The 42,708-nt window shown below is 52.6% G+C and carries 39 protein-coding genes and 3 pseudogenes; 25 read left to right on the forward strand and 17 right to left on the reverse strand.

The window, feature by feature from the left end:
* Positions 1-268 precede the first annotated feature (268 nt).
* Together AC2FAK_RS21530 and mdtD are read left to right on the forward strand one after the other, a co-directional pair.
* Positions 269-976, forward strand: a complete 708-nt coding sequence (locus AC2FAK_RS21530; protein WP_095455730.1) for a FadR/GntR family transcriptional regulator — start codon at positions 269-271, stop codon at positions 974-976.
* Positions 973-2,406: a multidrug transporter subunit MdtD gene (gene mdtD, locus AC2FAK_RS21535; RefSeq protein ID WP_020690262.1), complete on the forward strand. Its 1,434-nt coding sequence runs from the start codon at positions 973-975 to the stop codon at positions 2,404-2,406. The genes AC2FAK_RS21530 and mdtD overlap by 4 nt, the downstream gene beginning before the upstream one ends.
* Here the strand turns inward: mdtD and rbsR are convergent.
* From rbsR to kup, 7 genes are all read right to left on the reverse strand, one after another.
* A complete protein-coding gene (gene rbsR / locus AC2FAK_RS21540; protein WP_013099392.1) occupies positions 2,372-3,364 on the reverse strand; it encodes a ribose operon transcriptional repressor RbsR in 993 nt (330 codons plus the stop codon). The two genes, mdtD and rbsR, sit on opposite strands and share 35 nt — an antisense overlap.
* Positions 3,365-3,367: 3 nt before the next feature.
* On the reverse strand, positions 3,368-4,297 hold the full coding sequence (gene rbsK, locus AC2FAK_RS21545) for a ribokinase (RefSeq protein ID WP_095455736.1): 930 nt from the start codon (positions 4,295-4,297) through the stop codon (positions 3,368-3,370).
* A gap of 107 nt (positions 4,298-4,404) precedes the next feature.
* Positions 4,405-5,295 carry a ribose ABC transporter substrate-binding protein RbsB gene (gene rbsB, locus AC2FAK_RS21550; protein ID WP_013099394.1) on the reverse strand — a complete coding sequence of 297 codons (891 nt, stop codon included), beginning with the start codon at positions 5,293-5,295 and terminating at the stop codon, positions 4,405-4,407.
* 27 nt (positions 5,296-5,322) lie between these two features.
* Positions 5,323-6,288 carry a ribose ABC transporter permease gene (gene rbsC / locus AC2FAK_RS21555; protein WP_029883505.1) on the reverse strand — a complete coding sequence of 322 codons (966 nt, stop codon included), beginning with the start codon at positions 6,286-6,288 and terminating at the stop codon, positions 5,323-5,325.
* A 4-nt stretch (positions 6,289-6,292) separates the two neighbouring features.
* Complete coding sequence (rbsA, locus tag AC2FAK_RS21560) at positions 6,293-7,798, reverse strand: ribose ABC transporter ATP-binding protein RbsA (RefSeq protein WP_020690258.1); 1,506 nt, start codon at positions 7,796-7,798, stop codon at positions 6,293-6,295.
* Between the two features lie 7 nt (positions 7,799-7,805).
* Complete coding sequence (gene rbsD, locus AC2FAK_RS21565; protein WP_020690257.1) at positions 7,806-8,225, reverse strand: D-ribose pyranase; 420 nt, start codon at positions 8,223-8,225, stop codon at positions 7,806-7,808.
* A 194-nt stretch (positions 8,226-8,419) separates the two neighbouring features.
* Positions 8,420-10,288: a low affinity potassium transporter Kup gene (kup, locus tag AC2FAK_RS21570; protein WP_013099398.1), complete on the reverse strand. Its 1,869-nt coding sequence runs from the start codon at positions 10,286-10,288 to the stop codon at positions 8,420-8,422.
* A 223-nt stretch (positions 10,289-10,511) separates the two neighbouring features.
* Here kup and ravA point away from each other — a divergent pair, with 223 nt between their 5' ends.
* Together ravA and viaA are read left to right on the forward strand one after the other, a co-directional pair.
* Positions 10,512-12,008: an ATPase RavA gene (gene ravA / locus AC2FAK_RS21575; protein ID WP_095455731.1), complete on the forward strand. Its 1,497-nt coding sequence runs from the start codon at positions 10,512-10,514 to the stop codon at positions 12,006-12,008.
* The gene (gene viaA / locus AC2FAK_RS21580) at positions 12,002-13,453 is read left to right on the forward strand and encodes an ATPase RavA stimulator ViaA (protein WP_013099400.1); all 1,452 of its coding nucleotides are present in this window, start codon (positions 12,002-12,004) and stop codon (positions 13,451-13,453) included. Before ravA ends, viaA begins: the two co-directional genes overlap by 7 nt.
* Here the strand turns inward: viaA and asnA are convergent, their stop codons facing one another.
* Entirely contained in the window at positions 13,454-14,446 is a 993-nt protein-coding gene (gene asnA / locus AC2FAK_RS21585) for an aspartate--ammonia ligase (protein WP_013099401.1), read from the reverse strand.
* A gap of 151 nt (positions 14,447-14,597) precedes the next feature.
* Between asnA and asnC the strand changes: the two genes are divergently transcribed.
* The 20 genes from asnC (at position 14,598) to phoU (ending at position 34,567) form a co-directional block, all read left to right on the forward strand.
* A complete protein-coding gene (gene asnC, locus AC2FAK_RS21590; protein WP_032615488.1) occupies positions 14,598-15,056 on the forward strand; it encodes a transcriptional regulator AsnC in 459 nt (152 codons plus the stop codon).
* 89 nt (positions 15,057-15,145) lie between these two features.
* Positions 15,146-15,595 (forward strand): FMN-binding protein MioC, encoded by a 450-nt coding sequence (gene mioC, locus AC2FAK_RS21595; protein ID WP_013099402.1) that lies wholly within the window; start codon positions 15,146-15,148, stop codon positions 15,593-15,595.
* A gap of 374 nt (positions 15,596-15,969) precedes the next feature.
* Entirely contained in the window at positions 15,970-17,859 is a 1,890-nt protein-coding gene (gene mnmG / locus AC2FAK_RS21600) for a tRNA uridine-5-carboxymethylaminomethyl(34) synthesis enzyme MnmG (RefSeq protein WP_095455732.1), read from the forward strand.
* Between the two features lie 107 nt (positions 17,860-17,966).
* Positions 17,967-18,590, forward strand: coding sequence for a 16S rRNA (guanine(527)-N(7))-methyltransferase RsmG (gene rsmG / locus AC2FAK_RS21605; protein ID WP_013099403.1), 624 nt, complete (start codon positions 17,967-17,969; stop codon positions 18,588-18,590).
* A gap of 616 nt (positions 18,591-19,206) precedes the next feature.
* The gene (gene atpI, locus AC2FAK_RS21610) at positions 19,207-19,587 is read left to right on the forward strand and encodes a F0F1 ATP synthase subunit I (protein WP_008500194.1); all 381 of its coding nucleotides are present in this window, start codon (positions 19,207-19,209) and stop codon (positions 19,585-19,587) included.
* Positions 19,588-19,595: 8 nt separating this feature from the next.
* Positions 19,596-20,411, forward strand: a complete 816-nt coding sequence (atpB, locus tag AC2FAK_RS21615) for a F0F1 ATP synthase subunit A (protein WP_013099405.1) — start codon at positions 19,596-19,598, stop codon at positions 20,409-20,411.
* A gap of 49 nt (positions 20,412-20,460) precedes the next feature.
* Entirely contained in the window at positions 20,461-20,700 is a 240-nt protein-coding gene (atpE, locus tag AC2FAK_RS21620; RefSeq protein WP_000429386.1) for a F0F1 ATP synthase subunit C, read from the forward strand.
* 48 nt (positions 20,701-20,748) lie between these two features.
* A complete protein-coding gene (gene atpF / locus AC2FAK_RS21625) occupies positions 20,749-21,219 on the forward strand; it encodes a F0F1 ATP synthase subunit B (RefSeq protein WP_013099406.1) in 471 nt (156 codons plus the stop codon).
* A 14-nt stretch (positions 21,220-21,233) separates the two neighbouring features.
* On the forward strand, positions 21,234-21,767 hold the full coding sequence (gene atpH / locus AC2FAK_RS21630) for a F0F1 ATP synthase subunit delta (RefSeq protein WP_013099407.1): 534 nt from the start codon (positions 21,234-21,236) through the stop codon (positions 21,765-21,767).
* Positions 21,768-21,779: 12 nt separating this feature from the next.
* Entirely contained in the window at positions 21,780-23,321 is a 1,542-nt protein-coding gene (atpA, locus tag AC2FAK_RS21635) for a F0F1 ATP synthase subunit alpha (RefSeq protein ID WP_003862367.1), read from the forward strand.
* Positions 23,322-23,372: 51 nt separating this feature from the next.
* Entirely contained in the window at positions 23,373-24,236 is an 864-nt protein-coding gene (gene atpG, locus AC2FAK_RS21640) for a F0F1 ATP synthase subunit gamma (protein WP_003862364.1), read from the forward strand.
* 31 nt (positions 24,237-24,267) lie between these two features.
* Entirely contained in the window at positions 24,268-25,650 is a 1,383-nt protein-coding gene (gene atpD, locus AC2FAK_RS21645; RefSeq protein WP_003862362.1) for a F0F1 ATP synthase subunit beta, read from the forward strand.
* Positions 25,651-25,670: 20 nt separating this feature from the next.
* A complete protein-coding gene (locus AC2FAK_RS21650) occupies positions 25,671-26,090 on the forward strand; it encodes a F0F1 ATP synthase subunit epsilon (protein WP_006177560.1) in 420 nt (139 codons plus the stop codon).
* A gap of 137 nt (positions 26,091-26,227) precedes the next feature.
* Positions 26,228-27,598, forward strand: a complete 1,371-nt coding sequence (gene glmU / locus AC2FAK_RS21655; RefSeq protein ID WP_045293067.1) for a bifunctional UDP-N-acetylglucosamine diphosphorylase/glucosamine-1-phosphate N-acetyltransferase GlmU — start codon at positions 26,228-26,230, stop codon at positions 27,596-27,598.
* 237 nt (positions 27,599-27,835) lie between these two features.
* The gene (glmS, locus tag AC2FAK_RS21660; protein ID WP_020690250.1) at positions 27,836-29,665 is read left to right on the forward strand and encodes a glutamine--fructose-6-phosphate transaminase (isomerizing); all 1,830 of its coding nucleotides are present in this window, start codon (positions 27,836-27,838) and stop codon (positions 29,663-29,665) included.
* Positions 29,666-29,987: 322 nt separating this feature from the next.
* Positions 29,988-31,028: a phosphate ABC transporter substrate-binding protein PstS gene (pstS, locus tag AC2FAK_RS21665; protein WP_058682137.1), complete on the forward strand. Its 1,041-nt coding sequence runs from the start codon at positions 29,988-29,990 to the stop codon at positions 31,026-31,028.
* 128 nt (positions 31,029-31,156) lie between these two features.
* Entirely contained in the window at positions 31,157-32,116 is a 960-nt protein-coding gene (pstC, locus tag AC2FAK_RS21670) for a phosphate ABC transporter permease PstC (protein ID WP_013099411.1), read from the forward strand.
* Positions 32,116-33,006, forward strand: coding sequence for a phosphate ABC transporter permease PstA (pstA, locus tag AC2FAK_RS21675; RefSeq protein ID WP_020690249.1), 891 nt, complete (start codon positions 32,116-32,118; stop codon positions 33,004-33,006). Before pstC ends, pstA begins: the two co-directional genes overlap by 1 nt.
* A 47-nt stretch (positions 33,007-33,053) precedes the next feature.
* The gene (gene pstB / locus AC2FAK_RS21680; protein ID WP_008500183.1) at positions 33,054-33,827 is read left to right on the forward strand and encodes a phosphate ABC transporter ATP-binding protein PstB; all 774 of its coding nucleotides are present in this window, start codon (positions 33,054-33,056) and stop codon (positions 33,825-33,827) included.
* A gap of 14 nt (positions 33,828-33,841) precedes the next feature.
* Positions 33,842-34,567 carry a phosphate signaling complex protein PhoU gene (gene phoU, locus AC2FAK_RS21685; RefSeq protein WP_008500182.1) on the forward strand — a complete coding sequence of 242 codons (726 nt, stop codon included), beginning with the start codon at positions 33,842-33,844 and terminating at the stop codon, positions 34,565-34,567.
* Between the two features lie 50 nt (positions 34,568-34,617).
* On the opposite strand, the gene yieH is transcribed toward phoU, so the two are convergent.
* Positions 34,618-35,283 (reverse strand): 6-phosphogluconate phosphatase, encoded by a 666-nt coding sequence (gene yieH, locus AC2FAK_RS21690; RefSeq protein ID WP_058682138.1) that lies wholly within the window; start codon positions 35,281-35,283, stop codon positions 34,618-34,620.
* Positions 35,284-35,448: 165 nt separating this feature from the next.
* On the opposite strand from yieH, the gene adeP reads away from it, so the two are divergent.
* A complete protein-coding gene (gene adeP / locus AC2FAK_RS21695) occupies positions 35,449-36,786 on the forward strand; it encodes an adenine permease AdeP (RefSeq protein ID WP_023621401.1) in 1,338 nt (445 codons plus the stop codon).
* Positions 36,787-36,847: 61 nt separating this feature from the next.
* Here adeP and AC2FAK_RS21700 read toward each other — a convergent pair whose 3' ends face one another.
* The 8 genes and pseudogenes from AC2FAK_RS21700 to AC2FAK_RS21735 all read right to left on the reverse strand — a co-directional run.
* On the reverse strand, positions 36,848-37,414 hold the full coding sequence (locus tag AC2FAK_RS21700; RefSeq protein WP_013099415.1) for an NADPH-dependent FMN reductase: 567 nt from the start codon (positions 37,412-37,414) through the stop codon (positions 36,848-36,850).
* 36 nt (positions 37,415-37,450) lie between these two features.
* Positions 37,451-38,197 carry a 4'-phosphopantetheinyl transferase family protein gene (locus AC2FAK_RS21705; RefSeq protein WP_013099416.1) on the reverse strand — a complete coding sequence of 249 codons (747 nt, stop codon included), beginning with the start codon at positions 38,195-38,197 and terminating at the stop codon, positions 37,451-37,453.
* Positions 38,198-38,346: 149 nt separating this feature from the next.
* A pseudogene (locus AC2FAK_RS21710) lies at positions 38,347-38,427 on the reverse strand (hypothetical protein); the annotation flags it as partial.
* Positions 38,428-38,487: 60 nt separating this feature from the next.
* A pseudogene (locus tag AC2FAK_RS21715) lies at positions 38,488-39,223 on the reverse strand (MFS transporter); the annotation flags it as partial.
* 144 nt (positions 39,224-39,367) lie between these two features.
* Positions 39,368-40,324, reverse strand: coding sequence for a tetratricopeptide repeat protein (locus tag AC2FAK_RS21720; RefSeq protein WP_095455733.1), 957 nt, complete (start codon positions 40,322-40,324; stop codon positions 39,368-39,370).
* Between the two features lie 30 nt (positions 40,325-40,354).
* Positions 40,355-41,005 (reverse strand): annotated as a pseudogene (locus tag AC2FAK_RS21725) (RHS repeat-associated core domain-containing protein); the annotation flags it as partial.
* A gap of 84 nt (positions 41,006-41,089) precedes the next feature.
* A complete protein-coding gene (locus AC2FAK_RS21730) occupies positions 41,090-42,037 on the reverse strand; it encodes a tetratricopeptide repeat protein (RefSeq protein ID WP_095455735.1) in 948 nt (315 codons plus the stop codon).
* Between the two features lie 61 nt (positions 42,038-42,098).
* A partial coding sequence (locus AC2FAK_RS21735) for an RHS repeat-associated core domain-containing protein (protein WP_485453327.1) occupies positions 42,099-42,708 on the reverse strand: 610 nt, incomplete at its 5' end.

Genomic DNA, 42,708 nt, shown 5'->3' on the forward strand with positions numbered 1-42,708 from the left:
ACGCTTTCCCGCTTCAGAGTCAAGCGTTTAATTTGCTTTTCTCTGCTGACCCGGCGGCGTGTGTGCCGTTGTTCCGTGTCAGTGGAGGCGCATTATAGGGAGTTATTCTGAAGTGACAAGAGGAAATTTAAAAAAAGTTTCCGTCCGTGTTTTTTTTCACCAATAGCGATGAAATCAAGCTACAAAGTGTTCTATTTGATGTATCTGCAACCACAATCACATTCACGGTGGCATACTTATCGACAAGAATCATTAAGGAATAAAAGCAATGCCATTGAGCGCACAACAGCTGGCAGCCCAAAAAAACCTGTCTTATGTGCTGGCAGAAAAGCTGGCTCAGCTGATTTTAGCGGGTAAATATGCCCCGGGTAGCATCCTGCCGGGTGAAATGGAGCTGGGCGAGCAGTTTGGCGTGAGTCGTACCGCCGTTCGCGAAGCAGTGAAAACCTTAACAGCAAAAGGCATGGTGCTACCGCGTCCGCGCATTGGCACGCGGGTAATGCCACAAAGCAACTGGAACTTCCTCGATCAGGAACTTCTCTCCTGGTGGATGACAGAAGACAACTTCAATCAGGTCGTCGATCACTTTCTGGTGATGCGCAGCAGTCTTGAGCCGCAGGCCTGCCTGCTTGCCGCCACGCTCGGGACAGCCGAACAAAAAGCCCAGCTCAACACCTTAATGGAAGAGATGGTGTTCCTGAAAAAGCACTTCAACCGCGTGCGCTGGGTTGAGGTCGATATGGCCTGGCATGAACATATCTATATGATGAGCGCCAATCCGTTCCTTACCTCTTTTGCTTCTTTATTCCATTCGGTGTACCACACCTACTTTACCTCTATTACTCAGGACGAAGTGGTGAAGCTGGATCTGCATCAGGCCATTGTCGATGCCATTCAGGAGAGCGACGGGCAACGAGCCCTGAGCGCGTGCCAGGCGTTACTGGCCGCGCCAACCCACCAGCAGGTGAATAAATGACAAAGAAAAAAGCACGCAGCATGGCCGGGCTGCCGTGGATTGCAGCCATGGCGTTCTTTATGCAGGCACTGGATGCCACCATCCTCAACACCGCACTTCCCGCCATTGCGCAAAGCCTTAACCGATCGCCGCTGGCGATGCAGTCCGCCATCATCAGTTACACCCTGACGGTTGCAATGCTGATCCCGGTGAGCGGCTGGCTGGCTGATCGCTTCGGCACCCGTCGCGTATTTATGTTGGCCGTAACGCTCTTTACGCTCGGTTCGCTGGCCTGTGCATTATCATCCTCTCTGACCGAACTGGTTATCTTCCGCGTTCTGCAGGGAATTGGCGGCGCGATGATGATGCCCGTGGCGCGCCTGGCACTTTTGCGCGCCTATCCGCGCAGTGAATTGCTTCCCGTGCTCAACTTCGTCACCATGCCCGGCCTGGTCGGCCCGATACTTGGCCCGGTGCTGGGCGGTGTGTTTGTCACCTGGGCCAGCTGGCACTGGATCTTCCTGATTAACATTCCAATTGGCGTAGCAGGGCTGCTGTATGCCCGTAAATATATGCCGAACTTCACCACGCCAAGACGCAGTTTCGATATGGGTGGTTTTTTCCTGTTTGGTCTGAGCCTGGTATTGTTCTCCAGCGGGATGGAGCTGTTTGGTGAGAAGATAGTAGCAACATGGCTTGCGCTGGCTGTCATTCTTGGCGGTATTTTGCTGTTCCTTCTTTATATACGTCATGCACGCCGTCACCCGACACCGCTGATTTCGCTGTCTCTCTTTAATACGCGCACTTTCTCGGTAGGTATCGCGGGGAATATTGCTTCGCGCCTGGGGACGGGCTGCGTACCGTTTTTGATGCCTCTGATGCTGCAGGTCGGTTTCGGCTATCCGGCCCTGATAGCCGGCTGCATGATGGCGCCCACGGCAATGGGCTCAATTCTGGCCAAATCAACCGTCACGCAGGTGCTGCGCTGGTTTGGCTATCGGAAGACGCTGGTTGGCGTAACGGTCTTTATCGGGCTGATGATCGCGCAGTTCTCGCTACAATCTGCCTCGCTTCCCGTCTGGATGCTGATCCTGCCGCTGTTTGTGCTGGGTATGGCAATGTCAACGCAGTTCACGTCGATGAACACGATTACTCTCGCGGATCTGACTGACGACAACGCCAGTAGTGGCAACAGCGTGCTGGCGGTGACTCAACAGTTATCAATCAGCCTTGGGGTGGCTGTCAGTGCCGCGGTACTGCGGTTCTATGAAGGTTTTGACAGCGCGAACACCGTCGAGCAGTTCCACTATACCTTTATCACGATGGGCGTACTTACCGTCGTTTCAGCGCTGGTGTTTATGCTGTTAAAACCGAAAGATGGTCGAAACCTGATTAAAGAACGCCACAAAACAAAAGCTAAACCGAACCCCGTTCCATCAGAACAGGAGTAAGCTGCAGACGTTGCTGCTGCAGCGTGGGCTGCGCCATTCGGTGGATTAATACATCAATGGCCAGCTCACCCAGTTCATCTTTTGGCTGATGGATCGTGGTCAGCGGCGGGGTCATGTAGCTGGCCAGTTCGATATCATCGTAGCCAATCACCGCCATATCGTCAGGAATACGCAATCCCGCCTGGTACAACGCCTTATACGCCCCAAATGCCATGGCATCGTTGCCAATAAAGACGGCCTGCGGGCGCGGTGTCTGCGCCAGCAATGTCTGCATCGCCTCGAAACCTCCCTGAAATTCAAAATCGCCGGTAATACGGTAACCCTCCGGAACCGCGAGTCCCGCCCGAGCCATCGCGGAAAGGTACCCCTCCAGACGCAGACGCGCCGGAGTTTTATCCAGCGGACCAGTAATGCAGGCGATGCGGGTATGGCCTTTGTCGATCAGATACTGGGTTGCCATATCTCCGCCCAGCAGGGAGTTATCCTGAATCAGATCGCTGGTCCCGTCGAACGGCGCCCAGTCCATCATCACCGTGGGGATAGACGGATAACGCTGAATGATCTCTTTCGAGGGTTGATGCGTTTCGGTACACAGCAGCAGTAATCCGTCGACGCGTTTTTGCATCAGCGTCTCCAGATTACGGTTCATGCGCTGCTCATCCCCTTCGGTATTGCACAGCACCAGACTGTAGCCACGTTCGAAGCAGCTGCGTTCCACCCCGCGGACAAGTTCAGAATAAAAGGGATTCGTACTGGCGGTGATCAGCATGCCAATGGTGCGCGTCTGGTTGAGCTTCAGGCTGCGGGCCAGCGCAGACGGCGCATAGTTGAGATCCTTCACAGCGGCTTCGACTTTCTCCCGAATCGCCTCGCTGACGAAGCGATCGTTATTAATGACGTGGGAGACTGTCGACGTAGAAACGCCCGCCAGGCGGGCGACATCTTTCATTGTGGCCAAGCGTTACCCCTGCTGACTTAAGAATTCATCGATCTCTTTACGCCACGGAACGGAGGGCTGGGCACCTTTGCGCGTGACGGCGATAGCCGCAGCAGCATGCGCAAAGCGGATAGCATCATCCATTCCCTTTCCTTCCAGCAGCGCTGTCACCAATGCTCCGTTAAACGTATCGCCTGCCGCGATGGTGTCAATCGCCTTGACCTTAAAGCCCGGCACGCGACGGCCTTCGCCGTTTACGCTTGCCCACACGCCGCGGCTACCGAGGGTAATGATAACGGTGCCGATGCCTTTATCGTGCAGCGCTTTCGCGGCACGTGCTGCGTCATCATCATTTTCAACACGAATGCCCGTCAGTTTTTCCGCTTCGGTTTCGTTCGGTGTAATGATGTCCACCCGCGCCAGCAGTTCGTCTGATAATACACGGGCAGGCGCAGGATTAAGTACGACAGTGGTATGATTTTGATGCGCAATGTCAGCGGCCGCCAGTACGCTTTCTACGGGCGATTCCAGCTGCATCAGTAACGCGTCGGCATTAGCGATAAGCTCGCGCTGTGCTTCAACGCGTTCCGTCGTAAGACAGGCATTCGCACCAGCATGAATACCGATGACATTCTCACCTTCCGCGTTGACGAAAATCAGCGCCACGCCGGTCGATTCCCCTGCAACAACGCTGACTGGCGCAACATCGATGTTATCGCTGGCGAGCTGTTTACGCACGCGCTCGCCGGTATCGTCATCACCCGTGCAGGCGATAAACGCGATATTTGCCCCACTGCGTCCTGCTGCAACCGCCTGGTTGGCACCTTTACCGCCAAATGCCACCTGGTAATGGTTACCGGTGACGGTTTCGCCCGGCGTCGGGAAGGATTCAAGGTTAAGAATGTGATCGGCATTGATACTGCCAAGGACGACGAGGTTGCCTGCGGTTTTCATGGTTGAGCTGTCCATCTGAGAGCGCCACCGGTGTTACCCGGTGGCGTATGCCACACTTTTCTTTATTGGTGTCCCTCAGGCAGCCAGCGACTGCCTGAATCGCCTTTTTACTGCTTGATGACCAGTTTCAGGTCAACTGGATATTTAGCCTGAACTTTTTCGCCCTTCAGCACTTTGTCGGCAGTCTGCACGCCAGTCGCGCCGATCTGCTCAGGCAGCTGAGCGATGGTCGCCGCCAGTTTGCCATCATTTACCGCTTTTTCTCCATCTGGTGTGCCGTCAAATCCGACAACCATCACATCAGATTTACCTGCAGTCTGCAGGGCACGCAGCGCGCCGAGCGCCATTTCGTCGTTCTGTGCGAACACCGCCTGCACGTCTGGGTGCGCGGTCAGCAGGTTCTGCATGACGTTCAGACCTTTAGTACGGTCGAAGTCAGCAGGCTGGCTGGCCAGGACGTTAAATTTGTGAGCCGCAACCGCCTGCTGGAAACCTTCGCCACGTTCGCGGGCTGCGGACGTACCGGCAATACCCTGCAGTTCGATAACTTTCGCGCCTTCACCTGCTTTCTTCGCGATGTAGTCACCCGCGATTTTACCGCCCAGCACGTTATCAGACGCAATGTGGCTCACAACGTCGCCTTTCGTTGCCTGACGGTCCAGGGTGATTACCGGGATCTTCGCCTGGTTTGCCATCTTCACGGCGTTACCCACCGCGTCAGAATCGGTTGGGTTGATCAGCAGAATTTTGGTGCCGCGAACGGTTAAGTCCTGCACGTTAGCCAGCTCTTTCGCCGGGTTGTTCTGTGAATCCAGCACCACCAGGTTGTAGCCCAGTTTGTCGGCTTCTTTCTGTGCGCCATCCTTCAGGGAGACGAAGAACGGGTTGTTCAGCGTGGAGATAACCAGCGCGATGGTGTCTTTCGCCATAGCGTTAGCACTTACGGTTGCGCTCAGCGCGACAGCAGAAACCAGGGTAGCCAGTTTTTTCATGTTCATATCTAAGATGTCCTGTAGTGTCGTCAGTTACTGTTTTTTGTTGTCTACCAGGACCGCCAGCAAAATCACCACTGCTTTAACGATCATCTGGTAATAGGAGGAAACACCTAACAAATTCAAACCATTATTCAGGAAACCGAGAATCAGTGCGCCGATCAATGTCCCAACAATGCGACCTTTACCGCCCGCAAGACTCGTACCGCCCAGAACCACTGCCGCAATGGCATCCAGCTCATACCCCGTACCCGCCGTTGGCTGCGCGGAAGAGAGGCGCGCCACTTCGATGATGCCCGCCAGAGAGGCCAGCAAACCGCACAGTGAGTAAACGATAATTTTAACTTTGTTGACGCTGATACCGGACAGACGCGTTGCCGCTTCGTTACCACCCAGTGCATAAATATAGCGGCCCAGACGCGTGTGGTGCAGCATGTACCACGCCGCCAGGAAGACGATGGCCATGATCCAGACCGGCGTCGGGATACCCAGCGGGCGACCGATACCGAACCAGCCAAACAGATCGGCGTTGTCCGTAAAGCCGGTGTTAACCGGGCTGCCGTTGGTATACACCATGGTGACACCGCGCAGCAGCAGCATCATGACCAGCGTCGCAATAAACGCCTGAACACGACCTTTCGCCACAATAACCCCGGTGACAGCACCAATTGCCGCACCCAGCGCCAGCGCAGCGGCAACGGCCACCAGCGCGTTGACCTCAATCCCGACGATTGAAGCAGCAACCGCACCGGTGAGCGCCAGCAGGGAACCGACGGACAGATCGATACCCGATGTCAGAATCACCAGCGTCATCCCGACCGCCATAATGGCGTTCACGGAGGTCTGCTGCAGAATATTGAACAGGTTATTAACGGTGAAGAAATTGGGACTCATGGTCGACACAATCGCGATCAGCACCAGCAGGGCAATCAGCGATTTTTGTTCCATCAGCCATGCCTTTGTGAAATAACGGCGACCAGAAACAGCCTGGGTAGTCATCTTCTTACTCCTGATTCACGCGATTAAGCTTGCCCACAGCGGCAGCCATCAGAACTTCCTGGGTGGCCTGCTCGCGAGTGAATTCACCGCCGAGATGCCCTTCATGCATGACGATAATGCGATCGCTCATGCCTAATACCTCTGGCATCTCGGAAGAGACCAGAATGATGCTCAGACCGTCGGCCTTGAACTGGTTAATCAGCTGATAGATCTCTTTTTTAGCCCCTACGTCCACGCCGCGGGTAGGTTCATCAAGGATCAACACTTTCGGGCGCGTCATCAGCCCGCGTGCAATCGCCACTTTCTGTTGATTACCGCCGGACAGCAGGCCAATCGCCTGTTCCATCGAGGGGGTTTTCACATTAAAGAGGCGGATAAAATCGCTGACTGCCTGCTGTTCATCTTTATGTTTCAGGCTGCCGCCGCTGCGGCTGAAATAGCGCAGGGCGGTAAGAGACATGTTCTCTTTCACCGACATGCCCAGCACTAAGCCGTCGCGCTTACGGTCTTCGGAGATATAAACAATACCATTCGCCAGGCCATCCTGCGGAGAGCGCGTCACCACTTCATGCCCGTCGAGAGTGACATAACCGCTGGATCGCGGCAGCGCACCGTACAGCACTTTCATCAGCTCGGTACGGCCGGCGCCCATTAGCCCTGCCACGCCAAGAATTTCCCCTTTGCGCAGGGTAAAGGAGACATTATCCACGCCCGGGCCACAGAGATTATCCACCTTCAGGCGGATCTCACCCGGTGCTTTGTCGAGGTGCGGGTATTGATCTTCGAGCTTGCGTCCCACCATCATTTCGATAAGCGTATCTTCCGTCAGCGATGCCACTTCACGCTCGGCAATAAACTGCCCGTCGCGGAAGACGGTAACGTCGTCGCAGATCTCGAAAATCTCTTTCATACGGTGAGAGATATAGACAATTCCACGTCCCTGCGATTTCAGCTCGCGGATGACGCGGAACAGGGATTCGGTTTCGGTATCGGTCAGGGCGTCCGTCGGTTCATCCATAATGATGACCTTCGACTCAAAGCTCAGCACTTTCGCGATCTCCACCATCTGCTGGTCGCCAATGGAGAGTTCGCCCACCAGGCGGTCGCTTTTGAAGCGCAGGTTTAGCTTCGCCAGCAGCTTATCCGCTTCGGCATACATCGTTTTCCAGTCAATTTTGCCAAACCGGTTAACAAATTCGCGGCCAAGGAAGATGTTCTCCGCAATAGTGAGCTGCGGGATCAGGTTCAGTTCCTGGTGAATAATGCCGATCCCCGCTTCCTGCGAGGCTTTTGGACCGCTGAAGGTGGTCTCTTTACCCAGCCACAAAAGTGAACCGGCATCGCGTTGATAGATACCGGTCAGCACTTTCATCATGGTGGATTTGCCGGCGCCATTCTCGCCCACCAGCGCCATTACGCGTCCGGCATAAACGTTCAGCGCCGCGCCAGAAAGGGCTTTTACGCCCGGGAACGATTTATCGATCCCTTTAAGTTGCAGTAATGCGTCCATGATGGCCTCAGAAGGTGACGCCAGCACAGAGAATGATATTCGCATACGGGGAACACTCCCCGCTGCGAATCACCGCCTGACTGTCTGCGGTTTGTTGTTTGAACTGTTCGTGCGTTGTGTAACGAATTTCTATGGTGTTTCCCTGGTGTTGTTGCAGTTGCTCAATGTGATTGAGCAACGTTTCGTGGAGTTGCGGATTATGTTGCTTAATTTCCGTCGCGAGAATGGCCGCCTCAACCTGCATCTCCGCGGTCACTACATCCAGTACCTGCATAAACGAGGGCACGCCCTGCGTTAACGCCATATCAATACGGGTTGTGTTGCGCGGAACCGGTAAGCCTGCATCGCAAACCACCAGCGTATCGGTATGCCCAAGACGGGAAATAACCGATGAGATTTCTGAGTTGAGAACCGTGCCTTTCTTCATTTTCTTGCTCCACTAGCGAAACGTTTCGCTGAAATCAGTTTAGTCTTAAGAGTGTTCAGAAAACCACCATGACGTAACAGAATTGTGATCGGTGTCGAAACGTTTCGCTAAGTGAAATGAGACGTAAATTTTGGCGGGAATATTGAGTATGAATAGGCCGGGTAAGCGAAGCGCCACCCGGCATTTTAAGGAGCTTAAATCTCGACCTGGGTTCCCAGTTCAATCACGCGATTAGGCGGGATCTCAAACTGGTCCGGCGCACGCAGGGCGTTTCGCTGCAGAATAAGATACAGCTTGCCGCGCAGGCGCAGATACCACGGACGTTTACCGATAATCAGCGACTCATGCGACATAAAGAACGATGTTTCCATCATGCGGCAGCTTAAGCCTTCCAGACCGCAGCGGTGGAAGACCTCTTCCACGTTCGGCGTCTCACGCCAGCCGTAGCTCGCCACCACGCGCCAGAAGGTTGGCGACAGTTGCTCAATTTGAACACGGCGCACGTTGTGAACATACGGTGCATCTTCGGTGCGCAGGGTCAGCAGGATAACCCGCTCATGCAGTACCTTGTTGTGCTTGAGGTTATGCATCAATGCGAACGGAATAACGTTCAACGCACGGGACATATACACCGCCGTGCCCGGTACGCGAACCGGTGGGGATTTCTCCAGCGAGGCAATCATCGCCTCCAGGGAGTTTCCGTGTTCATGCATACGACGCAGCAGACGGAAACGCTCGCTTTTCCACGTGGTCATCACAATGAACATCAACAGACCAAGCGTCAGCGGCAGCCAGCCGCCGGAGACAATCTTATCGAGGTTTGCCGAGAACAGCGGTACGTCGATGCACAGGAAGCCCACCAGAATCATCGCCACGAGGAACTTGTTCCAGTGCCAGTTTCGGTACGCCACCGTGGTGGAAAGAAGCGATGTCAGCACCATGGTGCCTGTTACCGCAATACCGTACGCCGCGGCCAGGTTGCTGGAGTGCTCAAAGCTGACGATCACGATCACCACAGCAAAATAGAGCAGCCAGTTAACAAACGGGATGTAGATCTGGCCCGATTCCATCTCTGAGGTATGGATGATACGCATGGGAGAGAGATACCCCAGACGCACGGCCTGGCGCGTCAGAGAGAACACGCCGGAAATGACCGCCTGAGAAGCGATAACGGTGGCCAGCGTGGCCAGAATAAGCATCGGCACCAGCGCCCAATCCGGGGCCAGCAGGAAGAAGGGGTTTTTAATCGCTTCCGGGTTTTTCAGCAGCAGCGCCCCCTGCCCGAAGTAGTTCAATACAAGCGATGGCAGGACAACTAAAAACCACGCCACGCGAATCGGCAGTTTGCCGAAGTGCCCCATATCTGCATACAGCGCTTCGACACCGGTAATAGAGAGCACAACGGCGCCGAGCGCCACGAAGGAAACGACTTTGTATTCAAGGAAGAAATGGATAGCCCAGTATGGGTTCAGCGCCTGCAGAACCTCCGGGTTGCCAATAACTCCGCGCAAACCGAGCGCCGCCAGAATCAGGAACCAGGCCAGCATAATCGGTGCGAACAGTTTCCCCACCAGCCCGGTACCGTGCTTCTGGATAATAAACAGCAACGTCAGAACGATTATCGCCAGCGGAACCACCCACGTATCAAGCTGCGGTGCGATAATCTCAAGCCCCTCAATCGCCGAAAGCACCGAGATAGCAGGCGTGATGACCACTTCCCCATAGAAGAAGCTGCCACCAATCAGGCCAATAATAACCAGTACCGACGTCATTCTGGCCGAGGTGTTGCGCCCCGCAAGGGACATCAGGGTCAGGATCCCCCCCTCACCTGCGTTATCTGCACGCATCACAAAGGAGAGGTATTTAACAGAAACCACCAGGATCAGCAGCCAGAAGATGAGGGACAGGAAGCCAAATACGGCATCGCGTTCAACACCAAAGCCAAACTGGCCGGACAGACATTCACGAAGCGTATAAAGCGGGCTGGTGCCGATATCACCGTAGACAACCCCGATCGCCGCAAGCGTAATTGCGGGTAATGATTGCTTATTATCAGTGCTCATAGACTAGTCTTTTCGTTTAAATAACAAATGTGTTCCTGTTCCCTTGGTCCACAAAAAGCGCACAGTATGCACGATTCGTTGCAAAATCGAACCCCTAAATGCAACCGCATTAATGTAGCGCAAAGAAAATTGCGCCGCACTTCAGCCTATTACCAGCCCTGACTGAAACGTCTATACTCGCTTCAATTAGCCGCCACGACGGCGAAAGGATGCAAAAACTATTATGGCTCACTCACATTTATTAGCAGAAAGAATTTCCCGTCTCAGCAGCGCACTGGAGAAAGGTCTTTTCGAACGCAGTCACGCCATCCGCCTCTGTTTACTGGCGGCGTTGAGCGGTGAAAGCGTATTTCTGCTTGGCCCGCCGGGCATTGCCAAAAGCCTGATTGCCCGTAGGCTGAAATTTGCCTTTCAGAATGCACGCGCCTTCGAATACCTGATGACCCGCTTTTCCACCCCTGAAGAGGTTTTCGGCCCGCTGTCCATCCAGGCGCTGAAAGATGAGGGGCGTTATCAACGCCTTACCGAGGGGTATCTGCCGGAAGCAGAGATTGTATTTCTCGATGAGATCTGGAAAGCGGGACCGGCCATTCTGAATACCCTGCTCACGGCGATTAACGAACGCCGGTTCCGTAACGGCGCCAACGAAGAGAAAATCCCGATGCGCCTGCTGGTGGCCGCCTCGAACGAACTTCCCGAGTCCGACAGCAGCCTTGAAGCGCTGTATGACCGCATGCTGATCCGCCTGTGGCTGGACAAAGTGCAGGATAAATCGAACTTCCGCTCCATGCTGACCAGCCAGCAGGATGAAAATGAAAACCCGGTAGCCGCTTCACTGCAGGTCACGGACGAGGAGTATCAGCAGTGGCAGGTGGATATCGGCAAAATCACACTGCCGGACGCGGTCTTTGAGTTGATCTACCAGCTCCGTCAGCAGCTCGATCTCCTTCCTTCTGCACCTTATGTTTCCGACCGTCGCTGGAAAAAAGCAATTCGTCTGCTGCAGGCCAGCGCCCTGTTCAGCGGGCGCGACGCGGTTGCCCCTATCGATCTGATCCTGCTGAAAGACTGCCTCTGGCACGATGCCGAAGGGATGAATCTGATGCAGCAGCAGCTTGAAATATTGATGACCGGACACGCCTGGGGCCAGCAATCAATGCTCAACCAGCTTGGGGCGATAGCCCAACGGCGCATTCAGCTACAGCAGCAGCAAAGTGATAAAACCGCGCTGAAGGTGAACCGTCTTGGCGGCATGTTCGCCCGTAAACCGCACTACGAACTGCCCGCTGAGCTGACCAGCCCAACGCTGACGCTGCTTCTCCAGCAGCCGCTTAAACTCCATGACATGCAGGTGGTGCACATTACGCTTGAGCGTGACGCGCTGGCCCAGTGGCTTGATAAGGGCGGAGAGATCCGCGGTAAGCTTAACGGTATAGGCTTTGCGCAGCCGCTGAATATGGAAGTGGACAGCAGTCAGCACCTGGTGATCCGCGACGTAAGCCTGCAGGGGTCGCGCCTTGCCCTCCCGGGAAGCGCCTCTGACAGCATTCCGGAAGAGATCACGCAGCAGCTGGAGGCGCTGGATACCGAATGGCATCAGCAGCATACGCGCTTCAGCGAACAGCAAAAGTGCCTCTTTATTCACAGCGACTGGTTAGGTCGCATTGAAGCCAGCCTGCAGGATGTGAGCGCGCAGATCAAACAGGCTCGTCAATGCTAACGCTGGATACGCTTAACGTCATGCTGGCCGTCAGCGAAGATGGGTTGATCGAAGAGGTGATTATTACTCTTCTGGCGTCTCCTCAGCTGGCGGCTTTTTTTGAAAAATTCCCGAAGCTAAAAAAAGCGATGACGGACGATCTCCCGCGCTGGCGGGACAACCTGCGACAGCGGTTTAAAGAGACCGAAGTGCCACAGGAGTTAACCGAAGAGGTGGCCTGCTATCAGCAGTGCCAGCGGCTTTCCACGTCGCAGTTTATTGTTCAGATCCCGCAAACCCTGACGTTACTCGATAAAGTACACTCCCCATTTGCCAGCCAGGCCCGGGCGCTGGTCACCGATAACGCCACCTTCACCCCCGCCTTACACACACTCTTTTTACAGCGCTGGCGTCTCAGTCTTGTGGTTCAGGCCACGACGCTGAACCAGCAACTGCTGGATGAAGAGCGTGAACAATTGCTCAGCGAAGTTCAGGAACGCATGACCTTAAGCGGTCAGCTGGAGCAGGTACTGGTAGAAAATGAAAACGCCGCCGGACGTCTCTGGGATATGAGTGCAGGCCAAATCAGGCGTGGGGATTATCAGCTGATTGTCCGGTATGGTGATTTCCTGGCGCAGCAGCCCGAGCTGATGAAGCTTGCGGAACAGCTGGGTCGCTCAAGGGAGGCTAAATCGGTCCCAAAGAAGGATGCCCCGATGGAAACCTTCCGCACCCTGGTGCGGGAACCGGCCACCGTGCCGGAACAGGTGGATGGGCTCCAGCAAAGCGATGACATTTTACGCCTGCTGCCTACGGAGCTGAGCACGCTCGGGATGACCGAGCTGGAATATGAGTTTTATCGTCGGCTGGTGGAAAAACAGCTTCTGACCTATCGCCTGCATGGCGAAGCCTGGCGCGAAAAAATCAGTCAACGTCCGGTGGTCCATCAGGATTTTGATGAGCAACCGCGCGGCCCATTTATTGTTTGTGTGGATACATCTGGATCGATGGGCGGTTTCAACGAACAGTGTGCCAAAGCGTTCTGCCTGGCGCTGATGCGCGTGGCGCTCGCTGACCGGCGTCGCTGCTTTATCATGCTCTTTTCCAGCGAAGTGGTCAGCTATGAGCTGACCCATCAGCAGGGTATTGAGCAGGCGATCCGCTTTTTAAGCCAGCGTTTTCGCGGCGGTACCGATCTGGCCAGCTGTTTTCGCAGCATTGTGGAACGTATGCAGGGCGGCGACTGGTACGACGCTGACGCGGTGGTGATTTCCGATTTTATTGCCCAGCGGCTGCCGGATGACGTGGTGAATAAAGTGAAGGAGTTACAGCGGGTGCATCAGCACCGTTTCCACGCAGTGGCGATGTCCGCCCATGGAAAACCCGGCATCATGCGCATCTTCGATCATATCTGGCGCTTTGATACCGGGTTGCGTAGCCGCCTGCTCAGACGCTGGCAGCGTTAATTACAGAAGCGAGCTGACGCTTTCGCGTACCTGCTGCGGCCAGACACCACACTGCACCTGGCCAATATGCGACAGTTGCAGCAGCAGCATGGTCAGACGGGACTGGCCGATGCCGCCGCCAATGGTCTGCGGCATCTCACCGCGCAGCAGCGCCTGGTGCCATTCCAGCGTGAGACGATCTTCATCACCGGTCACCGCCAGCTGGCGTTTCAGCGCATCAGCATCCACGCGGATCCCCATTGAGGAGAGTTCAAACGCATCTTCCAGCACCGGGTTCCAGACCAGAATATCGCCGTTCAGACCAGCAAATTCGCCCTCGCTCATGGTGCTCCAGTCATCATAATCCGGTGCACGAACATCATGACGTTTACCATCCGACAGCTTACCGCCGATCCCCATCAGGAAGACGGCACCCAGTTCTTTAGCGATCGCACGTTCACGACCTTTAGCATCCAGATCCGGGAAACGACTCAGCAACTCCTGGCTGTGAACAAAGTGGATCGATTCCGGCAGGAACGGTGCCAGACCAAACTCTTTGCTTACGGCCGCTTCGGTCGCTTTGATCCCGGCGTAGATCGCCTCAACGGTGGATTTCAGCGTGCCGACATGGCGCTCGCCATCACCCATTACGCGCTCCCAGTCCCACTGGTCAACGTAAACGGAGTGAATGGCAGACAGGCGGTCTTCATCGGGGCGGAGGGCTTTCATGTGCGTGTAGAGTCCTTCGCCCGCGCTGAAGTCGTGCTGTCCCAGGGTTTGACGCTTCCACTTCGCGAGGGAATGAACCACTTCGAACTGGGCGTCTGGCAGTGTTTTCACTTTCACCTGCACCGCTTTTTCGCATCCGGACAAGTTATCCTGCGTCCCATCACCCACGCGGCTGAGAATCGGTGCCTGAACTTCAATCAGACCCAGCTTCTCTTCCAGCTGGCGGGAAAAATGGGATTTAACGAAACTGATCTGGCGTTGTTTTGCGATATAAGCGGTTTTCATTATTTATACTCCTGCGTCCTGTTGGTATTGATTAAGCAACAGAAAAGGCATTCAATTCAATAATCAAACAACAAAAAGCCGCCTTCACTTTTGATTCGTCAAAATTTAACGCTAGAATAGAGTGATTCATTAATCTTCATAAGAAAAAGCTATGGAAAATTATCAGATCGATAATCTGGACCGCGGCATCCTGGAGGCGTTAATGGCCAATGCCCGTACCGCCTATGCCGAACTGGCGAAGCAGTTTGGCGTCAGCCCGGGGACGATTCATGTTCGTGTAGAGAAGATGAAACAGGCGGGGATCATTACCGGGGCACATATCGATGTCAGCCCAAAACAGCTGGGTTATGACGTCTGCTGCTTTATTGGCATTATTCTTAAAAGCGCAAAAGATTATCCTTCCGCGCTGGCGAAGCTGAACGCTCTCGATGAAGTCACAGAGGCGTACTACACCACCGGCCACTACAGCATCTTTATCAAGGTGATGTGTCGATCCATAGATGCCCTGCAGCAGGTACTTATCAACAAGATCCAAACAATCGATGAAATTCAGTCCACCGAGACGTTGATCTCCCTGCAAAACCCGATCATGCGTACCATTCGCCCCTGATCGGGCAAATCCATACCCACATTTTCCACAGGTAGATCCCAGCCCGTTCACAGCGTACAATGACCCCCTCTTTATCTGAGCGAGCGATCATGGCGGACATTACCCTTATCAGTGGCAGCACCCTTGGCGGCGCGGAATATGTAGCGGAACATCTGGCTGAGAAGCTGGAGGATGCGGGATTTTCCACACAAACGCTGCACGGGCCTTTGCTTGAAGATCTCCCGACTGATGGGGTCTGGCTGGTGATCACCTCCACGCATGGCGCAGGCGATCTTCCGGATAACCTGCAACCTTTATATGACGAACTGCAGGAACAGCAGCCAGACCTGTCAAACGTGCGTTTTGGCGCAGTGGGTATTGGCAGCCGTGAATATGACACCTTCTGCGGTGCTATAGAGAAAGTGGAAGCCGCTGTCACCGCCTGCGGAGCTAAACAGGTGGGTGAAACGCTGAAGATCAACATCCTCGATCATGATATTCCGGAGGATCCGGCTGAGATCTGGCTGGGTGAATGGAAAAATTTACTCAAAAACGATTAAAGATCGCGCGAACAGATGTGGATAACTCTGGTTAAAAGCTCGTATTAAGCAGTAGTTATCCAAAGAACAACGTTGAAGTCGTTTTTGCCCTGTGTATAAAGTCGCGATCTGATCCCAGCTTATACGGGCCAGGATCACCGATCATTCACAGCAAACGATCCTTTCTAACCCCATGATCTTCTTTATGAGATCGGACTTATCCACAAAGGTCCGCGATCCTAATAAGAGATCACAATAGAACAGATCTCTAAATAAAAAGATCTTCTTTTTAATAGCCCAGGATCCCAATGCTTTCTCGAAAGACTAAAGTTGAGTAGAATCCACGGCCCGGGCTTCAATCCATTTTCATACCGCTTTACGCGAGGCAGACCACCATGTTTTATCAGGATCCTTTTGACGTCATCATCATTGGCGGGGGTCACGCAGGCACTGAGGCCGCAATGGCCGCAGCGCGAATGGGTCAGCAGACCCTGCTTTTGACACACAATATCGACACGCTGGGACAAATGTCCTGTAATCCGGCGATTGGCGGCATTGGGAAAGGACACCTGGTAAAAGAAGTGGATGCACTTGGCGGCCTGATGGCGAAAGTCATCGATCACGCAGGCATTCAGTTTAGGATACTAAACGCCAGTAAAGGCCCCGCTGTGCGTGCGACCCGCGCTCAGGCAGACCGCGTGCTTTATCGTCAGGCGGTGCGTACCGCCCTGGAGAATCAGCCGAACCTGATGATCTTCCAGCAGGCAGTGGAAGATCTTATCGTGGAGAACGATCGTGTCGTTGGCGCGGTTACCCAGATGGGGCTCAAATTCCGCGCCAAAGCGGTTGTTCTGACCGTCGGGACATTCCTGGACGGTAAGATCCATATCGGTCTGGATAATTACAGCGGTGGACGTGCTGGCGATCCGCCATCTATCCCACTGTCACGCCGTCTGCGTGAACTTCCGCTGCGTGTCAGCCGTCTGAAAACCGGTACTCCACCGCGTATTGATGCGCGCACCATTGATTTCAGCGTGCTGGCACAACAGCACGGCGATAACCCAATGCCGGTCTTCTCGTTCATGGGCAATGCAGCGCAGCATCCGCAGCAGGTACCGTGCTATATCACGCATACCAACGAAAAAACCCATGACGTGATCCGCAATAACCTCGATCGCAGCCCAATGTACGCCGGCGTGATCGAAGGGATCGGCCCACGCTATTGCCCGTCGATCGAAGACAAAGTCATGCGCTTTGCCGATCGTAACCAACACCAGATCTTCCTGGAGCCTGAAGGGCTGACCTCGAACGAAATCTATCCGAACGGCATCTCCACCAGCCTGCCGTTCGATGTGCAGATGCAAATTGTTCGCTCAATGCAGGGGATGGAGAATGCGAAAATCGTTCGCCCTGGCTACGCTATTGAGTACGATTTCTTCGATCCGCGTGACCTGAAGCCAACCCTGGAGAGCAAATTCATCCACGGTCTGTTCTTCGCAGGTCAGATTAACGGCACCACCGGTTACGAAGAAGCTGCTGCACAGGGCCTGCTGGCCGGTCTGAACGCCGCCCGTTTCTCTGCCGAGAAAGAGGGCTGGGCTCCGGCGCGTTCTCAGGCTTATCTGGGCGTGCTGGTCGACGATCTCTGCACGCTGGGCACCAAAGAACCGTACCGTATGTTTACCTCTCGCGCGGAATATCGCCTGATGCTGCGCGAAGATAACGCTGACCTGCGTCTGACCGAAATGGGCCGTGAGCTGGGTCTGGTGGATGACGAACGCTGGGCGCGCTTCAACGAGAAACTGGAGCGCATTGAGCAGGAACGTCAGCGCCTGAAAACGACCTGGGTTAATCCGCAGGCTGAAACCGCTGCGGAAGTGAACGCTCACTTAACTGCGCCGCTCTCGCGCGAAGCCAGCGGTGAAGATCTGCTGCGTCGCCCGGAAGTGACCTATGAGAATCTGGTGAAACTCACCGCCTTTGCCCCGGGTCTTGAAGACGCTGAAGCGGCAGAGCAGGTTGAGATCCAGGTGAAATACGAAGGTTACATCGCGCGTCAGCAGGATGAGATCGAAAAGCAGCAGCGTAACGAAAACACGCTGCTGCCGGAAATGCTGGACTATCGTCAGGTGACGGGGTTGTCCAACGAGGTGATCGCCAAGCTGAACGATCACAAACCGGTGTCGATCGGCCAGGCCTCCCGCATCTCGGGCGTTACCCCAGCAGCGATTTCGATTCTGCTGGTGTGGCTGAAAAAGCAGGGCATGCTGCGCCGCAGCGCGTAATATGTGTAATTCGCCCGGTGGCGCTGCGCTTACCGGGCCTACAGAACTCCGTAGGGCGGGTTAGCGAAGCGTCACCCGCCACTTAAGTCTCTCAACAGGTATTCACCGTGCTCAATAAACTCTCTCGTCTGCTGGATCAGGCAGGTATTTCGCTCACCGATCACCAGAAAAATCAGCTGGTGGCCTATGTCGATATGCTGAACAAATGGAATAAAGCGTACAACCTCACCTCCGTACGCGACCCCAACGAGATGCTGATTCGCCATATTCTCGATAGCATTGTGGTTGCGCCGTACCTGAACGGTGAGCGCTTTATCGATGTGGGCACGGGTCCTGGCCTGCCGGGTATTCCCCTGTCAATTGTCCGCCCGGAAAGCCATTTCACGCTGCTGGATAGCCTTGGCAAGCGCGTGCGTTTTTTGCGCCAGGTACAGCATGAGCTGAAGCTTGAGAACATCACGCCTGTGCAGAGCAGGGTAGAGGAGTTCCCGGCAGAGCCACCGTTCGACGGGGTTATCAGCCGTGCGTTTGCTTCGCTTAATGACATGGTGAGCTGGTGTAAGCACTTACCGGCAGAGAATGGCCGTTTTTATGCGCTGAAAGGGCAGTTGCCCGGCGATGAAATTGAACAGCTTCCGGACGGTTTTGCCGTCGAGTCCATTGAGAAATTACAGATTCCTCAGCTCGAAGGCGAACGTCATCTGGTGATAATTAAGCCAAACAATTTTTAAAAAATTAATAAAAAATGTGGAATTTGTGCTGTTCTGTCAGTGTTAAAAAACAGCACAACACAACGGATTTTGCCGGAGAGAATTTAACCGTGTTTTTACTAAGGGTTTTCTAATGGTTAACTTCCTCACCATTGTTCACCCTGAAGATAATCAACCACGAAAATATCAGCCTGCTAAAAGTGGAAAGCAGCAACCAGAATGCAATGTTAAATATTTATTAAGAATGTCAATAAAAGGTTTTTATTGTATACGGGGCTGTTTTGAAAATAGTTGCGACATTTTATCTTTAATTTCAGAAAGATGAAATTAAGCGATTTACGAGTTTGATAAATACAACCTTATCGCAAATGTGTATTTTGTGATCTCGTGCACGCTTTGTAGTCAACGTTTTCGCGCTGTTTGCAGTTTTGCTCGAAGGTCGGGGCTTTCATCAAAAGTTGAAAAATAGCGGCGGGGAAAAATATTTAAACATTTATTCACCTTTTCGCTACTTAATGTTTGAAATCACGGGTGCGCACCGTATAATTTGACCGCTTTTTGATGCTTGACTCTGAGCCTTAAAGGACGTTTTATACGACACGCGGCATACCTCGAAGGGAGCAGGAGTAAAAACGTGATGTCTGTGTCGCTCTTGAGTAGAAACGTTGCTCGTAAGCTTCTGTTCATTCAGTTTCTGGCTGTGATAGCAAGTGGACTGCTGTTTAGCCTCAAAGACCCCTTCTGGGGCATCTCCGCCGTGTGCGGGGGTTTGGCGGTTGTGCTGCCAAACGTGTTGTTTATGATTTTTGCCTGGCGTCATCAGGCGCATACACCTGCCAAAGGCCGCGTGGCCTGGTCCTTCGCCCTCGGCGAAGTGTGTAAGGTGTTGCTGACCTTTGCTCTACTGGTGATGGCGCTGGCGGTTTTGAAAGTGGTATTCATGCCGCTGATAGCTACGTGGGTTTTGGTGCTGGTGGTACAAGTTCTGGCTCCAGCTGTAATCAATAACAAAGGGTAAAAGGCATCATGGCTTCAGAAAATATGACGCCGCAGGATTACATAGGTCACCATCTGAATAACCTTCAGCTGGACCTGCGTACATTCTCGCTGGTGGATCCGCATAACCCCCCGGCCACCTTCTGGACGATCAACATCGACTCCATGTTCTTCTCGGTGGTTTTGGGTCTTCTGTTCCTGGCCATGTTCCGCGGTGTTGCTAAAAAGGCGACCAGCGGTGTTCCAGGGAAATTCCAGACGTTCGTTGAGATGATCATCGGCTTCGTCCATGGCAGCGTGAAAGACATGTACCATGGTAAGAGCAAGCTGATTGCGCCACTGGCACTGACCGTGTTCGTGTGGGTCTTCCTGATGAACCTGATGGACCTTCTGCCTATCGATTTCCTGCCGTGGATTGGCGAACATGTCTTCGGTCTGCCTGCTCTGCGCGTGGTTCCGTCTGCTGACGTGAACATCACCCTGTCGATGGCGCTGGGCGTGTTTATCCTGATTCTTTTCTACAGCATCAAAATGAAAGGCGTAAGCGGCTTTGTGAAAGAGCTTACCTTGCAGCCGTTCAACCACTGGGCGTTTATTCCGGTCAACCTGATCCTGGAAGGCGTTAGCCTGCTGTCCAAACCTGTTTCACTGGGTCTGCGACTGTTCGGCAACATGTATGCGGGTGAGCTGATTTTCATTCTGATCGCGGGTCTTCTGCCGTGGTGGTCACAGTGGGTTCTGAATGTGCCGTGGGCCATTTTCCACATCCTGATCATTACGCTGCAAGCCTTTATCTTCATGGTTCTGACGATCGTCTATCTGTCGATGGCGTCTGAAGAGCACTGATTTTTTACCAACACTACTACGTTTTAATTGAAACAAACTGGAGACTGTCATGGAAAACCTGAATATGGATCTGCTGTACATGGCTGCCGCTGTGATGATGGGTCTGGCGGCTATCGGTGCTGCGATCGGTATCGGCATCCTCGGGGGCAAATTCCTGGAAGGCGCTGCGCGTCAACCTGATCTGATTCCTCTGCTGCGTACTCAGTTCTTTATCGTTATGGGTCTGGTGGATGCTATCCCAATGATCGCTGTAGGTCTGGGTCTGTACGTGATGTTTGCTGTCGCGTAGTAGTTGTTTTAAAACCCCAAGCCACAGAAATTTAAGAGGTATTGTGCTGTGAACATGAACGCAACAATCCTCGGCCAGGCCATCGCGTTTATTATCTTTGTCTGGTTCTGCATGAAGTATGTATGGCCGCCTTTAATGGCTGCCATCGAAAAACGTCAGAAAGAAATTGCTGACGGTCTGGCTTCTGCAGAACGTGCAAAGAAAGATTTGGACCTTGCACAGGCCAACGCGACAGACCAGCTGAAAAAAGCGAAAGCGGAAGCTCAGGTAATCATCGAACAGGCTAACAAACGCCGTTCTCAGATCCTGGACGAAGCCAAAGCTGAAGCAGAACAGGAACGTACTAAGATCGTGACACAGGCTCAGGCTGAAATTGAAGCTGAGCGTAAACGTGCTCGTGAAGAACTGCGTAAGCAGGTTGCGATTCTGGCTGTTGCTGGCGCCGAGAAGATCATCGAACGTTCCGTGGATGAAGCTGCTAACAGCGACATCGTGGACAAACTTGTCGCTGAACTGTAAGGAGGGAGGGGCTGATGTCTGAATTTGTTACGGTAGCTCGCCCCTACGCCAAAGCAGCTTTTGACTTTGCTGTCGAACACCAAAATGTCGATCGCTGGCAGAATATGCTGGCGTTTGCCGCTGAGGTGACGAAAAACGAACAAATGGCCGAGTTGCTTTCTGGTGCATTAGCACCTGAAACCCTCGCCGCGTCGTTCATCGCCGTGTGCGGAGAGCAACTGGATGCCAACGGTCAGAACCTGATTAAGGTAATGGCAGAAAATGGTCGTCTCCGTGTGCTCCCGGATGTTCTCGAGCAGTTTGAGCACTTACGTGCCCTTAGTGAAGCTACTGCTGAAGTTGAAGTAACTTCTGCGACTGAACTGAGTCATGAACAGCTTGCGAAAATTACCGCCGCGATGGAAAAACGTCTGTCACGCAAAGTTAAGCTGAATTGCAAAATCGATAAGTCTGTAATGGCAGGCGTAATCATCCGCTCGGGTGATATGGTCATTGATGGCAGCGTACGCGGCCGTCTTGAGCGCCTTGCAGACGTCTTGCAGTCTTAAGGGGACTGGAGCATGCAACTGAATTCCACCGAAATCAGCGAACTGATCAAGCAGCGCATTGCTCAGTTCAATGTTGTGAGCGAAGCTCATAACGAAGGTACTATTGTTTCTGTAAGTGACGGTGTTATCCGCATCCACGGCCTGGCCGATTGTATGCAGGGTGAGATGATTTCCCTGCCGGGTAACCGTTACGCTATCGCACTGAACCTGGAGCGCGACTCCGTAGGTGCAGTTGTGATGGGTCCATACGCTGACCTCGCCGAAGGCATGAAGGTTAAGTGTACTGGCCGTATTCTGGAAGTTCCGGTTGGCCGTGGCCTGCTGGGTCGTGTTGTTAACACCCTGGGTGCACCAATCGACGGTAAAGGTCCGGTTGAGCACGATGGCTTCTCTCCAATCGAAGTTATCGCACCGGGCGTTATCGACCGTCAGTCCGTAGATCAGCCTGTTCAGACGGGTTATAAGTCCGTTGATGCCATGATCCCAATCGGTCGTGGTCAGCGTGAACTGATCATCGGTGACCGTCAGACCGGTAAAACCGCGATGGCTATCGATGCCATCATCAACCAGCGTGACTCCGGCATCAAATGTGTGTACGTGGCTATCGGCCAGAAAGCGTCCACCATTTCTAACGTGGTTCGTAAACTGGAAGAGCACGGCGCGCTGTCTAACACCATCGTTGTTGTGGCTACCGCTTCTGAATCTGCTGCACTGCAATACCTGGCGCCATACGCCGGTTGTGCAATGGGTGAATACTTCCGTGACCGCGGTGAAGATGCACTGATCGTATACGATGACCTGTCTAAACAGGCTGTTGCTTATCGTCAGGTGTCCCTGCTGCTCCGTCGTCCACCAGGACGTGAAGCGTTCCCTGGCGACGTATTCTACCTCCACTCTCGTCTGCTGGAGCGTGCTTCCCGCGTTAACGCGGAATACGTCGAGAACTTCACCAAAGGTGAAGTGAAGGGTAAAACGGGCTCTCTGACCGCGCTGCCGATCATTGAAACCCAGGCGGGTGACGTTTCTGCGTTCGTTCCGACCAACGTAATCTCCATTACCGATGGTCAGATCTTCCTGGAAACCAACCTGTTTAACTCCGGTATTCGTCCGGCGGTTAACCCGGGTATCTCCGTATCCCGTGTAGGTGGTGCTGCTCAGACCAAGATCATCAAGAAACTGTCCGGTGGTATCCGTACCGCGCTGGCACAGTATCGTGAACTGGCTGCGTTCTCTCAGTTCGCATCCGATCTGGACGAAGCAACCCGTAAACAGCTGAGCCACGGTCAGAAAGTGACCGAGCTGCTGAAGCAGAAACAGTACGCACCTATGTCTGTTGCTCAGCAGGGCCTGGTACTGTTCGCGGCTGAACGCGGTTACCTCGAAGATGTGGAACTGGCGAAAATCGGTAGCTTCGAAGCCGCTCTGCTGGCTTACGTCGACCGTGATCACGCTCCGCTGATGCAAGAGATCAACCAGACCGGTGGCTATAACGACGAAATCGAAGGCAAGCTGAAAGCTATCCTCGATTCCTTCAAAGCAACCCAATCCTGGTAATCGTCCGGCGGCTTGTCTCAGGACAAGCCGCCTGGCATTGAGGAGAAGCTCATGGCCGGCGCAAAAGAGATACGTAGTAAGATCGCAAGCGTCCAGAACACGCAAAAGATCACTAAAGCGATGGAGATGGTCGCCGCTTCCAAAATGCGTAAATCGCAGGATCGCATGGCGGCCAGCCGTCCTTATGCAGAAACCATGCGCAAAGTGATTGGTCACCTTGCAAACGGTAATCTGGAATATAAGCACCCTTACCTGGAAGAACGCGACGTTAAGCGCGTGGGCTACCTGGTGGTGTCGACCGACCGTGGTCTGTGTGGCGGCTTGAACATTAACCTGTTCAAAAAACTGCTGGCGGATATGAAAGGCTGGTCCGATAAAGGCGTTCAGTGCGACCTCGCATTGATCGGCTCTAAAGGCGTCTCTTTCTTTAACTCCGTTGGTGGCAACATTGTCGCTCAGGTGACCGGTATGGGTGATAACCCGTCCCTGTCCGAACTGATCGGCCCGGTTAAAGTGATGTTGCAGGCCTATGATGAAGGCCGTCTGGACAGACTGTACGTTGTCAGCAACAAATTTATTAACACCATGTCTCAGGTGCCAACGCTCACTCAGATGCTGCCTTTACCGGCTTCAGAAGATGACGAGCTGAAACAGAAAGCCTGGGATTACCTGTATGAACCCGATCCGAAACCGCTGCTGGATACCCTGCTGCGTCGTTACGTTGAATCTCAGGTTTATCAGGGCGTTGTAGAAAACCTGGCCAGCGAGCAGGCCGCACGAATGGTGGCGATGAAAGCCGCGACCGATAATGGCGGCAGCCTGATTAAAGAGCTGCAGTTGGTTTACAACAAAGCTCGTCAGGCCAGCATTACTCAGGAACTCACCGAGATCGTCTCGGGGGCCGCCGCGGTTTAACCAGGTTTACGAATTACGTAGAGGATTCAAGATGGCTACTGGAAAGATTGTCCAGGTAATCGGCGCCGTGGTGGACGTCGAGTTCCCTCAGGACGCCGTACCACGCGTGTACGACGCGCTTGAGGTACAGAATGGTAACGAGAGCCTGGTGCTGGAAGTTCAGCAGCAGCTCGGCGGCGGTATCGTGCGTACCATCGCGATGGGTTCTTCCGACGGTCTGCGTCGTGGTCTGGAAGTTAAAGACCTTGAGCACCCGATCGAAGTCCCGGTAGGTAAAGCAACACTGGGTCGTATCATGAACGTATTGGGTCAGCCAATCGACATGAAAGGCGACATCGGTGAAGAAGAGCGTTGGGCTATCCACCGCGCGGCACCTTCCTACGAAGAGCTGTCCAGCTCTCAGGAACTGCTGGAAACCGGTATCAAAGTTATCGACCTGATGTGTCCGTTTGCGAAGGGCGGTAAAGTTGGTCTGTTCGGTGGTGCGGGTGTAGGTAAAACCGTAAACATGATGGAGCTGATCCGTAACATCGCGATCGAGCACTCCGGTTACTCCGTATTTGCGGGCGTAGGTGAACGTACTCGTGAGGGTAATGACTTCTACCACGAAATGACCGACTCCAACGTTCTGGACAAAGTATCCCTGGTTTACGGCCAGATGAACGAGCCACCAGGAAACCGTCTGCGCGTTGCGCTGACTGGTCTGACGATGGCTGAGAAGTTCCGTGACGAAGGCCGTGACGTTCTGCTGTTCGTTGATAACATCTACCGTTACACCCTGGCCGGTACTGAAGTATCTGCACTGCTGGGTCGTATGCCTTCAGCGGTAGGTTATCAGCCTACGCTGGCGGAAGAGATGGGTGTTCTTCAGGAACGTATCACCTCTACCAAAACCGGTTCTATCACCTCCGTTCAGGCGGTATACGTACCTGCGGATGACTTGACTGACCCATCACCAGCAACCACCTTTGCGCACTTAGATGCAACCGTGGTACTGAGCCGTCAGATCGCGTCTCTGGGTATCTACCCGGCCGTTGACCCGCTGGACTCCACCAGCCGTCAGCTGGATCCACTTGTTGTTGGTCAGGAACACTACGACACCGCGCGTGGCGTACAGTCCCTGCTGCAGCGTTACCAGGAACTGAAAGACATCATCGCCATCCTGGGTATGGATGAACTGTCTGAAGAAGACAAACTGGTGGTAGCACGTGCGCGTAAGATCCAGCGCTTCCTGTCCCAGCCGTTCTTCGTTGCGGAAGTATTCACCGGTTCTCCAGGTAAATACGTTTCCCTGAAAGACACCATCCGTGGCTTTAAAGGCATCATGGAAGGCGAATACGATCACCTGCCAGAGCAGGCGTTCTACATGGTTGGTTCCATCGAAGAAGCTGTGGAAAAAGCCAAAAAACTTTAACGCCTTAATCGGAGGGTGATATGGCAATGACTTACCACCTGGACGTCGTCAGCGCAGAGCAACAAATGTTCTCTGGTCTGGTCGAGAAAATCCAGGTAACGGGTAGTGAAGGTGAACTGGGTATCTTCCCGGGTCACGCACCGCTGCTCACCGCCATTAAGCCTGGTATGATCCGCATCGTTAAACAGTTCGGACACGAAGAGTTTATCTATCTGTCCGGCGGCATTCTTGAAGTGCAGCCTGGCAGTGTGACCGTTCTGGCCGATACCGCTATTCGTGGCCAGGATCTCGACGAAGCGCGAGCCCTGGAATCGAAGCGTAAGGCTGAAGAGCACATTAGCAGCTCTCATGGTGACGTGGATTACGCTCAGGCGTCTGCGGAGCTGGCCAAAGCGATCGCCAAACTGCGCGTTATCGAGTTGACCAAAAAAGCGATGTAACACCGGCTTGAAAAGCACAAAAGCCAGTCTGGATACCAGGCTGGCTTTTTTTTCGTCCTTAATTCATGACGAAAAAGATGTAGAATTTTAAGCACCAAACGTTTTTACTTCTCACTCAAACTACCGTCAGGATGCGTATGTCAAACAGTGCGATGAGCGTGGTGATCCTTGCCGCAGGCAAAGGTACCCGCATGTATTCCGATCTGCCTAAAGTGCTTCATACACTGGCAGGAAAGCCAATGGTGCAGCATGTTATTGATGCAGCAAATGAATTGGGCGCTCGCCAGGTTCACCTGGTCTATGGCCACGGCGGCGATCTGCTTAAAAAGACGCTGAGCGATGACAAGCTCAACTGGGTGCTTCAGGCTGAACAGCTGGGAACCGGCCACGCAATGCAGCAGGCAGCACCGTTCTTTGCCGATGACGAAGACATTCTGATGCTCTACGGCGATGTTCCGCTGATCTCCATCGACACACTGACTCGCCTGCGTGAAGCCAAACCGCAGGGCGGTATCGGTTTATTAACCGTCGTGCTGGACGATCCGACCGGCTACGGCCGCATCACCCGTGAAAACGGCAACGTCACGGGTATCGTTGAACATAAAGACGCCAGCGAAGCACAGCGCCAGATTCAGGAGATCAACACCGGTATCCTGATGGCTAACGGCGCGGACATGAAGCGCTGGCTGTCTAAGCTCAACAACAACAACGCGCAGGGTGAATACTACATCACCGACATCATTGCGATGGCGTACCAGGAAGGGCGTGAGATTGCGGCGGTTCACCCGGCGCGTATCAGCGAAACCGAAGGGGTGAATAACCGCCTTCAGCTTTCCCGTCTGGAGCGTGTTTATCAGTCCGAACAGGCCGAAAAACTGCTGCTGGCCGGCGTGATGCTGCGCGATCCGGCGCGTTTCGATCTGCGTGGAACGTTAACGCACGGGCGCGACGTTGAAATTGATACTAACGTTATCCTGGAAGGTAACGTCACGCTGGGTAACCGCGTCAAAATTGGTGCGGGCTGTGTGATCAAAAACAGCATCATCGGTGATGATTGCGAAATTAGCCCATACAGCGTGGTGGAAGATGCCCGTCTTGACGCAGCGTGCACTATTGGGCCGTTCGCGCGTCTGCGCCCGGGGGCTGAGCTGCTGGAAGGCTCACATGTTGGAAACTTCGTTGAGATGAAAAAAGCGCGTCTGGGTAAAGGCTCTAAAGCCGGTCATTTGACCTATCTGGGCGATGCGGAAATTGGCGACAACGTGAATATTGGCGCAGGAACGATTACCTGCAACTATGACGGCGCGAATAAGTTTAAAACCATCATCGGTGATGATGTGTTTGTTGGTTCCGACACTCAGTTGGTGGCGCCTGTTACCGTGGGTAACGGCGTAACGATTGCCGCCGGGACAACCGTTACGCGCGATATCGCCGATAACGAACTGGTATTAAGCCGTGTGCCGCAGGTGCACAAGCAGGGCTGGAAACGCCCGGTGAAGAAGAAGTAACGGATTTACCCCTCACCCTAACCCTCTCCCCAAAGGGAGAGGGGATTGTTCGGTGCGGTGTTTTTCTCCCTCGCCCCTTTGGGGAGAGGGCCGGGGTGAGGGGATAATATAATCCTCCCCCCACAAGCAGTACCCATAACAATAACCCCACTCTCTACAAGGCTCGGGGCGCCCGGAAAGGGCAAATACAGGTCAGCGACAACGCATGGCATAACGCCATAATCAGGAAATCTAACTATGTGTGGAATTGTTGGCGCAGTTGCGCAGCGTGATATTGCTGAAATCCTTCTCGAAGGTTTACGTCGTCTGGAATACCGTGGCTACGACTCTGCCGGTCTGGCAGTAGTGGATGCAGAAGGTCATATGACCCGTCTGCGTCGCCTCGGTAAAGTGCAGATGCTGGCCCAGGCCGCGGAAGAACACCCGCTGCACGGTGGCACCGGTATTGCGCATACCCGCTGGGCGACACACGGCGAACCGTCTGAAGGCAACGCGCACCCGCATGTGTCTGAACACATCGTGGTCGTGCATAACGGCATTATCGAAAACCACGAACCGCTGCGCGAAGAACTGAAAGCGCGCGGCTATACCTTCGTTTCTGAAACCGATACCGAAGTGATTGCGCACCTGGTGCACTGGGAGCTGGCACAGGGCGGCACGCTACGTGACGCGGTGCTGCGCGCAATCCCACAGCTGCGCGGTGCGTACGGTACGGTGATCATGGACTCCCGCGATCCGTCCACCCTGCTGGCGGCGCGTTCCGGTAGTCCAATGGTTATCGGTATGGGCATGGGCGAAAACTTTATCGCTTCTGACCAACTGGCGCTCCTGCCGGTCACCCGCCGCTTTATCTTCCTGGAAGAGGGTGATATCGCAGAAGTGACTCGCCGCAGCGTGACGGTATTTGATACCAAAGGCGAGCAGGTGAAACGCCCTGAAATTGAATCCAATCTGCAGTACGACGCGGGCGACAAAGGCGCTTACCGTCACTACATGCAGAAAGAGATTTACGAGCAGCCAAACGCCATCAAAAACACCCTGACCGGTCGTATCAGCCACGGTGAAGTGGACCTGAGCGAACTGGGTGCCAACGCAAACGAGCTGCTCAGCAAGGTTGAGCACATTCAGATTGTGGCCTGCGGTACCTCCTACAACTCCGGGATGGTCTCTCGCTACTGGTTTGAGTCGCTGGCTGGCGTGCCGTGCGATGTGGAAATCGCCTCTGAATTCCGCTACCGCAAATCCGCCGTGCGCCGTAACAGCCTGATGATCACCCTTTCTCAGTCTGGCGAAACGGCAGATACCCTGGCGGCGCTGCGTCTCTCTAAAGAGCTGGGTTACCTGGGATCGCTGGCTATCTGTAACGTGCCGGGCTCATCGCTGGTGCGTGAATCCGATCTGGCGCTGATGACCAAAGCGGGCACTGAAATCGGCGTGGCCTCCACCAAAGCGTTTACCACGCAGCTGACGGTTCTGCTGATGCTGGTGGCGAAACTGGCGCGTCTGAAAGGGCTGGATGCTTCTGTTGAGCATGACATCGTTCATGGTCTGCAGGCGCTGCCAAGCCGTATTGAGCAGATGCTGTCTCAGGACAAGCGCATTGAAGCCCTGGCTGAAGATTTCTCTGACAAGCACCACGCCCTGTTCCTCGGCCGTGGCGACCAGTACCCTATTGCGCTGGAAGGCGCGCTGAAGCTGAAAGAGATCTCCTACATCCACGCTGAAGCCTACGCGGCAGGCGAGCTAAAACATGGCCCGCTGGCGCTGATTGACGCGGATATGCCGGTTATCGTTGTGGCACCTAACAACGAACTGCTGGAAAAACTGAAGTCCAACATTGAAGAAGTTCGCGCCCGCGGTGGTGTGCTGTACGTCTTCGCTGATAAGGACGCCGGTTTTGCCAGCAGCGACAACATGCATATCATCGAGATGCCGCATGTAGAAGAGGTTATTGCCCCTATCTTCTACACCGTGCCGCTGCAGTTACTGGCTTACCACGTTGCGCTGATCAAAGGCACCGACGTTGACCAGCCGCGTAACCTGGCGAAATCGGTCACCGTAGAATAATCCCTCCAGGCTCCACCTTCGGGTGGAGCTTTTTTACCCTGCCTGGTTTGTTTTTAATCAACGCATTCGCGTTTTTATTTATGACAATCTGTCATCTTCAGCTACTTTTTTCAGTGTCACATAAAGAAAATATTTCTGAAAAGTTGTTGTCATGATTGTGGCTAACATGATGATAAATCAGGAATCTTTTGCTGGTTTTTAAGCTAAATTTCCATTGTCATAAAACTGTCATAATTCGTACATTTATCTGTCACCTGTTTGTCCTATTTTGCTCATCGTAGCCACTTAAACAATGATTTACGAAATCCTTGCAGGAGACATTATGAAAGTTATGCGTACCACTGTCGCAACTGTTGTCGCCGCGACCTTATCTCTGAGCGCTTTCTCTGTATTCGCAGAAGCAAGCCTGACTGGCGCTGGTGCAACCTTCCCTGCGCCGGTGTATGCCAAATGGGCGGATACCTACCAGAAAGAAACCGGTAACAAGGTTAACTATCAGGGTATCGGCTCCTCCGGTGGCGTGAAACAAATTACCGCAAACACCGTTGATTTCGGCGCATCCGACGCTCCGCTGTCTGATGAAAAACTGGCTCAGGAAGGCCTGTTCCAGTTCCCGACCGTAATCGGTGGTGTAGTTCTGGCGATCAACCTGCCGGGCGTGAAGTCGGGTGAGCTGGTGCTGGACGGCAAAACCCTGGGTGATATCTACCTGGGCAAAATCAAAAAATGGGATGACGAAGCCATCGCTAAGCTCAACCCTGGCCTGAAGCTGCCTTCTCAGAACATCGCCGTGGTTCGCCGCGCGGATGGTTCTGGTACCTCTTTCGTCTTCACCAGCTACCTGGCGAAGGTGAACGAAGAGTGGAAATCTAAAGTTGGTTCCGGCTCTACCGTTAACTGGCCAACCGGTCTGGGCGGTAAAGGGAACGACGGTATCGCCGCTTTCGTACAGCGTCTGCCGGGCTCTATCGGTTACGTAGAATATGCGTACGCCAAGCAGAACAACCTGTCCTACACCAAACTGGTTTCTGCTGATGGCAAACCTGTCAGCCCGACTGAAGAGAACTTTGCCAACGCTGCAAAAGGCGCTGACTGGAGCAAATCCTTCGCTCAGGACCTGACTAACCAGAAAGGTGAAGACGCGTGGCCAATCACCTCTACCACCTTCATTCTGGTTCACAAAGAGCAGAAGAAACCTGAGCAGGGCGCAGAAGTGCTGAAGTTCTTCGACTGGGCATACAAAAACGGCGGCAAACAGGCTAATGACCTGGATTATGCCAGCCTGCCAGACAGCGTGGTTGAGCAGATTCGTGCTGCATGGAAAACCAACGTGAAAGACAGCAGCGGTAAAGCGCTGTACTAACAGGATATATTTAACGAAGATGGCGGGTGGCGCTACGCTTACCCGCCCTACGGTTAACGCTGTAGGCCCGGTAAGCGTCAGCGCCACCGGGCATATTCGTAAAAACGTCTCAAACAGAAGAGTAATTTATGGCTGCAACCAAGCCTGCATTTAACCCTCCGGGTAAAAAAGGTGACATGATTTTCAGCGCGCTGGTAAAACTGGCTGCGCTGATTGTGCTATTGCTGCTGGGCGGCATTATCGTGTCTCTGATTTTCTCCTCCTGGCCGAGCATTCAGAAATTCGGTTTCTCCTTCCTGTGGACCAAAGAGTGGGACGCGCCGAATGATATCTACGGTGCGCTGGTGCCGATTTACGGCACGCTGGTCACCTCGTTCATCGCCCTGCTGATTGCAGTTCCGGTAAGCTTTGGTATCGCCCTGTTCCTGACGGAACTGGCACCGGGCTGGCTGCGACGCCCGCTGGGTATCGCCATTGAACTGCTGGCGGCCATTCCAAGTATCGTGTACGGCATGTGGGGTCTGTTTATCTTTGCGCCACTGTTTGCCACGTATTTCCAGGAGCCGGTGGGTAATGTTCTTTCCGCTATTCCGTTTGTGGGGGCGCTGTTCTCCGGCCCGGCATTCGGTATCGGTATTCTGGCGGCTGGTGTGATCCTCGCCATCATGATTATTCCGTACATTGCGGCAGTTATGCGCGATGTGTTCGAACAAACCCCGGTGATGATGAAAGAGTCGGCTTACGGCATTGGCTGCACCACCTGGGAAGTGATCTGGCGTATCGTTCTTCCGTTCACCAAAAATGGGGTGATTGGGGGCGTGATGCTGGGCTTAGGGCGTGCGTTGGGTGAGACCATGGCGGTGACCTTTATCATCGGTAACACCTACCAGCTCGACAGTGCTTCGCTCTATATGCCGGGTAACAGTATTACCTCCGCACTGGCGAACGAATTCGCCGAAGCGGAATCCGGGCTGCACGTGGCGGCGCTGATGGAGCTGGGTCTGATCCTGTTCGTGATTACCTTCATCGTACTGGCGATCTCCAAGCTGATGATCCTGCGTCTCGCGAAAAATGAGGGGGCACGCTAATGGCAACTCTCGAAATGCAAAGCACTGCTCAGCTTGCGGAATCCCGCCGCAAAATGCAGGCGAAGCGTCGTTTCAAAAACCGTATCGCACTGACGCTCTCAATGGCAACGATGGCCTTTGGTCTGTTCTGGCTGATCTGGATCCTCTTCTCTACCGTGGTTCGCGGTATCGACGGCATGTCTCTGGCGCTGTTCACCGAAATGACGCCACCGCCGAACACGGCGGGTGGTGGACTGGCGAACGCCCTGGCAGGCAGCGGATTGCTGATCCTGTGGGCGACGGTATTCGGTACGCCGCTTGGCATCATGGCGGGTATCTATCTGGCGGAATATGGCCGTAAATCCTGGCTCGCAGAAGTGATTCGTTTCATTAACGACATTCTGCTCTCTGCGCCGTCTATTGTGGTGGGTCTGTTTGTTTACACCATTGTTGTGGCACAAATGGAACACTTCTCCGGCTGGGCGGGTGTGATTGCGCTGGCGCTGCTGCAGGTGCCTATCGTCATTCGTACCACCGAGAACATGCTCAAACTGGTGCCGGACAGCCTGCGTGAAGCGGCGTATGCGCTGGGTACACCAAAGTGGAAAATGATCTCCGCGATTACGCTTAAAGCCTCTGTCTCCGGGATCATGACCGGTATTCTGCTGGCCATTGCCCGTATCGCGGGTGAAACGGCACCGCTGCTGTTTACCGCCCTCTCCAACCAGTTCTGGAGCACGGACATGATGCAGCCGATCGCCAACCTGCCGGTGACGATCTTTAAATTTGCGATGAGCCCATTCGCGGAATGGCAGCAGCTGGCCTGGGCCGGGGTGCTGATCATCACCCTTTGCGTACTGTTGCTGAACATTCTGGCGCGCGTCATTTTCGCGAAGAAGAAACACGGTTAATTTTTTACGGCGCGGCAGCTCGCGGCGCCGAATGAGGAAATGAGTCAATGAGTATGGTTGATACTGCCCCGGGTAAGATTCAGGTTCGTGATTTGAACTTCTACTACGGCAAATTCCATGCCCTGAAGAATATCAACCTGGATATCGCGAAGAACCAGGTAACGGCATTCATCGGTCCGTCCGGCTGTGGTAAATCCACGCTGCTGCGCACCTTTAACAAAATGTACTCGCTCTATCCAGAGCAGCGTGCCGAAGGCGAAATCATCCTGGACGGTGAAAACATTCTGACCCAGGCTCAGGATATCGCCCTGCTGCGCGCCAAAGTGGGCATGGTTTTCCAGAAACCGACGCCGTTCCCGATGTCGATTTACGACAACATCGCGTTTGGTGTACGCCTGTTTGAAAAGCTCTCCCGTGCCGATATGGACGAGCGCGTGCAGTGGGCGTTGACCAAGGCCGCATTATGGAACGAAACCAAAGATAAGTTGCACCAGAGCGGTTACTCTCTCTCCGGCGGGCAGCAGCAGCGTCTGTGCATTGCGCGTGGAATCGCGATCCGTCCGGAAGTGTTGCTGCTGGATGAGCCGTGTTCAGCGCTGGACCCGATCTCAACCGGTCGTATCGAAGAGCTGATCACCGAGCTGAAGCAGGATTACACCGTGGTTATCGTGACCCACAACATGCAGCAGGCTGCGCGTTGCTCCGACCACACGGCATTTATGTACCTGGGCGAGTTGATTGAGTTCAGTAACACGGACGATCTGTTCACCAAGCCCGCTAAAAAGCAAACAGAAGACTATATCACCGGTCGTTACGGTTGATTCAGGAGCGCGCTATGGACAATCTCAATCTTAATAAACACATTTCCGGCCAGTTCAATGCAGAGCTGGAAAGTATTCGCACTCAGGTCATGACCATGGGTGGCATGGTCGAGCAACAGCTTTCTGATGCGATCACGGCGATGCATAACCAGGACAGCGAACTGGCGAAGCGCGTTATCGAAGGCGATAAAAACGTCAACATGATGGAAGTGGCGATTGACGAAGCGTGTGTGCGCATCATCGCCAAGCGTCAGCCGACGGCGAGCGACCTGCGTCTGGTGATGGCCATCATCAAAACCATCGCCGAGCTGGAACGTATCGGTGACGTAGCGGATAAAATCTGCCGCACCGCGCTGGAGAAATTCTCTCAGCAGCATCAGCCGTTGCTGGTGAGCCTGGAGTCGCTGGGCCGCCACACGGTGCAGATGCTGCACGACGTGCTGGATGCCTTTGCGCGTATGGATCTTGATGAAGCGGTGCGTATCTACCGTGAAGACAAGAAAGTCGACCAGGAGTATGAAGGCATCGTGCGCCAGCTGATGACCTACATGATGGAAGATTCACGTACGATCCCAAGCGTACTGACCGCCCTGTTCTGCGCGCGCTCTATCGAGCGTATCGGCGACCGCTGCCAGAACATTTGCGAATACATTTTCTACTTCGTGAAAGGTCAGGACTTCCGTCACGTGGGCGGCGACGAACTGGACAAACTGCTGGCGGGTAAAGATCCGAAAGAGTAATCAGTGGTTAAAATGCCCGGTGGCGCTGCGCTTACCGGGCCTATAAAAACCTACCGCGTAATATTCCACCCGCGCGCCTTCCACAATTCCGGCAACTGCGCCAGATCGGTAAAGGTCGTCACATTTGGATGATCGATCGGCTTGTTGTGCGGGTCGGCACAGAAATAAAACACTTCCATTCCTGCATCAATGCCCGACTGCGCGCCCGCGGACGAGTCATCCACCAGAATACAGTTCTCTACGTTGACGTTCATCGCGTTTGCCGCATGGAACATCAGCGCAGGATCTGGCTTCCAGCGTTGAATATCGTAGCCGCTGAACAATTTTTCCGGGAAGTGGTGCAGCATCTCAAGCTTACCCAGCGAGTGCTGCATTTTGCTGACCGGTCCGTTAGACACCACGCAGATCGGTACCGTCATGGCATCCAGCAGCGCGTTTGCGCCAGCAATGACCTCCAGCTCAGAATCGAACAGGCGTGCGACCTCGGCGCGGTACACCGGTTCCAGATCCGTTTTTGCCAGATCCACACCGTGTTCGGCGTTAATGATGTCGATGATCTCGTACAGCTTCACACCCTTAAAGCGTTTGAACACCTCGTCGAGATCGAGCGTAATGCCAAATTCCTGGAACATGGCGACATACGCGCGGGAACAAATGACCTCACTGTCGACCAGCGTACCGTCGCAGTCGAAAAATACCGCTTCAATTCCGGACATGCCTTTCCCTTTTTACAAGTTTAACGTTTACGTACTGCAGTTCAACGAGACGCAATCGTTGCCGTATAAGCAAAATCAATGAAAAAAGTATCTCGTAACCGCCACTATTGTCGCATTTTGGTATAGGATAGCGACGAATTTTCCCTCCTTGTTCGGAAATTGATGATGAGTCAACAACACACAACCCAGACATCGGGTCAGGGTCTGCTTGAGCGCGTGTTTAAACTGCGTGAGCACGGCACAACGGCACGCACCGAAGTGATCGCCGGTTTCACCACCTTCCTGACGATGGTCTATATCGTTTTTGTTAACCCACAAATTCTGGGCGTTGCTGGCATGGATACCAGCGCCGTCTTCGTGACCACCTGCCTGATCGCTGCACTTGGCAGCATTCTGATGGGCGTGTTTGCTAACCTGCCGGTCGCACTGGCCCCGGCGATGGGACTTAACGCATTCTTTGCGTTCGTGGTGGTTCAGGCGATGGGGCTGCCGTGGCAAGTCGGCATGGGCGCTATCTTCTGGGGCGCGGTAGGTCTGCTGCTGCTGACTATTTTCCGCGTGCGTTACTGGATGATTGCTAACATTCCTGTCAGCCTGCGCGTGGGTATCACCAGCGGTATCGGTCTGTTCATCGGTATGATGGGGCTGAAAAATGCCGGTGTTATCGTCGCTAACCCGGAGACGCTGGTCAGCATCGGTCATCTGACCTCCCATAACGTGCTGCTGGGCGTGCTGGGCTTCTTTATCATCGCGATCCTCGCTTCCCGCAATATTCATGCGGCGGTGCTGGTATCCATCGTAGTGACCACCCTGCTGGGCTGGATGCTGGGTGACGTTCACTATAACGGCATTGTCTCCGCACCACCGAGCGTCTCTACCGTTATTGGCCATGTTGATCTGGCGGGTTCCCTGAATCTGGGTCTGGCGGGGGTGATTTTCTCCTTTATGCTGGTGAACCTGTTTGACTCCTCCGGCACGCTGATTGGCGTGACCGACAAAGCGGGCCTGGCGGATGAGAAAGGTAAATTCCCGCGCATGAAGCAGGCGCTGTTTGTGGACAGCATCTCCTCTGTCAGCGGTGCTTTTATCGGGACCTCTTCTGTGACCGCTTACATTGAGTCTTCTTCCGGTGTCTCCGTAGGGGGCCGTACAGGTCTGACCGCGGTAGTGGTGGGTATTCTGTTCCTGCTGGTGATCTTCCTTTCTCCACTGGCTGGCATGGTTCCACCGTATGCGGCTGCCGGTGCGCTGATTTACGTGGGGGTACTGATGACCTCCAGCCTGTCGCGCGTGAAGTGGGATGATTTAACCGAAGCGGTACCGGCGTTTATTACCGCGGTAATGATGCCGTTCAGTTTCTCTATTACTGAAGGTATCGCCCTGGGCTTTATCTCTTACTGCGTGATGAAGATTGGCACTGGTCGTTTCCGCGACCTCAGCCCGTGCGTCATCATTGTGGCGCTGCTGTTTGTGCTGAAGATTGTGTTTATCGACGCGAAATAAACATGTTTGCACCCTCTCCCGTGGGAGAGGGCTGGGGTGAGGGCATCAGCCCGCACCTCACTTAAGCCTTCACCCTCTTGATATAATCCCCAAACGCCGTCAGCTGGCCAGAGAGATGGTCACGCGTGCTCTGATCCACCACTTCACCCGTCTGCGGGTCGACTTTATTCTGAATCACTCCACCCATAAATTCCGGCTTGTTCATGACCATTGCATCCAGGAATACCAGGATCTGGCGCAGATGATACTGGCAGCGCGCACCACCAATGGCACCCATTGAACTGGTCTGAATCAGCACCGGCTTACCGGAAAGCGGCTGCTCCGGCAGGCGGGATAGCCAGTCAATTGCGTTTTTCAGACCACCCGGAACCGAGTAGTTATACTCTGGCGTCACAATCACCACCCCGTCAGCCTGGCGAATCTGCTCAGCCAGCGCTTCGACGCTCTGCGGAAAGCCTTCTTCCTGCTGCACGTCCGCATCGTAAAGGGGAATGTCACCAATGGACGGCAGGGCGCTAATCTCCATACCCGCCGGAGCCAATTGTGGCAGCGTACGGGCAACCATTCCGTTAAATGAACCTTTGCGCAGGCTTCCCAGTAATGTAACGACTTTCAACGTTTCAGACATGATTACTCCTGTTTCATCATGATGACCCTGAACGGATCAGCTAAGGGTATATGCTTTTTCTGCCGGTAAACTGGTTAATCTCATCAGGCGTGCGGCGGGCTCGTTGGCACGTTCGGGCACATCCGGAAGGCTACTCCATCCCTGTTTACTGTCAAATTCCCAGATTTTCAGCCGTTCAATGGCAGGTGTCACTGCTACAGACCAGATCAGTACATCCTCAACATCGCTGAGCGCTTCTACCAGCGCGGCTTGCGTGGAGCGCAGGCGTCCGGAGCCCGGCAGGAGTTGCAGCTGACTGGCATCGTCTGACGCGCAGCCACAGAGCTTACGAATGCTCTGACGCAAGGTAATAAGCTGAGCCCGGGCTTCAGTGGGATCGTTCTGGTTGCGCACCCATAGCTGTTCATTGCTGGAGAGCGGGTAATCATCATGCGGGCTGGCGCCGTGAAAACCGCGTGTCGCGCGCTGAAGCTCCATATCCAGCCCGCAATCGCCTTCGGTGGTGAGTGCCACGCCAATAATATTGCCCGTATAGGCAATGGAGAAACGCGGCAGCTCCGGGTCGGCAAAGACCGGACGACCTTCAGGTTGGATGATGATGTCCGGCAGCTCACTGGTGCCGTACAGCATAAACAGCAGTTCAGCAAGAAGCGCCCGGGACGCCAAAAAACGCGACCGACGGTGCTCAGGAAGTTTGAGCGCTTCACTGTGACACGCTGAAGAAATTCTGGCCGATACGAGACGACCTTCTGTCAGTATCCCTCTTGCAAAGTGCGTAGCCATTTTTCGCTCCTTGATAATGGTCGTAGTCGGTTAAACGGTTACATCATTATCGCTTAACTCAACTCCTGTTTTAATCAGTAAATGATAGTAAGAAAAGGCTGAGGACCGAACTTTACATTTTCTTAGGCGAAAATTGGATCGCTGACACCCTATAACGCCTTGATGGTCTCGCGTAGCCAGAGGATTTTCGGATTATGGCTGTTCCGTTTATGCCAGATCTGCGTGAAGGGCTGGAGGACCATAAGTAAAAGGATGCAGAGCATGCTACAGCCAATCAGAATCCCGATCAGCATATTGAGCGCAAACGGCGTCAAGAACGAGACCGCCATACTGACCATCGTGGAATACTGCTCGCGATTAAAACCCATGGTTTCCATCAGCAGCACCAGGGAAACGGTTACATAGGTGAGGATCGCCGCCACGCACAGGGTAGCGTTCAATAACCGGCTAATAAAAAACGGTTCAGTAGCTTTCGGCCGGATGGCTCTCTTTGAGTACGGCAATCGACTGGACAAATACCAGCGCGCCCATGGCTGCCATGGTCCAGAACAGACTCTGCCACGGGAACTTCAGCATGATCAGATAACCCACGACCGGTGCCAGCACCGGAATGATGCAGGTGATGCCGTTAAGCATGGAGAGAACTTTGGCGCGATGCTGGGCACTTAAGGTATCGCACAGGATCGTGAAGGCCACCACGTAACAGCCGCCTGCCCCTATTCCTTGGATAAAGCGTCCCGTAAGGAACAGTGTGCTGTCCTGCACCACTGAACAGAGCAGGGAAGCCTGAGCAAAAATCACCGCGCCGGCGATGGCGACAAGCTGACGACCGGCCCTGTCTGAGATTTTTCCGGCAAACACCATCGAGGACGCCATCCCCGCCAGATAGGCCGAGAACGCGATATGCAGTTGCGCTTCGCTGGCCCCCAGATCATTGGCGATGTGTGGCAACCCAACCAGATACATATCAATGCCAGCAAGCAGAATAGGGGGTGAAAGGAAAGAGGCGAGTTGCCATTTGGACAATAGTGATTTCTTGGGGGGAAATCACCATTGTTAGCATAACAGCAAGGACTTTTTAAGCTTCAATAAGCCATAACTCTTAGGGTCATACTGACATCTATTAGTGGTCAGGATACGAATTTATTCTCGGGGCAAAGTGTCAGATACCTATGGTAGGCTGTGCTTGCTTCCTGATTCGCACTGTTTATCTGTACCATCTTTATTGATAACTGAGGCGTATTTTAATATATATTGGTCGGAAAGGTTTTTAGCTTTTTCTATGTCCTGTTCTGTTAATTTTTCCATTGTTTTTTTTCGAGAAGCATCAGCTTCTTTAAACCCATTGTAAAATGCTACTGAAAACCATGCATAAGATTTTACATAATCTCTTGGTAATTCATTTGTACCATCGAAATATAATATACCTAGGTTGTTTTGGGCTACCGAGTATCCTTGACAAGCAGAAGTTTTTAATAATTCTAATGCTTTTTTTCTATCTGTAGGGAGATTACCCATTCCTTTGGAATAAAATAGTGCAAGTGAATTTCTTGCACTCATTGATCCAAGATCTGCTGCTTTATTGTACCATATTGCAGCCTGGACATCATCTCTCGGCACTCCTAATCCATAATTATAAAGATGCCCTAAATTATACATAGCTATTGGATTGCGGGACTCCGCAGCAACCATAAACAATTTTCGTGCCTGATCATAATCTACGCCCCCCCCTTTACCTTCAATTAATAGAATACCTAAATTTACCTGTGCATCTATAAAACCTTGCTTTGCCGCTTTATAATAAAAATCTCTTGCAAGTTTAAGATCTCTAATCCCAGTCCAACCGTTTTCATAGAACAGCCCAATGTTAAATTGTGCTGGCGCATAATTTTGTTGTGCTGCCTTATTATACCAATAGAATGCCTTTGTGTAATCCTTAGTTGAGCCATTACCATAAATAAGCCCAAGATCTGTTTGTGCTCTAGCATCACCTTGTTCTGCTAGCTTTGTTAGATATTTAATGTCAGTATTTACAGTCATTTTTTTTAAATGGCTCTTTACATCATAAGATGTAAATCCAATTGCTAAAATTACCGTAAAAATAATTACCGGTATATTTTTCCTCATCTCACGCTCACTTTTTATTCATAACTGAAACTACTGCTTTTGTTTATAGGAAGAAAGAACATCAATAAGATAATCGGATACTTTATTTTGAAAATTAGAACTCCCTTCATTTATAAAACTTTTGCTACAACTCAAGGCTAAATTTTTTGGATCTCGTTCACCCTCCTTTATCATAGACTCAGCAACATCTTTAATACATGCAGAACCTTTTTCTGCAACACTAGCTGCCGCGAAACTCATACCACCTAAACCAACTACAGTTGAACCTATTGTGATTCCCAGAGTATATTCTGAAAGTGGGTTGTATACGTTATGCATGGTTTCTATATTATGTATAACACCTTCGGCTTCATTCGCTGGTAGATAATTTACTGCCGATCCAGCCTGCAGGCATACTTCTCTGAGTCCTCCATCTCCAAGAGAATCCCACCCCGCTAATCCAAGAGGGTCAATTTCGCTTATTGGATTGGACGTATATGTATAAAAATTCCACCCGCCCCGTAATCCAATCGGATCCTGCGTTATATACCGTCCCTGTTTCGGGTCGTAATACCGGTGACGGTTATAATACAGCCCCGTTTCTTCATCGTACTGCTGCCCCGGCAGGCGAATGAGCTGCGCAAGATTATGCGGGTTTGTCTCACGGAGCATATTACCCCACGCATCATATTCCTCTGACCATTCATTTTTTTCGTCATGACTGACAAACTCCATCCATAATTATAGCCGGGAGCAGGTTCATCTAATCTAAATCAGCCCTTTTAATCAGGGATATCGACATTCTGTTTGAGATTTGTAGGTGTCATCATCAATTGATGAGGAACGATATTTTTGACTATACTCTGCTGCCAATTTTTTTGCATCAATTAGCTCAGCACTACTCATTTTCTGGGTAAGTAAGTTAAGTGCATTTCCAGATTTTTCCGAGCCATTAATAAAAGCAACATAATTCCATGCATAGGCTTTTTTATAATCTACTGGCGCTTCACCATCATTTTCAGTATAAAATGAGGCAAGATTAATCTGTGCCGGAACATAACCCTGACATGCTGATGCTTCTATCAATGGTAAAACTTTATCCCGATCATCCGGCTGGAAACCTAATCCTCTGCCATAAAAAGCTCCCAATGAATTTCTTGCGCTCCTTGAACCGAGAGCAACTGCCTTCTTAAACCATTTCTCAGCTTGAGCATAATTTTTTTCAACGCCTAGACCGTATGCATAAATTTGCCCAAGATTATTCATTGCATTGGTATCATTTTTTTGTGCTGCCTTTAATAACCATTTTTTTGCCTCTAAGTAATTTTGTAGTTCACCTGTATTGGATAGGTATATTGTAGCAAGGTTCACTTGAGCTCTCGTCATACCTTGTTCCGCAGCTTTTGTATACCATTTTATAGCTTGCTGAGGATCTTTTAAAACACCCCAACCATTCTCATAATAAAGGCCAAGATTAAATTGCGCCTGTGCATATCCTTGTCGAGCTGCCTTATTATACCAATATATAGCTTTTGTATAGTTTTGAACCGTACCATTACCATTTCCATAAGCAAGCCCCAAGTCTGTTTGAGCCTCCATGTTTCCAGTCTCTGCTAATTTTGTGAGGTATGATATATTGGTCGTGACGCTATTTTTTTGTGTTTTGTATTTTAAATGAGAGATAGAGATAATAACAAAAAAAATAAAAGCCATTATTAATATGATTTTTTTCATGCTAACCCATAGTTCTTATAAATAAAATGTTGCCGTTGAGTTATGTGCTTAACTGCATTGGTTACTGTTTTTGTTCATAGGTTGAAAGAATGTCAACAAGATAATTGGTTGCCTTGCCATGAAAGCTAGAATTACCTTCATTTATAAAACCTTCTCCACATGTTAACGCTAGTTTTTTTGGATCCCTTTCTCCATCTTTTATTATAGACTCGGCCACATCTTTAATACATGCAGAACCCTTTTCTGCTACGGTCGCTACTCCGAAACCCATACCCGCGATACCTGAAACAGCTGAACCTACTGATATTCCAAGAACGTATTCAGATAGCGGGTTGTATACGTTATGCATGGTTTCCATATTATGCAAAACTCCTGCAGCTTCTTCAGTAGGAAGATAATTCATAGCCGAAGAAGCTTGCTGACAATATTTCCCCATTCCACTACCAAACGATTCAAATCCTTTTAATCCTAATGGATCTACCTGAGAGAGTGGATTTAATGGATATATATAAGCATTCCATCCGCCACGTAACCCTATCGGATCCTGCGTTATATACAGTCCCTGTTTCGGGTCGTAATACCGGTGACGGTTATAATACAGCCCCGTTTCTTCATCGTACTGCTGACCCGGCAGGCGGATGAGCTGCGCCAGATCATGCGGGTTTGTCTCA

The organism is Enterobacter cloacae complex sp. 394F7, assembly GCF_057320385.1.

Coding starts and splice junctions, on each gene's coding strand:
- AC2FAK_RS21530 (WP_095455730.1), top strand. CDS start 269: ATGCCATTGAGCGCACAACAGCTGGCAGCCCAAAAAAACCTGTCTTAT.
- mdtD (WP_020690262.1), top strand. CDS start 973: ATGACAAAGAAAAAAGCACGCAGCATGGCCGGGCTGCCGTGGATTGCA.
- rbsK (WP_095455736.1), bottom strand. CDS start 4,297: ATGAAAACCGCAGGCAACCTCGTCGTCCTTGGCAGTATCAATGCCGAT.
- rbsB (WP_013099394.1), bottom strand. CDS start 5,295: ATGAACATGAAAAAACTGGCTACCCTGGTTTCTGCTGTCGCGCTGAGC.
- rbsC (WP_029883505.1), bottom strand. CDS start 6,288: ATGACTACCCAGGCTGTTTCTGGTCGCCGTTATTTCACAAAGGCATGG.
- rbsA (WP_020690258.1), bottom strand. CDS start 7,798: ATGGACGCATTACTGCAACTTAAAGGGATCGATAAATCGTTCCCGGGC.
- rbsD (WP_020690257.1), bottom strand. CDS start 8,225: ATGAAGAAAGGCACGGTTCTCAACTCAGAAATCTCATCGGTTATTTCC.
- kup (WP_013099398.1), bottom strand. CDS start 10,288: ATGAGCACTGATAATAAGCAATCATTACCCGCAATTACGCTTGCGGCG.
- ravA (WP_095455731.1), top strand. CDS start 10,512: ATGGCTCACTCACATTTATTAGCAGAAAGAATTTCCCGTCTCAGCAGC.
- viaA (WP_013099400.1), top strand. CDS start 12,002: ATGCTAACGCTGGATACGCTTAACGTCATGCTGGCCGTCAGCGAAGAT.
- asnA (WP_013099401.1), bottom strand. CDS start 14,446: ATGAAAACCGCTTATATCGCAAAACAACGCCAGATCAGTTTCGTTAAA.
- asnC (WP_032615488.1), top strand. CDS start 14,598: ATGGAAAATTATCAGATCGATAATCTGGACCGCGGCATCCTGGAGGCG.
- mioC (WP_013099402.1), top strand. CDS start 15,146: ATGGCGGACATTACCCTTATCAGTGGCAGCACCCTTGGCGGCGCGGAA.
- mnmG (WP_095455732.1), top strand. CDS start 15,970: ATGTTTTATCAGGATCCTTTTGACGTCATCATCATTGGCGGGGGTCAC.
- atpI (WP_008500194.1), top strand. CDS start 19,207: ATGTCTGTGTCGCTCTTGAGTAGAAACGTTGCTCGTAAGCTTCTGTTC.
- atpB (WP_013099405.1), top strand. CDS start 19,596: ATGGCTTCAGAAAATATGACGCCGCAGGATTACATAGGTCACCATCTG.
- atpE (WP_000429386.1), top strand. CDS start 20,461: ATGGAAAACCTGAATATGGATCTGCTGTACATGGCTGCCGCTGTGATG.
- atpH (WP_013099407.1), top strand. CDS start 21,234: ATGTCTGAATTTGTTACGGTAGCTCGCCCCTACGCCAAAGCAGCTTTT.
- atpA (WP_003862367.1), top strand. CDS start 21,780: ATGCAACTGAATTCCACCGAAATCAGCGAACTGATCAAGCAGCGCATT.
- atpG (WP_003862364.1), top strand. CDS start 23,373: ATGGCCGGCGCAAAAGAGATACGTAGTAAGATCGCAAGCGTCCAGAAC.
- atpD (WP_003862362.1), top strand. CDS start 24,268: ATGGCTACTGGAAAGATTGTCCAGGTAATCGGCGCCGTGGTGGACGTC.
- AC2FAK_RS21650 (WP_006177560.1), top strand. CDS start 25,671: ATGGCAATGACTTACCACCTGGACGTCGTCAGCGCAGAGCAACAAATG.
- glmU (WP_045293067.1), top strand. CDS start 26,228: ATGTCAAACAGTGCGATGAGCGTGGTGATCCTTGCCGCAGGCAAAGGT.
- glmS (WP_020690250.1), top strand. CDS start 27,836: ATGTGTGGAATTGTTGGCGCAGTTGCGCAGCGTGATATTGCTGAAATC.
- pstS (WP_058682137.1), top strand. CDS start 29,988: ATGAAAGTTATGCGTACCACTGTCGCAACTGTTGTCGCCGCGACCTTA.
- pstC (WP_013099411.1), top strand. CDS start 31,157: ATGGCTGCAACCAAGCCTGCATTTAACCCTCCGGGTAAAAAAGGTGAC.
- pstA (WP_020690249.1), top strand. CDS start 32,116: ATGGCAACTCTCGAAATGCAAAGCACTGCTCAGCTTGCGGAATCCCGC.
- pstB (WP_008500183.1), top strand. CDS start 33,054: ATGAGTATGGTTGATACTGCCCCGGGTAAGATTCAGGTTCGTGATTTG.
- phoU (WP_008500182.1), top strand. CDS start 33,842: ATGGACAATCTCAATCTTAATAAACACATTTCCGGCCAGTTCAATGCA.
- yieH (WP_058682138.1), bottom strand. CDS start 35,283: ATGTCCGGAATTGAAGCGGTATTTTTCGACTGCGACGGTACGCTGGTC.
- adeP (WP_023621401.1), top strand. CDS start 35,449: ATGAGTCAACAACACACAACCCAGACATCGGGTCAGGGTCTGCTTGAG.
- AC2FAK_RS21700 (WP_013099415.1), bottom strand. CDS start 37,414: ATGTCTGAAACGTTGAAAGTCGTTACATTACTGGGAAGCCTGCGCAAA.
- AC2FAK_RS21705 (WP_013099416.1), bottom strand. CDS start 38,197: ATGGCTACGCACTTTGCAAGAGGGATACTGACAGAAGGTCGTCTCGTA.
- AC2FAK_RS21720 (WP_095455733.1), bottom strand. CDS start 40,324: ATGAGGAAAAATATACCGGTAATTATTTTTACGGTAATTTTAGCAATT.
- AC2FAK_RS21730 (WP_095455735.1), bottom strand. CDS start 42,037: ATGAAAAAAATCATATTAATAATGGCTTTTATTTTTTTTGTTATTATC.